Annotated in this window: 62 protein-coding genes and 2 pseudogenes (1 of these 64 running past the window's edge); 39 read left to right on the top strand and 25 right to left on the bottom strand. The window is 48.8% G+C overall.

The genetic code is table 11. The features are described 5' to 3' along the window. The 7 genes from H8K38_RS13500 to dapC all read right to left on the bottom strand — a co-directional run. Nucleotides 1-597: the beginning of an ATP-binding cassette domain-containing protein gene (locus H8K38_RS13500; protein ID WP_186885362.1), read on the bottom strand. Its footprint begins 1,392 nt before the window's first position; the window shows 597 of its 1,989 coding nt (coding positions 1-597); it begins with the start codon at nt 595-597; its stop codon lies beyond the left edge, outside the window. A 233-nt stretch (nt 598-830) separates the two neighbouring features. Further along, on the bottom strand, nt 831-1,751 hold the full coding sequence (prmB, locus tag H8K38_RS13495) for a 50S ribosomal protein L3 N(5)-glutamine methyltransferase (RefSeq protein ID WP_255422975.1): 921 nt from the start codon (nt 1,749-1,751) through the stop codon (nt 831-833). Between the two features lie 78 nt (nt 1,752-1,829). Further along, complete coding sequence (gene dapE, locus H8K38_RS13490) at nt 1,830-2,957, bottom strand: succinyl-diaminopimelate desuccinylase (protein ID WP_186885361.1); 1,128 nt, start codon at nt 2,955-2,957, stop codon at nt 1,830-1,832. A gap of 2 nt (nt 2,958-2,959) precedes the next feature. Next, entirely contained in the window at nt 2,960-3,346 is a 387-nt protein-coding gene (locus tag H8K38_RS13485; RefSeq protein ID WP_186885360.1) for an ArsC family reductase, read from the bottom strand. Nucleotides 3,347-3,360: 14 nt separating this feature from the next. Continuing rightward, the gene (locus H8K38_RS13480; RefSeq protein WP_223826872.1) at nt 3,361-4,503 is read right to left on the bottom strand and encodes a PilT/PilU family type 4a pilus ATPase; all 1,143 of its coding nucleotides are present in this window, start codon (nt 4,501-4,503) and stop codon (nt 3,361-3,363) included. Nucleotides 4,504-4,616: 113 nt separating this feature from the next. Then, complete coding sequence (dapD, locus tag H8K38_RS13475) at nt 4,617-5,444, bottom strand: 2,3,4,5-tetrahydropyridine-2,6-dicarboxylate N-succinyltransferase (RefSeq protein WP_186885359.1); 828 nt, start codon at nt 5,442-5,444, stop codon at nt 4,617-4,619. Nucleotides 5,445-5,525: 81 nt separating this feature from the next. After that, on the bottom strand, nt 5,526-6,752 hold the full coding sequence (dapC, locus tag H8K38_RS13470) for a succinyldiaminopimelate transaminase (protein ID WP_186885358.1): 1,227 nt from the start codon (nt 6,750-6,752) through the stop codon (nt 5,526-5,528). A 394-nt stretch (nt 6,753-7,146) separates the two neighbouring features. Between dapC and smc the strand changes: the two genes are divergently transcribed. The 5 genes from smc (at nt 7,147) to def (ending at nt 15,688) form a co-directional block, all read left to right on the top strand. Beyond that, on the top strand, nt 7,147-10,671 hold the full coding sequence (smc, locus tag H8K38_RS13465) for a chromosome segregation protein SMC (RefSeq protein WP_186885357.1): 3,525 nt from the start codon (nt 7,147-7,149) through the stop codon (nt 10,669-10,671). After that, complete coding sequence (locus H8K38_RS13460; RefSeq protein ID WP_186885356.1) at nt 10,668-11,762, top strand: cell division protein ZipA C-terminal FtsZ-binding domain-containing protein; 1,095 nt, start codon at nt 10,668-10,670, stop codon at nt 11,760-11,762. Before smc ends, H8K38_RS13460 begins: the two co-directional genes overlap by 4 nt. A gap of 17 nt (nt 11,763-11,779) precedes the next feature. Then, nucleotides 11,780-14,158: an NAD-dependent DNA ligase LigA gene (gene ligA / locus H8K38_RS13455; protein ID WP_186885355.1), complete on the top strand. Its 2,379-nt coding sequence runs from the start codon at nt 11,780-11,782 to the stop codon at nt 14,156-14,158. Between the two features lies 1 nt (nt 14,159). Then, nucleotides 14,160-15,035 carry a UTP--glucose-1-phosphate uridylyltransferase GalU gene (gene galU, locus H8K38_RS13450; protein WP_186885354.1) on the top strand — a complete coding sequence of 292 codons (876 nt, stop codon included), beginning with the start codon at nt 14,160-14,162 and terminating at the stop codon, nt 15,033-15,035. Between the two features lie 119 nt (nt 15,036-15,154). Then, nucleotides 15,155-15,688 (top strand): peptide deformylase, encoded by a 534-nt coding sequence (gene def / locus H8K38_RS13445; protein ID WP_186885353.1) that lies wholly within the window; start codon nt 15,155-15,157, stop codon nt 15,686-15,688. A 145-nt stretch (nt 15,689-15,833) separates the two neighbouring features. On the opposite strand, the gene H8K38_RS13440 is transcribed toward def, so the two are convergent. The 3 genes from H8K38_RS13440 to map are packed head-to-tail and all read right to left on the bottom strand — an operon-like array spanning nt 15,834 to nt 20,024. After that, nucleotides 15,834-16,580, bottom strand: coding sequence for a pseudouridine synthase (locus H8K38_RS13440; RefSeq protein ID WP_186885352.1), 747 nt, complete (start codon nt 16,578-16,580; stop codon nt 15,834-15,836). A 59-nt stretch (nt 16,581-16,639) separates the two neighbouring features. Further along, nucleotides 16,640-19,192, bottom strand: coding sequence for a [protein-PII] uridylyltransferase (locus tag H8K38_RS13435; protein ID WP_186885351.1), 2,553 nt, complete (start codon nt 19,190-19,192; stop codon nt 16,640-16,642). 22 nt (nt 19,193-19,214) lie between these two features. After that, complete coding sequence (map, locus tag H8K38_RS13430) at nt 19,215-20,024, bottom strand: type I methionyl aminopeptidase (protein ID WP_186885350.1); 810 nt, start codon at nt 20,022-20,024, stop codon at nt 19,215-19,217. Between the two features lie 320 nt (nt 20,025-20,344). On the opposite strand from map, the gene rpsB reads away from it, so the two are divergent. The 17 genes from rpsB to H8K38_RS13345 all read left to right on the top strand — a co-directional run bounded on the left by rpsB (nt 20,345) and on the right by H8K38_RS13345 (nt 38,833). After that, nucleotides 20,345-21,091, top strand: a complete 747-nt coding sequence (gene rpsB, locus H8K38_RS13425) for a 30S ribosomal protein S2 (protein ID WP_186885349.1) — start codon at nt 20,345-20,347, stop codon at nt 21,089-21,091. 134 nt (nt 21,092-21,225) lie between these two features. Beyond that, the gene (gene tsf, locus H8K38_RS13420; RefSeq protein WP_186885348.1) at nt 21,226-22,107 is read left to right on the top strand and encodes a translation elongation factor Ts; all 882 of its coding nucleotides are present in this window, start codon (nt 21,226-21,228) and stop codon (nt 22,105-22,107) included. Between the two features lie 156 nt (nt 22,108-22,263). Beyond that, nucleotides 22,264-22,980, top strand: coding sequence for a UMP kinase (gene pyrH / locus H8K38_RS13415; RefSeq protein ID WP_186885347.1), 717 nt, complete (start codon nt 22,264-22,266; stop codon nt 22,978-22,980). A gap of 84 nt (nt 22,981-23,064) precedes the next feature. Continuing rightward, complete coding sequence (gene frr, locus H8K38_RS13410) at nt 23,065-23,625, top strand: ribosome recycling factor (RefSeq protein ID WP_186885346.1); 561 nt, start codon at nt 23,065-23,067, stop codon at nt 23,623-23,625. Nucleotides 23,626-23,922: 297 nt separating this feature from the next. Further along, nucleotides 23,923-24,741, top strand: coding sequence for a phosphatidate cytidylyltransferase (locus H8K38_RS13405; protein WP_186885345.1), 819 nt, complete (start codon nt 23,923-23,925; stop codon nt 24,739-24,741). 4 nt (nt 24,742-24,745) lie between these two features. Further along, on the top strand, nt 24,746-25,927 hold the full coding sequence (ispC, locus tag H8K38_RS13400) for a 1-deoxy-D-xylulose-5-phosphate reductoisomerase (protein WP_186885344.1): 1,182 nt from the start codon (nt 24,746-24,748) through the stop codon (nt 25,925-25,927). Further along, complete coding sequence (gene rseP / locus H8K38_RS13395; protein WP_186885343.1) at nt 25,924-27,291, top strand: RIP metalloprotease RseP; 1,368 nt, start codon at nt 25,924-25,926, stop codon at nt 27,289-27,291. Before ispC ends, rseP begins: the two co-directional genes overlap by 4 nt. Nucleotides 27,292-27,361: 70 nt before the next feature. Continuing rightward, nucleotides 27,362-29,710, top strand: coding sequence for an outer membrane protein assembly factor BamA (gene bamA / locus H8K38_RS13390; protein WP_186885342.1), 2,349 nt, complete (start codon nt 27,362-27,364; stop codon nt 29,708-29,710). 78 nt (nt 29,711-29,788) lie between these two features. Continuing rightward, on the top strand, nt 29,789-30,265 hold the full coding sequence (locus H8K38_RS13385) for an OmpH family outer membrane protein (protein ID WP_186885618.1): 477 nt from the start codon (nt 29,789-29,791) through the stop codon (nt 30,263-30,265). Between the two features lie 3 nt (nt 30,266-30,268). Then, nucleotides 30,269-31,330, top strand: coding sequence for a UDP-3-O-(3-hydroxymyristoyl)glucosamine N-acyltransferase (lpxD, locus tag H8K38_RS13380; protein WP_186885341.1), 1,062 nt, complete (start codon nt 30,269-30,271; stop codon nt 31,328-31,330). Further along, nucleotides 31,327-31,788: a 3-hydroxyacyl-ACP dehydratase FabZ gene (fabZ, locus tag H8K38_RS13375; protein WP_186885340.1), complete on the top strand. Its 462-nt coding sequence runs from the start codon at nt 31,327-31,329 to the stop codon at nt 31,786-31,788. Before lpxD ends, fabZ begins: the two co-directional genes overlap by 4 nt. Continuing rightward, complete coding sequence (lpxA, locus tag H8K38_RS13370; protein ID WP_186885617.1) at nt 31,785-32,576, top strand: acyl-ACP--UDP-N-acetylglucosamine O-acyltransferase; 792 nt, start codon at nt 31,785-31,787, stop codon at nt 32,574-32,576. Before fabZ ends, lpxA begins: the two co-directional genes overlap by 4 nt. Before the next feature lie 9 nt (nt 32,577-32,585). Further along, a complete protein-coding gene (gene lpxB / locus H8K38_RS13365) occupies nt 32,586-33,749 on the top strand; it encodes a lipid-A-disaccharide synthase (RefSeq protein ID WP_370587099.1) in 1,164 nt (387 codons plus the stop codon). 58 nt (nt 33,750-33,807) lie between these two features. Beyond that, on the top strand, nt 33,808-34,587 hold the full coding sequence (locus tag H8K38_RS13360) for a TatD family hydrolase (protein ID WP_186885339.1): 780 nt from the start codon (nt 33,808-33,810) through the stop codon (nt 34,585-34,587). Nucleotides 34,588-34,595: 8 nt separating this feature from the next. After that, a complete protein-coding gene (locus H8K38_RS13355) occupies nt 34,596-35,246 on the top strand; it encodes an ankyrin repeat domain-containing protein (RefSeq protein WP_186885338.1) in 651 nt (216 codons plus the stop codon). Between the two features lie 443 nt (nt 35,247-35,689). Continuing rightward, entirely contained in the window at nt 35,690-37,423 is a 1,734-nt protein-coding gene (locus H8K38_RS13350; RefSeq protein WP_186885337.1) for an ABC transporter permease subunit, read from the top strand. A gap of 99 nt (nt 37,424-37,522) precedes the next feature. Beyond that, on the top strand, nt 37,523-38,833 hold the full coding sequence (locus tag H8K38_RS13345; protein WP_186885336.1) for a nitrate/sulfonate/bicarbonate ABC transporter ATP-binding protein: 1,311 nt from the start codon (nt 37,523-37,525) through the stop codon (nt 38,831-38,833). Nucleotides 38,834-38,925: 92 nt separating this feature from the next. On the opposite strand, the gene H8K38_RS13340 is transcribed toward H8K38_RS13345, so the two are convergent. Together H8K38_RS13340 and H8K38_RS13335 are read right to left on the bottom strand one after the other, a co-directional pair. Beyond that, the gene (locus H8K38_RS13340; protein ID WP_186885335.1) at nt 38,926-39,729 is read right to left on the bottom strand and encodes a hypothetical protein; all 804 of its coding nucleotides are present in this window, start codon (nt 39,727-39,729) and stop codon (nt 38,926-38,928) included. Nucleotides 39,730-39,859: 130 nt separating this feature from the next. After that, a complete protein-coding gene (locus H8K38_RS13335) occupies nt 39,860-40,384 on the bottom strand; it encodes a hypothetical protein (protein ID WP_186885334.1) in 525 nt (174 codons plus the stop codon). Between the two features lie 226 nt (nt 40,385-40,610). On the opposite strand from H8K38_RS13335, the gene H8K38_RS13330 reads away from it, so the two are divergent. Further along, nucleotides 40,611-40,964 carry a YkvA family protein gene (locus tag H8K38_RS13330; RefSeq protein WP_186885333.1) on the top strand — a complete coding sequence of 118 codons (354 nt, stop codon included), beginning with the start codon at nt 40,611-40,613 and terminating at the stop codon, nt 40,962-40,964. A gap of 69 nt (nt 40,965-41,033) precedes the next feature. Beyond that, a complete protein-coding gene (locus H8K38_RS13325; protein WP_186885332.1) occupies nt 41,034-41,975 on the top strand; it encodes an L-lactate dehydrogenase in 942 nt (313 codons plus the stop codon). 134 nt (nt 41,976-42,109) lie between these two features. Here H8K38_RS13325 and H8K38_RS13320 read toward each other — a convergent pair. Next, nucleotides 42,110-42,718, bottom strand: a pseudogene (locus tag H8K38_RS13320) (OB-fold nucleic acid binding domain-containing protein); the annotation flags it as partial. On the opposite strand from H8K38_RS13320, the pseudogene H8K38_RS18520 reads away from it, so the two are divergent. The 12 genes and pseudogenes from H8K38_RS18520 to H8K38_RS13265 all read left to right on the top strand — a co-directional run. Then, nucleotides 42,629-42,874 (top strand): annotated as a pseudogene (locus H8K38_RS18520) (replication initiation factor domain-containing protein); the annotation flags it as partial. The pseudogenes H8K38_RS13320 and H8K38_RS18520 sit on opposite strands and share 90 nt — an antisense overlap. A gap of 162 nt (nt 42,875-43,036) precedes the next feature. Next, on the top strand, nt 43,037-43,237 hold the full coding sequence (locus tag H8K38_RS18515) for a hypothetical protein (protein ID WP_255423005.1): 201 nt from the start codon (nt 43,037-43,039) through the stop codon (nt 43,235-43,237). Then, entirely contained in the window at nt 43,238-43,552 is a 315-nt protein-coding gene (locus tag H8K38_RS13310) for a hypothetical protein (protein WP_186885330.1), read from the top strand. A gap of 2 nt (nt 43,553-43,554) precedes the next feature. Next, nucleotides 43,555-43,752: a hypothetical protein gene (locus H8K38_RS13305; RefSeq protein ID WP_186885329.1), complete on the top strand. Its 198-nt coding sequence runs from the start codon at nt 43,555-43,557 to the stop codon at nt 43,750-43,752. 234 nt (nt 43,753-43,986) lie between these two features. Further along, nucleotides 43,987-44,202 carry a major capsid protein gene (locus tag H8K38_RS13300; RefSeq protein WP_255422974.1) on the top strand — a complete coding sequence of 72 codons (216 nt, stop codon included), beginning with the start codon at nt 43,987-43,989 and terminating at the stop codon, nt 44,200-44,202. Nucleotides 44,203-44,296: 94 nt separating this feature from the next. Further along, a complete protein-coding gene (locus tag H8K38_RS13295; RefSeq protein WP_186885328.1) occupies nt 44,297-44,497 on the top strand; it encodes a hypothetical protein in 201 nt (66 codons plus the stop codon). Nucleotides 44,498-44,958: 461 nt separating this feature from the next. Further along, nucleotides 44,959-46,098: a virulence factor TspB C-terminal domain-related protein gene (locus H8K38_RS18720; protein WP_186885327.1), complete on the top strand. Its 1,140-nt coding sequence runs from the start codon at nt 44,959-44,961 to the stop codon at nt 46,096-46,098. 1 nt (nt 46,099) lies between these two features. Further along, a complete protein-coding gene (locus tag H8K38_RS13285) occupies nt 46,100-46,411 on the top strand; it encodes a DUF2523 family protein (RefSeq protein ID WP_186885326.1) in 312 nt (103 codons plus the stop codon). Then, nucleotides 46,408-47,505 (top strand): zonular occludens toxin domain-containing protein, encoded by a 1,098-nt coding sequence (locus H8K38_RS13280; RefSeq protein ID WP_186885325.1) that lies wholly within the window; start codon nt 46,408-46,410, stop codon nt 47,503-47,505. Before H8K38_RS13285 ends, H8K38_RS13280 begins: the two co-directional genes overlap by 4 nt. A gap of 125 nt (nt 47,506-47,630) precedes the next feature. Next, nucleotides 47,631-48,629 carry an isoprenylcysteine carboxylmethyltransferase family protein gene (locus H8K38_RS13275; RefSeq protein ID WP_186885324.1) on the top strand — a complete coding sequence of 333 codons (999 nt, stop codon included), beginning with the start codon at nt 47,631-47,633 and terminating at the stop codon, nt 48,627-48,629. A 159-nt stretch (nt 48,630-48,788) separates the two neighbouring features. Further along, nucleotides 48,789-49,307, top strand: a complete 519-nt coding sequence (locus H8K38_RS13270) for a DUF4124 domain-containing protein (RefSeq protein WP_186885323.1) — start codon at nt 48,789-48,791, stop codon at nt 49,305-49,307. A gap of 616 nt (nt 49,308-49,923) precedes the next feature. Further along, complete coding sequence (locus H8K38_RS13265; RefSeq protein WP_186885322.1) at nt 49,924-50,166, top strand: hypothetical protein; 243 nt, start codon at nt 49,924-49,926, stop codon at nt 50,164-50,166. A 28-nt stretch (nt 50,167-50,194) separates the two neighbouring features. Here the strand turns inward: H8K38_RS13265 and H8K38_RS13260 are convergent, their stop codons facing one another. The 9 genes from H8K38_RS13260 to H8K38_RS13220 all read right to left on the bottom strand — a co-directional run bounded on the left by H8K38_RS13260 (nt 50,195) and on the right by H8K38_RS13220 (nt 53,787). Continuing rightward, nucleotides 50,195-50,626: a type II toxin-antitoxin system VapC family toxin gene (locus H8K38_RS13260; RefSeq protein WP_186885321.1), complete on the bottom strand. Its 432-nt coding sequence runs from the start codon at nt 50,624-50,626 to the stop codon at nt 50,195-50,197. Continuing rightward, nucleotides 50,619-50,840 (bottom strand): hypothetical protein, encoded by a 222-nt coding sequence (locus tag H8K38_RS13255; RefSeq protein WP_186885320.1) that lies wholly within the window; start codon nt 50,838-50,840, stop codon nt 50,619-50,621. The genes H8K38_RS13260 and H8K38_RS13255 overlap by 8 nt, the downstream gene beginning before the upstream one ends. 402 nt (nt 50,841-51,242) lie before the next feature. After that, on the bottom strand, nt 51,243-51,389 hold the full coding sequence (locus H8K38_RS13250) for a hypothetical protein (protein WP_186885319.1): 147 nt from the start codon (nt 51,387-51,389) through the stop codon (nt 51,243-51,245). Further along, complete coding sequence (locus H8K38_RS13245) at nt 51,390-51,620, bottom strand: hypothetical protein (protein WP_186885318.1); 231 nt, start codon at nt 51,618-51,620, stop codon at nt 51,390-51,392. It abuts the gene before it with no gap. Further along, complete coding sequence (locus H8K38_RS13240; protein WP_186885317.1) at nt 51,620-51,793, bottom strand: hypothetical protein; 174 nt, start codon at nt 51,791-51,793, stop codon at nt 51,620-51,622. The genes H8K38_RS13245 and H8K38_RS13240 overlap by 1 nt, the downstream gene beginning before the upstream one ends. After that, entirely contained in the window at nt 51,794-52,165 is a 372-nt protein-coding gene (locus tag H8K38_RS13235; RefSeq protein WP_186885316.1) for a hypothetical protein, read from the bottom strand. Beyond that, nucleotides 52,165-52,410, bottom strand: coding sequence for a hypothetical protein (locus H8K38_RS13230; RefSeq protein ID WP_186885315.1), 246 nt, complete (start codon nt 52,408-52,410; stop codon nt 52,165-52,167). The genes H8K38_RS13235 and H8K38_RS13230 overlap by 1 nt, the downstream gene beginning before the upstream one ends. Then, entirely contained in the window at nt 52,407-52,775 is a 369-nt protein-coding gene (locus H8K38_RS13225; RefSeq protein WP_186885314.1) for a glycoside hydrolase family 104 protein, read from the bottom strand. The genes H8K38_RS13230 and H8K38_RS13225 overlap by 4 nt, the downstream gene beginning before the upstream one ends. Nucleotides 52,776-52,953: 178 nt before the next feature. Next, entirely contained in the window at nt 52,954-53,787 is an 834-nt protein-coding gene (locus tag H8K38_RS13220) for a hypothetical protein (RefSeq protein WP_186885313.1), read from the bottom strand. 113 nt (nt 53,788-53,900) lie between these two features. Between H8K38_RS13220 and H8K38_RS18715 the strand changes: the two genes are divergently transcribed. Next, a complete protein-coding gene (locus H8K38_RS18715; RefSeq protein ID WP_370527158.1) occupies nt 53,901-54,251 on the top strand; it encodes a nuclear transport factor 2 family protein in 351 nt (116 codons plus the stop codon). A gap of 37 nt (nt 54,252-54,288) precedes the next feature. On the opposite strand, the gene H8K38_RS18710 is transcribed toward H8K38_RS18715, so the two are convergent. Next, the gene (locus tag H8K38_RS18710) at nt 54,289-54,801 is read right to left on the bottom strand and encodes a helix-turn-helix transcriptional regulator (RefSeq protein WP_186885312.1); all 513 of its coding nucleotides are present in this window, start codon (nt 54,799-54,801) and stop codon (nt 54,289-54,291) included. A gap of 260 nt (nt 54,802-55,061) precedes the next feature. Further along, a complete protein-coding gene (locus tag H8K38_RS13205; RefSeq protein WP_186885311.1) occupies nt 55,062-55,391 on the bottom strand; it encodes an SMR family transporter in 330 nt (109 codons plus the stop codon). 390 nt (nt 55,392-55,781) lie between these two features. Here H8K38_RS13205 and H8K38_RS18505 point away from each other — a divergent pair, with 390 nt between their 5' ends. Together H8K38_RS18505 and H8K38_RS13200 are read left to right on the top strand one after the other, a co-directional pair. Beyond that, entirely contained in the window at nt 55,782-56,129 is a 348-nt protein-coding gene (locus H8K38_RS18505) for a hypothetical protein (RefSeq protein ID WP_255422972.1), read from the top strand. After that, entirely contained in the window at nt 56,107-56,805 is a 699-nt protein-coding gene (locus tag H8K38_RS13200; RefSeq protein WP_255422971.1) for a GGDEF domain-containing protein, read from the top strand. The genes H8K38_RS18505 and H8K38_RS13200 overlap by 23 nt, the downstream gene beginning before the upstream one ends. Before the next feature lie 87 nt (nt 56,806-56,892). Here the strand turns inward: H8K38_RS13200 and H8K38_RS13195 are convergent. After that, on the bottom strand, nt 56,893-57,212 hold a 320-nt coding region (locus H8K38_RS13195), incomplete at its 5' end, for a nitrogen fixation protein NifQ (RefSeq protein ID WP_186885310.1).

Here is a 57,212-nt window from a genome sequence, read left to right as displayed (position 1 = left end):
ATAGCGTTTCAGCCAGTCTTCAAGCCAGATGATGGCATCCAGATCCAGATGGTTGGTCGGTTCATCGAGCAGCAGCAAATCAGATTTACACATCAGCGCCTGCGCCAGATTGAGCCGCATACGCCAGCCACCGGAAAAACTGGCGACGGATTCTTCGAGTTGCTCGAGTTTGAAGCCAAGGCCGATCAGTAATTGTTCGGCGCGTGAACGCACAGTGTAGGCGTCGGCATCCGCCAGCGAGCCGTACAGATTACCAATGGCGATGCCATTGTCGTGGCTTTCAGGCTGGGCTTCGAGTTCGGCTAATTCGGCTTCGAGTTTGCGCAAAGTGACATCGCCATCAATGGCGTAATCAATCGCACTGCGTTCGAGTGGCGGGGTTTCTTGCGCGACGTGGGCGAGTTGCCATTTGGCCGGGAATTCTATGCTGCCCTGATCCGGATGCAGCTCGCCGCGCAACATCGCAAACAAACTGGATTTGCCCGCGCCATTGGAACCGATCAGGCCGATTTTGTCGCCGGGATTGAGCGTGACATCGACGCTATCGAATAAAGGCTTGGTGCCACGGGCGAGAACGACTTGCTGCAAACGTATCATATAAACTTAAAATAAGGGGAGTATGTTGCTTTTTGCTGTAATTGTCAGCGTAAATAAAGGGCTTTTAAATATACTCCGGGGAGTATATTTTGGGTGAAAACTGGGCAAATGACGCTTTGCCCAGTTCTCTTAACCATTGTTATTACCGCTACTACTCGTATTGCGTGGTTGCAATTTGTTGTTTTTTTTTTGCGATTACCGCCGGAATACTGATCTGGCGGCGAGCATCTGCATCAGGCGGTGAACTTTGCCAGATCGTGCGCTTCCACCAGAAACACCATATCGTCACCGGCACTGGTGGATAACCAGGTCAGATTCAGATCGGCGAAAGCAGCTTCGGCAAACGCGCGTTCATTGCCGATTTCTACCATCAGCAAACCATTTTTCGTCAAGCGCTGCGCCGCACCAGCAACAATTTTACGTACCAGATCCATACCATCATCGCCACCTGCGAGCGCGATTTGTGGCTCATGCCGGTATTCCTGCGGCAGTTTATCCATAGAGCCGGAATTCACATACGGTGGATTCGTAATGATCAGATCGTATTTTTTATCCGGCACATTGGTGTACAGATCGGATACGATCAGCGTGACGCGATCCTGTAATTCATATTTGCTGACATTACGTTCGGCCACCGCCAGTGCATCGGCTGAAATATCAATCGCATCGACATGCGCGTTCTGGAACATGTCCGCCATCATGATAGAGAGGCAGCCGGAACCCGTACAGAGTTCGAGTATGTTGCTGATATTGTCGGGATCGCTGACCCACGGAGAAAAATGATCGGGGATTAATTCAGCAATGAAGGAACGCGGCACAATCACGCGCTCGTCGACGTAGAAATTATACGTGCCCAGCCATGCTTCATTGGTCAGATACGATGCTGGCACGCGATCAGTGGCGCGGCGTTCTATCACGCGCAGGGCTGCGTCGATTTCTGAGGTCAATAAATTGGCGTCTAAAAACGGCTCAATTTTATCCAGTGGCAGATGCAGCGTATGCAGCAACAGATAGGCGGCTTCGTCCAGCGCATTGCTGCTGCCATGACCAAAAAACAGTTGTTCTTTGGTGAAGCGGCTGACTGCGTAACGCAATAAATCGCGCAGGGTTTTAAAAGTAGAGGCGGGTGTCGTCATAGGATTCTTTCTTGCCATGGCATCGCCTGAATGGTGTCGTTGTTGTGACGGATTCAGGCGGATGCACGGTGATTTTTCTGCTGAAATTACTGAAATTTATTTCAGCAGATTTTCTAAAGTACGGCGGTAAATATTTTTTAAAGGGTCGATGTAGCGTAATTCTACGTGTTCATCGATTTTATGAATGCTGGCATTCGGCGGCCCGAACTCTACCACTTGCGGGCAAATTTTGGCAATGAAACGGCCGTCGGAGGTGCCGCCGGTCGTCGATAATTCGGTCTCTACGCCGGTTTCGGCGCGAATCGCATCCGCCAGCGCGTCACTCAGATTGCCTTTCGGCGTCAGGAAAGGATGGCCGCCAATAGTCCATTTCAGATCATAACTGAGGCCGTGTTTATCGAGAATCGCATGCACCCGTTGCTGCAGGCTTTCTGCGGTGCTGGCGGTGCAGAATCGGAAATTGAAATCGATGACAGCGTCACCCGGGATCACATTCGATGCGCCAGTGCCAGAATGCATATTCGACATTTGCCACGATGTGGGCAGGTAGTATTCATTGCCTTCATCCCAGACTTCCGCCACCAGTTCTGCCATTGCCGGTGCGAACAGATGAATAGGGTTTTTGGCTAATTGCGGATAGGCGATGTGACCCTGCACGCCTTTGATTGTCAGTTTTCCCGACATGGTGCCGCGTCTGCCATTTTTGATGGTATCACCCAGCACATCGACCGAGGTTGGTTCGCCGACGATGCAGTAATCCAGTTGTTCACCACGGGCTTTGAGCTGCTCACAGACGACGACAGTGCCGTCGGTGGCCGGGCCTTCTTCATCGCTGGTGATCAGAAAACCTATCGAACCCTGATGATCAGGATGGGCGGCGATGAATTCTTCGGTCGCCACCACAAAGGCGGCAATCGAGGTTTTCATATCGGCTGCGCCACGTCCATACAATTTCCCATCCCGATGGGTCGGCGTGAATGGTGCCGATTGCCATTGCGCCACCGGGCCGGTCGGCACAACGTCGGTATGGCCAGCGAAGACGACCAAAGGCTGAGTATTGCCGCGACGTGCCCAGAGGTTGGTGACGTCGCCGGATTGTATGGTTTCGCAATGAAAACCCAGCGGTTCTAACAGGGAAATCAGCGTGCGCTGGCAACCTTTATCTTCGGGCGTGACTGAATCCAGTGCGATCAGTTGTTCGGTAAGGGCGAGGGTTTTACTCATCATTATTTTTTAAAAATATCTTCAAACTGTGCGGTGGAAAAACCAACCGATACATGTTGTATCTGCTGCCCCTGACTGATTTGCAGTACCGGGCGTTTGATCAGCGACGGCTGGTTCAGCATCAAAGCAATGGCTGCTTCCTGATGGCTGGCAGCGGCTTTTTGTTCATCACTCAGCGCACGCCAGGTTGTACCTTTGCGGTTGATCAGCACGTCCAGACTCAGATGCTGCAACCACTGTTCGATCGTGCGTTGATCCAGACCTTGTTTTTTAAAGTCATGGAAAACAAAATCAATTGCCTGTTCCTGTAGCCAGACGCGGGATTTTTTCACGGTGTCGCAATTCGGAATGCCAAAGACAGTGACGGAGTGAGTGCGGCTTTGTGTCATATTACTTTTTAGCGTTATGCGTTCAGGGTAAATTCAGTGAAAGATGCTTCTTCTCTTTCTTCTGGCTCTGGCTCGGGTTGCGGCTGAGGCGTGCCTGAGGCTTCATTATTCAACAGCCACAACAAGTTATTGGCGGAGTCTGCATTTGCCAATCCTTCTTCTTTGCTGATCAGACCTTGTTTAATCAGTTTCATTAATGCCAGCTCAAACGTTTGCGAACCTGGCGACAAGCTCTTTTCTATCGCTTCTTTAATCTGGAAAATATCGCCTTTTTCGATCAGCTCGGAAACATAACGGGTATTCAGCATGATTTCGATTGCGGGACAGCGACCGCCATCGGTCGAACGAATCAGGCGTTGAGAAATAATCGCCCGGATAGAGGATGCCAGATCAAGCAATAAGGCTGAGCGGTTTTCCATAGGGAAGAAACTGATGATACGGTTCAGCGCCTGATAACTATTGTTTGCATGCAAGGTCGCCAATACCAGATGGCCGGACTGCGCATAGGCAATCGCCGACATCATGGTATTCAGATCGCGAATCTCACCAATCAAAATACAATCCGGTGCCTGACGTAAGGAATTTCTTAATGCCGTTTCAAGGCTGTCGGAATCGGTGCCGACTTCGCGTTGATTGACGATCGATTTTTTACTGTGAAACAGGTATTCAATCGGATCTTCGATGGTCAGGATGTGGCCTGTTTTGACTTCATTGCGGTAATCCAGCATCGAGGCAATGGTGGTCGATTTACCTGAGCCAGTCGCACCGACAACCAGGATCAGGCCGCGTTTTTCCATGATCAATTCGGGTAATACAGGCGGCAAATTCAATGTGTTCAGCGCCGGAATATTTCCCGGCACAAAACGGAATACAGCTGAAAAAGAACCACGTTGGCGAAACGCGGAAAGACGGAAACGACCGATACCTGGTGCACCGATACCGATGTTAAGCTCATTTTCACGTTCGAGTGTGGCGAGGTGTTCGGCGGAAACAACTTCTGCCAACAAAGACAGAATATTTGCCTGATCCATTTTTTGCTGATTAATCGGCAACAGGTTGCCATTAATCTTCAAATGCACAGGTGAATTGATGGCAAAAAACATGTCTGAAGCATGTTTTTCTTTCATCAGCTGAAATAAACGTTCCATTGCCGCCATGATGATTCCTTTTCTGAGAGTAAATTAGCCGGACCACCATCGTGACCCGGCTAATTTCTTCTTTCAATAAATGGTAAGACCCAAACCTGTTTATTAATCAGTCCGTCAACGAATTAAGCGCCGCGCAATAATTCATTGATGCTGGTTTTGGAGCGTGTTTGTGCATCAACGCGTTTAACGATCACCGCGCAATACAGACTGTATTTGCCATCCGCCGACGGCAGGCTGCCGGAAACAACAACAGAACCGGAAGGAATGCGGCCATAGCTGACCTCGCCAGTGGCGCGATCGTAAATCTTGGTTGACTGGCCGATATACACACCCATGGAGATCACGGAGTTTTCTTCGACGATCACGCCTTCGACGATTTCAGAGCGTGCACCGATGAAGCAGTTGTCTTCGATAATAGTAGGATTTGCCTGCATAGGCTCCAATACGCCGCCAATACCGACACCGCCGGATAAATGTACGTTCTTACCGATCTGTGCGCAGGAACCAACAGTAGCCCAGGTATCAACCATCGCACCTTCATCCACATACGCACCGATATTCACATACGAAGGCATCAGCACCACGTTTTTAGCAATGAAACTGCCACGGCGGGCAACTGCTGGCGGTACGACGCGGAAGCCGCCTTTAGCGAAATCTTCGGCTGTGTAATTCGCAAACTTGGTCGGTACTTTATCGAAGAACTGCATGTGATCGCCGGATGGCATGCAGATATTGTCTTCCAGTCGGAACGACAGTAATACCGCTTTTTTTACCCATTGATTGACATGCCATTGACCATCGATTTTTTGCGCAACGCGCAGGCTGCCGGCATCCAGTTCGCTCAGTACGTGCGCAACAGCTTCGCGGATTTCTGCAGGCGCAGATTTCGGTGAAAAGTCAGCGCGGTTTTCCCATGCCTGATCGATGATTTGCTGTAATTGTTGTGTCATGGTGATCTTCTTTTAAAGAAATGAATGAATGTAAAAGTATTTTTAAATGTGCCTGAATTTGTGTGTCTGCTGTATTCAGTATTATTCGTTACTCAGTTCTTTGCAAAACGCGACGATGCGCTGCGCTGCTTCAAGGCATTCGCCGACTTCAGCAACCAGCGCCATGCGTATGCGGTTTTGTCCCGGATTGATGCCATGCGCTTCGCGGGCGAGATAACTGCCGGGTAAGACCGTCACATTATATTGTTGGTATAAGCGTCGTGCGAATTCGGTGTCGCTGATACCTTTCAGGTGATCAACTTTGGCCCATAAATAAAAGGCGGCATCGGGTAATTGCACATCTAGAACCTCTTGCAACAGAGGTGTGATCTGGGCAAACTTTTTGACGTACTTGGCGCGGTTTTCTTCCACATGGGTTTCATCATTCCATGCTTCCACCGATGCGGCTTGTATCATCGGGCTCATTGCACTGCCGTGATAGGTGCGATACAGCAGGAATTTTTTAATAATTTCCGCATCGCCAGCAACAAAGCCGGAGCGCATACCAGGTACGTTAGAGCGTTTCGATAAACTCGACAGAGTGATCAGTCGTTGGTAATCAGGGCGTCCCAATAGCTGCGCCGCCTGCAAGCTACCTAAAGGTGCTTCGTCCTTGAAGTAAATCTCGGAATAACATTCGTCAGCCGCAATCACAAAACCATAGCGATCTGATAGCTCAAATAATTCTTTCCAGTCGTCCAGATTCAGCACGGCACCCGTAGGATTACCCGGCGAACAGATAAACAATAACTGCACACGTTTCCAGATGTCTTCCGGAATGCTTTTGTAATCCGGGGCAAAATTGCGTTGCGGATCCGCATTCGCAAAATACGGCTCCGCGCCGGATAAATAGGCTGCACCTTCATAAATCTGATAAAAAGGATTCGGACACAATACCAGTGGCAGCCCGTCCTGACATTCTTCAGTATTGATGATCGTTTGCGTCAGCGAAAACAAGGCTTCACGTGATCCGTTCACCGGCAAAATCTGCGTTGCCGGATTGAGCGCCGGAATCGCGTAGCGGCGCGCCGCCCATTCTGAAATCGACTTACGCAACGCATCAGAACCAGTCGTTGCCGGATAACTTGCCAGCCCGGCCATATTGGCAATCAGTGCCTGTTTAATGAATTCAGGCGTAGGGTGTTTCGGTTCACCTATACCAAGGCTGATGGGCGTGTAAGTGGGATTGGGTGTGACATCAGCAAACAGGCGTTTGAGTTTCTCAAAAGGATACGGTTGTAACTTGGCGAGGTGAGGATGAAAGTGCATTTTTAGATTCGTTATCAATACGGAAAAGTCTCAGGTCGCTGCCTTGGTGAAGTAATATTTTGAGGCAATATTTGCTTTCACCGGGTTTATTGCGCAATATCATGACCAGCATACGTTTGCCTGATACTGAATTGACAGAATTTCGTATTATAGCCTTTGCCAGATTCTTCAGAGGCAGGCTTTGAGGATATTTCATCACGCTAATTTGTAAAAATTCTCACAAAATAAAGTTAAAGTTAGCGATTTCTTAAACTTCAGGCATGAAAATTCCGCAGATCAAATGGTATGATGCTGGGCTGATAGTCAGGTACTGGCAAGGCTTGGTGGTGGTGCCTTGTAAGGTGTCTGAGAGCAGTGACGGGTTTGTCTGCAAACGATAATAATATTTCATTAAGTGCGATTAACTTCTATTAAATTGTCGGGATTCAAATCTTTCGTTGAACCCACTCATTTTCAGGTGCCAGGTCAGTTGGTCGGTGTTGTCGGGCCAAACGGCTGCGGCAAATCGAACATCATCGACGCGGTGCGCTGGGTGCTGGGCGAATCAAAAGCATCAGAGTTGCGCGGTGAATCCATGCAGGACGTTATTTTTAACGGTTCCACCCACAGAAAGCCTGCTGGTCGTGCCTCAGTCGAATTGGTGTTTGATAACAGTCTGGGCAAAGCAGCGGGGCAATGGAGTCAGTATGGTGAAATCGCCGTTAAGCGCACACTGACCCGGGACGGTACTTCCACTTATTACATCAATGGTCAGCCGGTTCGCCGCCGCGATATTCAGGATATTTTCCTCGGTACCGGCCTGGGGCCGCGCGCCTACGCGATCATCGGTCAGGGTATGATTTCGCGGATCATCGAAGCGCGCCCGGAAGAATTACGTATTTTCCTCGAAGAAGCCGCCGGGGTTTCACGCTACAAAGAGCGTCGCCGCGAAACCGAAAACCGCATTCACGATACGCATGAAAATCTGGTGCGCGTCGAAGACATTTTGCGTGAGCTGAACAATAATCTGGAAAAACTGGAAGCGCAGGCAGTGATTGCGAATAAGTTTCACGAGCTGCAATCGGATCAGGAAGAAAAACAGAAATTATTATGGTTGCTGCGCAAGAATGAAGCCGCCAATGAACAAAAGAAATATTTTGCTGAAATAGAAAAAACTCAGCTCGATCTGGAAGAACAAACAGCTAAGTTGCGTCACGTAGAGCTAGAACTCGAGCAAATGCGTCAGGCGCATTATGCGGTCGGCGATCACATGCATCAGGCGCAGGGGCATCTGTATCAGACGAATGCTGAAATCGGCAGCCTTGAGGCGCAGATCAAGTTCGTGATTGAATCGCGTAGTCGTCTGCAATCGCAGCTGCATTCACTGACTGCCCAGCGTGATCAGTGGCAACGTCAGAGTCATCAACTGCAAGACGAGCTTTCAGAAGCCGAAATTCAGGTCGAAGAACTGGCGATGCGCGCAGAGCAGGCATCGGAAACAGCGCAATCCCAACAAGATACTTTGCCTGCGATGGAGCAGGTGTGGCGTGAATCGCAACTGAAAACGACCGAATCCCGTGCCCGGATTATGCAGATGCAGCAGCAGATTGAACTCGAATCCGCGCATCAGCGTAATGCTTCGAATATTCTGAATACGCTGGCGTCGCGTAAAGAGCGCCTGATGCAGGAAAAACAGGGGCTGGCGATGCCAGACTCCAGTCATCTGGATAATTTGTCTTTCCAGCTGGAAGAAAAAAAACAAATGCTGGAAGAGTTGAGTATGCAACTCGAAGAAGCACAGGAACGTTTGCCTGTGCTGGAAGACGAACGCAAACAGGCGCAGCAGCAGGTGAATCAGGATGCCGCTGAATTAGCGCAACTTGAAGCACGCCTGCTGGCATTAAAGCAGTTGCAGGAAAAAGTGCAGACACAAGGGAAAGTTCAGCCCTGGCTGGAAAAACACGAACTTGGACGCTTGCCTAAGCTATGGCAAAAGCTGCATATTGAAGCCGGCTGGGAAACGGCGCTGGAATCTGTCTTGCGTGAGCGTACCGCCTCGCTGGAGATGTCCAATCTTGATTGGGCAAAAGCATTTTTTAATGATGCGCCGCCAGCAAAACTGGCAGTGTACAGTCCGCAGATCTTGGCGGATCAGCCGTTGGCGGCTCCTGGTTTAAAACCTTTCATCGGCTTGTTGCAGTTGAACGATGCCGGTATCCGCAGTCTGATGCAGGACTGGCTACATCAGGTTTACGTCGCTGAAGACGTCGCGTCTGCCTTTATTGATCGTGTGAAGTTGCCGCCGGGCGCGTCCTTTATTACTAAGCAAGGCCATGTGATTTCCCGCTCCAGCGTGCGTTTTTATGCCTCGGATTCCGAGCAGGACGGCGTGCTCGGGCGTCAGCAGGAAATCGACAATATCAGTAAGCAATGCCGCGCCAGACAATTGCTCGCAGATGAAGCGAAAGCGCGCTCGGTTCGCGCTGAATCTGTGTATAGCCAGGCGACGCAGCAGTTGCAGGAATTACGTCAGCGCGTTGGCACACTGACGCAAACGACGCATAGTCTGCAGATTGAATACATGAAACTGGCTGAAGTGCAGGAGCGCTTTAATCAGCGCAGCACACAGATCAGCACTGATCTGGCCGAAATCGCCGCGCAGGAAAGCGAGCAACAACAGGCCAGAGCCGAGTCTGAGCAGAAGTTTGAAATGCTCGATATGGAGCTGGCCGAGTTGCAGGAGTCGCATGAAGAAGGGCAGACGGCGTATCTGGAAAAAGAACAGCAGTTGAATCAGGCGCGCCAGCGTTTGCGTGATCTAGAACTGGCGGCGCAGGAAGCTGCTTTCGCTGAAAAATCGCACCGCAGTAAAATGGAAGAAATGCGTCGCAATATTGCGACAGCGCTGGAGCAATCTGCACAATTATTTGCCAGCATGCAGCAAGGTCAGCTGGAGCTGGAATCGATGGATGACCAGACTGCGCAGGCGGGTTTGCAGGATTTGCTGGATCGTCGCAGCGATCAGGAGCGTGCACTGGCGGATGCTCGGCATGAGCTGGATCAGCTGACGCAGCAATTACGCCAGTATGAAGACAATAAAGCGCAGACAGAACGCGGCTTGCAGCCACAGCGCGACCGCATCGTCGAATTGCAGTTGAAAGAGCAGGCAGCGCGCCTCGCGCAAGAACAATACGACGAACAATTGCGCAATTTTGAAGTCGATGAAGCCGCATTGTCAGAGAAACTGCATGCAGATCTGAAACCTTCTTATTTGCAAGGTGAGGTGACGCGTCTGAATAATGCGATTGCCGCATTGGGCGCAGTGAATATGGCGGCACTGGATGAGCTGGTGCAGGCGAAAGAGCGCAAAACATTCCTCGATGCACAGCACGCCGATCTGACCGAGGCAATTACCACTTTGCAAGATGCAATCCAAAAGATTGATATTGAAACGCGTGAATTGCTGCAAGATACCTTTGATAAGGTCAATCATCACTTTGCTGAGCTGTTCCCGATTTTATTCGGTGGTGGTCAGGCGAAACTGATCATGACCGGCGACGAAATTCTGGATTCCGGTGTACAGGTGATGGCGCAGCCGCCGGGTAAAAAGAATGCGACGATACATCTGCTGTCTGGCGGCGAAAAAGCGTTGACCGCGACCGCGCTGGTATTTTCTATGTTCCAGCTCAATCCGGCACCATTCTGCCTGCTGGATGAGGTGGATGCGCCTTTAGATGATTCAAACACTGAGCGTTTCTGTAATATGGTGAAACGCATGTCGTCCAATACCCAGTTTTTATTTATCTCCCACAATAAGATTGCAATGGAAATGGCACAGCAACTGATTGGTGTCACCATGCAGGAACAGGGGGTTTCCCGAATTGTGGCGGTGGATATGGAGTCCGCCGTCAATTTTGCTACTGAGGCTCAAGCAGCATGACAGATCTACAATTAAGTTTATTAGCTATCAGCGGTACTTTGGTCGTTGGTGTGGTCGCCTTTAATAAATGGCAGGAATACAAAGCCAAGAAAACCGTCGAAAATGCGTTCGATGACGGGCAGGATGACGTACTGCTCAATCCTGATCTGCCTGCAGACGTCACGCAAAGACATGAACCTGTTTTTGCTGATGAAAACATCCCTGTTACTCGCCCGGCAGAACCGGTATTGACAGACAGTGTTGAGTCGGAACTAGCTGCAGAAGTCAATGAGGATGCGAAAACAGTTTCTGTCGAAAAAGAATTGCCGGTTGATGAACTGATAGATTGCGTGATTCCGCTTGAATTTGACACGCCTGTCCGTGGCGAAAAAATTCTGGCAGAAATTGCAGACCTTAAGTATGTCGGTAAAAAGCCAGTGCATTTCATTGGTCAGACCCATAGCGGCGAGCGCGACGTAATCGCCATCGGCGGTGCGTACACTACCTTGTTCGCAGGCATACAGATGGTCAGTCGTAGCGGCGCGTTGAATGAACTGGAGTATTCAGAGTTCGTCATGAAATTACGTGCGATTGCCGATAACCTGAATGCCCACCCTGATATTCCAGACATGAATTCCGTGATTTCTCATGCGCGTGAATTACACCAGTTCGTGGCTGAACATGATGCGCAATTGAGTGTCAATGTGGCTGCCACCGGCGCTGCTTGGGCACTCAATACGCTGATCGCTGCTTTGGAAAAAATGGGATTTGATCAGCGTCCGGACGGGCGCCTGATGATGCCGGACGGTGATGGCGGCAGCTTGTTTACCTTGTCCACCAATGTCGGCGTCAGCGAAGCCTTAACATCGCGCCTGACCTTGTTGCTGGATGTGCCTTGCGTTGCGCCGTCCCGCGATGGTTTCGGTGCGATGGCAGCGTGCGCCCGTTCATTGGCGACCCGCCTTGGTGGCACGGTCGTGGATGATGGGAATCAGCCGATTTCAAAAGCAGCCCTGGATGAAATCGCTGGACAGGTCAATGAATTCTATGCAGCGATGGCAGAGGCGCAGATTCCTGCCGGTTCAGTACGCGCGCAACGTTTATTCAGTTAAGCTGGCAGTTCTGTTTCATGCAAAATGATTTATTTGGAGCGCCAACTGAACCATCCTTCGCGACGGTGGCTGAGCGATCTGCTTACTTGCGTCGTGAAATTGAGCGCCACAGTCATGCCTATTATGTGCAGGATCAGCCGACTATTCCTGATAGCGAATACGATAAATTATTCGCTGAACTACAAAAAATTGAAACGGATTTCCCTGACTTAAGAACAGCCGACTCGCCGACCTTGCGTGTCGGTGGTCATGCCTTACCGGAATTCGGCCAGGTGCAGCACGCAGTCCCTATGCTGTCGCTGAACAATGGCTTTGAAGATGAAGACGTGCTTGGGTTTGATAAGCGCGTTCGCGAAGGATTAAACGTCAGTACTGAGATTGAGTATGCGATTGATCTGAAGTTTGATGGTCTAGCCATTAATCTGCGCTATGTTGATGGCGTTTTCACGCAGGCTGCAACGCGTGGCGATGGTTTTACCGGCGAAGATGTGACGGAAAATATCCGCACCATACGCAGCATACCGCTACGGCTGAATACGCCGCACCCGCCAGCATTGCTGGACGTGCGTGGTGAAGTTCTGATGTTTAAACGCGACTTCGAAAAATTGAATCAGCGCCAGCGTGATGCAGGGGCTAAAGAATTTGCCAATCCACGTAATGCGGCCGCTGGCAGTTTGCGGCAACTTGATTCCAAAATCACTGCGCAGCGTAATTTACGTTTTTTTGCTTATGGCATTGGTGCGCTTGACGGGGTTGAGTTACCCGCGTCGCATCGCGCGCTGCTGGCGTGGTACCACGATCTTGGCATTCCTGTCTGTGATGACAATGCGTTGGTGAGCGGTGCCTCTGGTTTGCTCGATTTTTATCGTGAGATACAACAGAAGCGTCCTGCGCTGGCTTATGAAATTGACGGCGTCGTTTATAAAGTGAACGATTTTGCCCAGCAGACGGAATTGGGCTTCGTGTCACGTGCCCCGCGCTTTGCGCTGGCGCATAAGTTTCCAGCTGAAGAAGCAATGACCGTGGTGCAGGGAATTGATATTCAGGTCGGTCGTACTGGCGCCTTGACGCCAGTCGCAAGGCTGGCACCGGTATTTGTCGGCGGTGTCACAATCACCAACGCCACCTTACACAATGAAGATGAGGTCAGGCGCAAGGATGTGCGGAGCGGTGACACTGTGATCGTACGACGTGCCGGCGACGTGATTCCGGAAGTGGTTGCTGTCGTGTTGGAGCGTCGTCCTGAGCCTGCGCCGGCCGCATTTGAAATGACCAAATCTTGTCCCGTATGCGGTTCCCATGTGGTCAGGGAAGAGGGGGAAGCAATCGCGCGCTGCTCCGGCGGTTTGTTTTGTTCGGCGCAACGTAAAGAGGCTATTCGTCACTTCGCTGGTCGCAGGATGATGGATGTTGAAGGTCTGGGTGAGCGTTATATCGAGAATCTGGTTGAACTCGGCTATGTGCATGGCATTGCCGATTTGTACCAGCTGACGCTGGATAATCTGCTGGAAATGAAACAACGGGCAGATGAACGCGACGGCATCACGCCTGAAACTGTTCAGCAAGGAAAAATCGCCACTAAATGGGCGGAAAACTTACTTACCGCAATTGCGGCCAGCAAGCAGCCGTCTTTAGATCGCTTATTGTTTGCACTTGGCATCCGGCATGTCGGCGAATCGACAGCGAAAACGCTGGCTGACTGGTTGGGGCAACTTGCTTTGATACGCCACGCTCCGGCAGCGTTATTACGTGTCTTACCGGATATCGGCGCAACCGTCGCTGATGCAATCGCTGATTTTTTTGCAGAACCTAAAAATCAGCAGGCGCTGGACGCTCTTTTGCAGGCGGATGTTGTACCAAAAGACGAACATGCTCCCAGTGCAAAATTACGTGAGCGCCTCGAATTTGCAGTGTTGCTGGCAGCGTTGGATATCCCGAAACTGACGGCAACCCGATGTAAACAATTGCAAGATCGCGGCATGTCGATGAAGAATCTGGCAGCATTGGGGGATGACGGTTTTACTGATCTTGGTTTGCCGTCGGATGTGCATGCGGCGCTGATGCAATGGCTGGCACTTCCCGAGAACCGGCAGCGCTTGCAAAAACTGGAAAAAATAGCGCAGGAATTGTTGCTGCAGTTGCCGCAGGCTGCAGAAGATGAGGGCGTATTTTCCGGAAAAACATTTGTCCTCACTGGAACCTTACCGACATTAACGCGCGATCAGGCGACCGCCATGATTGAAGCGGCAGGTGGCAAGGTGGCAGGATCAGTGTCGAAAAAGACCAGTTATGTTGTGGCTGGTGAAGAGGCAGGCAGTAAGTTAGTGAAGGCAAGAGAATTAGATGTCGCTGTTTTGACAGAAGCAGATTTACTTCAATTATGTTCCAGGAGCTGAAATGAGAAAAATTAAAAAAGCCGTTTTTCCTGTTGCCGGTTTGGGCAGCCGTTTTTTACCGGCGACTAAAGCGCAACCAAAGGAAATGCTGCCTATCGTCGATAAGCCGCTGATCCAGTATGCGGTCGAAGAAGCAGTGGAAGCGGGAATTACAGAAATGGTGTTCATCACCGGCCGGAACAAGCGCGCGATTGAAGATCATTTTGATAAAGCCTACGAACTCGAGAGCGAGCTTGAGGCCGCAGGCAAAGAGGCTTTGCTTGATCTCGTACGCAATGTGATTCCGAAAAGCGTCAATTGTATTTATATCCGTCAACCTGCCGCGCTTGGACTTGGTCACGCGGTGCTGTGTGCCCGTCCTGTGATTGGTGATGATCCTTTTGCCGTTCTGCTGGCCGATGATCTGATGGATGCCGATGTGGGGCAGCCATCAGTCATGGCGCAGATGACGAAGCAATATGAGGCTGAAGGCGGCAGTATTATTGCGGTTCAGGATGTGCCGCGCGAATTCACCCGTCAGTACGGTATCGTCAGTGGTACGCCATACAAAGACAGACTAGAGCGTATGCAGGGAATTATTGAGAAACCAATGCCGGATGTCGCGCCTTCCACCCTGGCAGTGGTTGGACGCTATATTCTGTCAGGACGTATTTTCTCTTACCTCGAAAATCTGGGCAAAGGATCTGGCGGTGAGATTCAACTGACCGATGGTATTGCGGCGATGCTGAAAGATTACCCTGTCTATGCATTCCGCCCGGCAGCAACACGTTATGACTGCGGTTCTAAACTGGGTTACCTCAAAGCCAGCGTCGCACTGGGTTTGAAACATAAAGAAACCAGCGCAGAATTCAGTGAATTCTTAAAATCGATCAAGTAATCAGAGTTATGGCTGTGGCATGACCAGATCAGTACGATCTGGTCTTTTTTTTTGCGTCTTTTTTAAATTGATGTATCTTGGCTGTCGCGATAGCTATCAATCTGAAGTAAGGAAAAAATATGATCCATCCGATTTTGAAAATGGGCGATCCGCGTTTGTTGCGCGTCGCAGAGCCAGTCACTGAATTCGATACGCCGGAACTACATCAGTTGATCAGTGAAATATTTGAGACCATGGCTGCTGCCAATGGTGCAGGTTTGGCTGCGCCACAGATCGGTGTGAATCTGCAGTTGGTTATTTTTGGCTTTAAATCGAATCCGCGCTATCCCGATGCACCCGTTGTGCCGGAAACAGTCTTGCTCAATCCCGTGCTGACGCCACTCAGTGATGAAACCGATGAGGCCTGGGAAGGTTGCTTGTCGGTACCCGGAATGCGCGGGCTGGTGCCGCGTTGGTCGTCTTTGCGATATGAAGGTGTCGATCAGTTCGGCAAGCCTATCTGTCGTGACGTCGATGGTTTTCATGCGCGCGTCGTGCAGCATGAATGCGATCATCTGAACGGTATTTTGTATCCGATGCGCATCCGCGATATGACGCAATTCGGTTTTACTGAAGTATTATTTCCGGAACTGGACCCGGCAGACGACGACTAATCCTGTATCCGGCTTTGTAGGGGGGCTGAATATACTCCCCCGGAGTATTATTTACAGCCCTTATTATTCAAGGACATGAGGTGCAAAATGATAAAAACAGGGGGGAGTATATACTTCAGTCATGTCATATCGTATTTTTGAACGATCAGAATTGTTCGTCTTCACGCAGATAGCGCCATTGCCCTTCGGGTAAATTGCCCAGCCTGACTTTGCCGATACGCACCCGTTTTAAACCCAGAACGCGCAAGCCCACCATGTCGCACATACGGCGAATCTGACGTTTTTTCCCTTCACGCAAAATGAAGTGCAACTGATCTTCATTTTGCCAACTGACTTTGGCAGGCAGCAATTTTTTACCATCGAGCATCAGGCCGTGATTCAGTCGGCGCAGATCTGCATCGGGCAATCTGCCCGGTTTGGAATAAGCAACCCGCACCAGATATTCTTTTTCGACGACTGTATTTTCACCGATCAGCTGTTTGGCAATCCTGCCATCCTGCGTCAGCACCAATAAGCCAACGGAATCAATATCGAGACGCCCGGCAGGTACCAGACTGCGCAATTGGGTAGGATGAAATGCCGTATCAACCTTGCATTCTGACCAGCGGTTTTCCGGTTTGATCAGCGCAATCGCTGGTGTGTAGCCATCTTCTGCCTGACCACTGACGTAGCCCACTGGCTTATTGATCAGAACGGTCACGCGCTTGGATTGCTCAGCCGCCGCTTGGCGTTCAACCGTTACTTTTTGATGCGGCAATACTTTACTGCCGAGTTCGGAGATGACCTGGCCATCGACGCGCACCCAGCCGCGGGCGATCCATTCATCCGCTTCGCGGCGGGAGCACAATCCGAGTTCGGACATGCGTTTTGAGAGTCTTACTAATTCTGTCATGGTGAAATATCAGGCAGTGAATCCGGAAATGCAGGTCCGGATGGAAAAAGGATGCGAGTTTACACCCGTAATGCGTCCAACAGATCAGTTTCAAACTGAATCTGGGTACGAGCGCCTTGCAGCGCAGCGCCATCAACGATAAACACGTCTTCAACCCGTTCGCCCAGCGTCATGATTTTCGCGGTGTGCAGATTGATTTTGTATTTCGTCAGTACCTCGGCAATCGAATACAGCAAACCGTTTTTGTCATTCGCAGAGATCGACAATAAATAGTACTGACCTTTTTCATCCGGCCGTAAATCCACCGTCGGAACGATAGGGAAGTTGCGCGACATGCGCGATAACCGCCCGCGATTCGGCGGCGATAATGGCGTTTGCTGCGCCAGCGATTCACTCAGTTCGTGTTCGATCAGATTAATGATGTCGCGATACTGATGCGCAAAGCTAGGCTCGCTGACCATGAAGGTGTCGAGTGCGTAACCGTTTTTACAGGTATGAATTTTGGCGTCGAGAATATCGAAATTTTTGCTGTCAAAATAATTGCAAATCCGAGCGAACAAATCCGGCTGATCTTTGACATAGACGGTGACCTGAAGGCCTTCGCCTATCGTTGATAAACGGCATTTCACTACTGGCGTGCTGCTATCAATTCTGTCGTACAGTACTCTGGTTTGCCATGCAATGTCAGATGCGTCATGGCGCAGGAAATAGCCGACATCCAGTTGTTGCCAGAGTTTTTCATGTGCGTCCGGCGGAATGCCAACCAGACGCAAGGCTTTCAGTGCATCGTTCTGACGATTTTTTAATACGCTGTCTTTCGATGGAGCTTCACCGCCAAGAACGCGTAAGGTCATACGATACAGATCTTCCAGCAGCTTGGCTTTCCAGCCGTTCCATACTTTCGGGCTGGTGCCACGGATATCAGATACGGTCAGCAAATACAGGGCGGTCAGATGACGTTCGTCTTTTACTAATTTGGCGAAATTCAGCACGACATCCGGATCGGATAAGTCCTGCTTTTGCGCGACTTGCGACATGGTCAGATGATTCTGTACAAGGAAAATCACCAGTTCCGTATTCGCACGATTCAGGCCGTGGTCGTAACAAAATTTCTTAGCGTCAGCCATTCCAAGCACGGAATGGTCGCCGCCGCGACCTTTGGCGATGTCATGGAACAGCGCTGCGATATATAGCACCCAAGGCTGATCGAAATTGGCGATCAACTGGCTGCAGAATGGATATTCATGGGCATGCTCGGGCATCGTGTAGCGGCGCAGATTGCGCACGACCATCAGGATATGCTGATCGACGGTGTAGGCATGAAACAGATCATGTTGCATCTGTCCGATAATCCGCCGGAAATTGGGCAGATAACGGCCGAGTATGCTCATCTGATTCATGCGCCGCAAAGCATGCGTGATGCCCTGTGGCGCCTGCAATATTTGTAAAAAGAGTGAGCGGTTGAAGATGTTGTGCCTGAATTCGGCATCAATCAGCAAGCGTGCATGCCATAACGCGCGTGTTGTTCGCGCTGTCATACCTTTCAGTTCACTATGGCGCGCCATTACGAGAAAAATTTCCAGTAACGCTGACGGATTGCTTTGGAACGTGTCGTCAGAGGCAATATCGATGAAGCCATTGACCTCATTGAAGCGCTCATTGATGGGACGTGGCACCGAGGGCTGAGGAAACAAAACGGCTTCGATATTCTGCAGTAGTATCAGATTTAGCTGGGTGACTGCTTTGGCGGCCCAGTAATACCGCTGCATCAGATATTCGCTGGCACGTCGCGATTCCGTCGTTTTGAATCCGAATGATTCTGCAATCGGTGTCTGTATATCAAACACGAGCCGGTCTTCACGGCGCCCCGCAGCGATGTGCAGGCGTGCGCGTATGTCTTTAAAGGCACGTTCATTACGTTTGAGTTGATGCGCTTCGGTATCCGTAATCAGACCGCGCTGCGCCAGTTCACGCCAGGAATTGCCGAGATTGGCTGCCCTGGCAACCCAGAGGATGACTTGTAAGTCGCGCAGGCCACCCGGGCTTTCCTTGCAATTCGGCTCCAGACTGTATGGCGTGTCTTCGTATTTGACATGCCGCTGCCGGAGCTCCAGCAGTTTTTCCTGGAAAAATTTTTGCGGATTCATTGCCTCTGCGTAGCATTGTTGCAGTTTACGGAACAGGCTGCGACTGCCGCAGACCAGACGCGCCTCAAGCATGCTGGTCTGCACAGTAATATCTGCTGCCGACTCCTGCAGGCATTCTTCTACTGTACGTATGCTGTGCCCGATATCAAGCCCGATATCCCAGAACAACTGCACCAGACACTCAAGTTTGCTTTGCGTTTCTGGTGTCGGCGCTTTGTCCAGTAAGATCAGAACATCTACGTCAGAATAAGGAAAAAGCTCGCCGCGACCATAACCACCGACGGCGACCAGTGAACATTCCTTGGGTATGTCGAAATGTTTCCAGATCTTTTCCAGCACATGATCCACACTGCGGCATAAACCCTTCAGTAACTGTTCAGCTTTGTGATTGTCATTAAACGCCAGTATTGCTGACGCTTGTGCTGACTTGATTTCTTCTTTGAATGCAAGTGCTGGTGAAAGCATTATTCCGGGTCGCCTTGTACGTTTAAACGAGTTGAATGTAGTCAGGAATTGGTGGGTAGCCAGCCGACAACGTCAAGATTTCATAACCTGTTTCGGTGACGAGCACAGTATGTTCCCATTGTGCAGACAAGCTGCGGTCTTTGGTGCGGATAGTCCAGCCGTCACCCATGGCGCGAATCTCACGTCGACCGGCATTAATCATCGGTTCTACAGTGAAAATCATGCCCGCTTCCAGTTTTTCCATCGTGCCGGGTTTGCCGTAATGCATGACCTGAGGCGCTTCGTGGAAAACTTTACCGATGCCATGTCCACAAAACTCACGGACCACGCTGTAACCGGCTTTTTCAGCATGCTGCTGAATCACATGTCCAATATCACCCAGATAAGCGCCAGGTTTGATTTTTGAAATGCCCAGCCACATGCATTCATAAGTGATCTGGTTCAGGCGCTTGCTTAAAATAGATGGTTCACCAAGCAAAAACATACGACTGGTGTCACCGTGGTAGCCATCTTTAATGACGGTAATATCAAGGTTGACGGAATCGCCGCTTTTTAAGACTTTATCGCCAGGAATACCGTGACAGATCACGTCATTGACAGAAGTGCAGATTGCTTTCGGGTAGGGCGTGTAACCAGGAGGGCAATAGTTCAGCGGAGCCGGAATCGTGCCTTGTACATTCACCATATATTCGTGACAAAGACGATCAAGTTCACCGGTTGTTACGCCAACCTGAACGAATGGGGTAATGTAATCAAGGACTTCTGATGCCAGTTTTCCGGCGATACGCATACCGGCGATATCTTCCGCGGTTTTAATTGAAATGGATTCCATATTGTTTCGTAGTAGAGCAGCGATATTGAATTGAATGAAAAAGAATGCATCGCTGCGTGAGAAAGTGCGATAAATAAGTGCTATCAGCAGGTAATCAATAATTATAGACGTGAAAAGTGCACCTGTCGCAGTGAAGTCAACTTCATACTTGAGGAGAATCGCAATTTCATAGTAGAATAGATGGTTAGCTTGTAAATGAATGCAAATTTCTTATAGGTTAATTCATATTCTTATCAATCGAATCCGGTCGAAAAGGGTGTCTTTTCTGCTCAGGCAGAGAGATCACTGGCTGGATTCAAGACCTAACCCTGGAGTTTATTATGTCTGTAACAATGCGTGAAATGCTGGAAGCTGGCGTGCACTTTGGTCACCAAACACGTTTTTGGAATCCAAAAATGGCACCGTACATCTTCGGTCACCGCAACAAAATTCATATCGTTAACCTGGAAAAAACACTGGCTTTGTACCAGGAAGCGATGAAGCATATCCGTCAATTGTCTGCAAATCGCGGCACAATTCTGCTGGTTGGTACAAAACGCCAATCTCGCGAAATCATCGCGGCAGAAGCGCAACGTGCAGGTATGCCTTACGTTGATCAACGTTGGCTGGGCGGTATGCTGACTAACTTCAAAACAGTAAAAACATCAATCAAGCGCCTGAAAGAAATGGAAGCTGCTGTTGAAGATGGTTCCGTAGAGAAGTTGTCCAAAAAAGAAGCGCTGATGTTTGATCGTGAAATGATCAAGCTGCAAAAATCTATCGGCGGTATCAAGGATATGGGCGGCGTTCCAGATGCAATTTTCGTGGTTGACGTTGGCTACCATAAAGGTGCAATTACTGAAGCAGCTAAACTCGGCATCCCTGTTATCGGTGTGGTCGATACTAACCACTCTCCTGAAGGTGTTGCTTACATCATTCCTGGTAATGATGACTCATCCAAGGCAATTGCTCTGTATGCCCGCGGTGTTGCTGATGCAATCCTGGAAGGCCGTGCAAACGCAGTGAATGAAGTTCTGGAAGCAGTAAAGCCAGGTTCTGACGAGTTTGTGGAAGTAGAACAAGCGTAATTTTTGTTCAGATAGAGAGTTTCGGGCGATTTATACCCGGAACGCGAAAAATGGGGCAACAGTCGTTCGCCCCTTTTTTTAAAACAAAATTTGATGATCAGTGCTGAATAGCACTACCGATTTAGGAGAATGACATGGCAGCGATTACAGCAGCGATGGTTGGTGCTTTGCGCGCAAAGACAGATGCGCCAATGATGGAATGCAAAAAAGCTTTGACAGAAGCTGATGGTGATATGGACCGTGCAGAAGAGATTCTGCGTGTAAAACTGGGTAGCAAAGCATCTAAAGCCTCTTCCCGCGTTACTGCGGAAGGTGTAGTTGCTTCTTATATTTCCGGTAATGTCGGTGCTTTGATCGAAGTTAACTGCGAAACAGACTTCGTTACAAAAAATGATGACTTCATTGCATTGGCTAACACTTGCGCTAAATTGATTGCTGAGCACAATCCAGCTGACGTAGCTGCTTTGGGCGCACTGCCACTCGATGGCAAGACAGTAGAAGAAGTTCGTGCGGCACTGGTTGGTAAGATCGGTGAAAACATGTCCTTCCGTCGTTTTGCGCGTTTTGAGACACCAGCTAAACTGACTTCTTATCTGCACGGCACACGTATCGGTGTTGTTGTTGAATTTGAAGGTGCTGATGAACAAGTTGGTAAAGACGTAGCAATGCATATCGCTGCGATGAAACCAGTTGCTTTGTCGACAGAACAAGTGCCTGCGGAATTGATCGAAAAAGAACGTTCAGTTGCTTCTCAGAAAGCAGCGGAATCTGGCAAGCCAGCGGATATCGTTGAAAAAATGGTAGAAGGTTCTGTACAGAAATTCCTGAAAGAAGTTTCTTTGTTTAATCAACCTTTTGTTAAAAATGACAAACAAACTGTGGAGCAAATGCTGAAATCAGTTGGTGCGAATGTGAAAGCATTTACGATGTTTGTTGTTGGTGAAGGCATCGAGAAAAAAGTCGATGATTTCGCGGCAGAAGTGGCAGCTCAAGTAGCTGCGGCAAAACAAGCGTAATCAGGCGTAATAAAAAAACGGGCCGAAAGGCCCGTTTTTTTAAGCTCAGAAAAGTAGTTTCAGAATTATTTGGTTTGGATGTCACTTCAAATGTGAGCAAACCAAATGATTGCTTGTATTAATTTAATTTCTTAACTTTCCAGAAGGAGTCCTATCATGACAAAACCTGCTTACAAGCGCGTGCTCTTGAAGCTCTCTGGCGAAGCCCTCATGGGCGATGATTCATTTGGCATTAACCGTGCCACGATTGAACGTATGGTGGCGGATGTTGCAGAAATATCCCGCTTAGGTGTCGAGCTTGCTATCGTAATCGGTGGCGGCAACATATTCCGTGGCGTTGCTCCAGGTGCACAGGGCATGGATCGTGCCACCGCCGATTATATGGGGATGCTCGCGACAGTGATGAATGCCTTGGCGTTAGCGGATGCGATGCGCCAGGCGGGGGTGACTGCGCGCGTCATGTCTGCGATCGCAATTGATCAGGTGGTTGAACCTTATGTTCGCCCGAAAGCATTGCAATATCTGGAAGAGGGTAAGGTAATTGTGTTTGCGGCAGGTACTGGCAATCCATTCTTTACTACCGATACCGCTGCTGCCTTACGCGGGTCTGAAATCGGCGCTGAAATCGTTTTGAAGGCGACGAAGGTGGATGGTGTTTATACTGCAGATCCGAAAAAAGATCCGACTGCGACACGTTTTTCCACTATTTCATTTGACGAGGCCATCTCACGCCATTTGCAGGTGATGGATGCAACCGCATTTGCACTTTGCCGCGATCAGAAATTGCCAATTAAAGTATTCTCTATTGTTAAGCCTGGTGCGTTAAAGAATGTCATTATGGGTGAAGACGAAGGCACACTTGTCCACGTATAATGCAGCGTTTTTGATTGACTGGTTTAATTTTGATAAGGGTCTTTTGCTTTTTAAAGACTGAGAATTGATGTACAGGAGGGCAGTATGAGTGTAGCAGACGTTAAAAAAAATAGTGACCAGAGAATGCAGAAGTCGATTGAGACTCTGAAAGCGGACTTGTCGAAAGTTCGTACAGGCCGTGCACATACAGGCATTCTGGATCACGTGATGGTTGATTACTATGGTTCCCCGACAAATATCACTCAGGTTGCTAACGTAACGCTGATTGATGCGCGCACGATCGGTGTTCAGCCGTGGGAAAAGAAAATGCTGAGCACGATAGAAAAGGCGATTCGCGATTCTGATCTTGGTCTGAATCCATCGAGTCAGGGCGATATGATCCGTGTGCCAACGCCACCATTGACAGAAGAACGTCGTAAAGAAATGGTCAAGCTGGTGAAGACTGAAGGCGAAGGCGCAAAAATTGCTATTCGCAATATCCGTCGCGATGCCAATGAATCGTTGAAAAAAATGCTCAAGGAAAAAGAATGTTCTGAAGATGATGAGCGTCGCGCACAAGATGATATTCAAAAGCTGACAGACAAATTTGTCGCTGAAGTCGATAAATTATTGGCAGAAAAAGAAAAAGAAGTGTTGACGGTTTAAGCTATTCACTAAGTCACATTTACTGGTTTTTTTGGCTCAGATTTTGAATAAGCTGTAAGTAAAACTACTTCTGACTCCTTTCTTTGTTGTGATCGGAGTTGGCGGTAGTTTTTTTTATGCTCACCTGAGGGTGTTATTTCTCAATTATTCGGTCTTTATGAGTCAGGTATTGCGGCGAGGGCAATTGTGAGTATGCCGGATAAAACCGTTTATACTCTGCCCGCAGAGGCAGTCAGCGATTGATCGCCCATTTTTTGAGTTCAGTGCAGCACAACATAATCAGACAGAGAGTCATTGATGTTAAAAAACCGCGTTATTACCGCGTTGATTTTGCTGGCCATTTTGTTGCCGGTTTTGTATTCAGGGAATTTCCTCGCTTTTTCGGTGATTGTGGTCGCCTTCTTTGGTGCGGCGATCTGGGAGTGTCAGCGTTTATTTAAAAAACCACTGCCTTTGCTGATGGCTGCAGGATGGGCTGCCTTCTTTGCTTATCTCTTATTTCATCTCGATAGCTTTTCTACGCCATTATTATTTGCCTTGTGTGTTGCCTTCTGGTTGTTACGACTGGTGCCGTTGCTGGCCAAGGGCTTGCCGCCTGAATTCGGGTTTTCAAATGGAATCCTGAGTACGTTGTACGGCATCGTTATTTTTGGATGTTTTATCGCGATTGCCGTGTTATTCAAAGTGTCGCCACTTTATCTGCTCTCCGTCATGGCGATAGTCTGGGTCGCGGATATTGGAGCGTATTTTTCAGGAAAAGCATTTGGGAAACATAAGCTGGCACCCTCTATTTCTCCCGGAAAATCCTGGGAGGGCGCTATTGGCGGTGGCGTGGCGGTGCTGTTACTGGCTGCTGGCTCTGTCTATATTCCGGCACTACAAGACACATTCGCGGTACAGATTTTTCTGCGTAAAGGCTGGTTGGTTTTTTTGGGTGTGATGAGTTTACTTTGCGCTGCAAGTGTCATCGGCGATTTATTTGAATCCATGTTGAAACGACGGGTTGGCATGAAAGACAGCAGCAATCTCTTACCTGGCCATGGTGGCGTGCTCGATAGAATTGATGCATTGATTCCCGTGTTGCCGCTGGCTGTTCTTCTGGATTTATGGCGTTAATAGTATGAGTTTACAGCGTGTTTGTATTTTAGGATCCACGGGATCTATCGGCGTTTCCACTCTGGATGTGATTGCCAGACACCCGGATTGCTATCAGGTATTTGCATTGACTGCGCACACGCAGATAGAAAAACTCGCAGCCCAGTGTGTGCAATTTCAGCCGCAAGTTGTTGTTGTCGGTTCTGCCAGTGCAGCAGATGCGTTACGGCATTTGCTCGCAGAAAAAAAATTAGGTCAGATACAAATTCAATACGGGCCTGAAGCTTTGTGTGAGGTGGCCTCGTCTCCGGAGTGCGACAGTGTGATGGCGGCGATTGTCGGTGCGGCTGGTTTACCGGCTTCGCTGGCTGCGGCACGTGCAGGTAAAAAAGTCATGCTCGCAAATAAAGAGGCGCTGGTAATGTCCGGCAACCTGTTTATGGATGCGATCAAGAAAAGCGGAGCGGCTCTGTTGCCGATTGATAGCGAACACAATGCGATATTTCAGTGCTTACCGCGGCATTATGATGGTCAGGCTGAACAGCACGGCGTCAGTAAAATTCTGTTAACAGCGTCAGGCGGGCCATTTTTGCACCGCGATATTGCCACGCTGACGGATGTCACGCCAGAGCAGGCAATTGCGCATCCGAACTGGGTGATGGGGCGAAAAATCTCTATCGATTCAGCTACCATGATGAACAAAGGGCTGGAAGTCATTGAAGCGCACTGGCTGTTTTCGGCGCCTGCCGATATGATCGAAGTCGTGATTCATCCACAAAGCGTTATTCACTCCATGGTCTCTTACAACGACGGCTCTGTGCTGGCGCAACTGGGAAACCCGGATATGCGTACTCCTATTGCCTACGGACTTGCATATCCTGAACGCATTGCCTCTGGCGTATCGCCGTTAGATCTTGTAAAAGTCTCCAAGCTCAATTTTGAAGCGCCGGATTTCGCTCGTTTCCCCTGTTTGTCGCTCGCGTATCAGGCACTGAAAACAGGTGGCTCTGCACCAACGATATTGAACGCAAGTAACGAGATTGCTGTCCAAGCATTTTTAGACGGAAAAATCGGTTTCCGCGCGATAGATCAATTGATTGCACTATGCATGGATAAAATCGCTGTCACTCCAGTGACTGATCTTGATGGCATTCTGGCGGTCGATGCAGAAGCGCGTGCGGTTGCCCATACGATAGTGATGCAATGAAATTGATTCAGACTATTCTCGCATTTATCGTCACACTCGGCACACTGGTGACGATACATGAGCTGGGACACTACATTGCTGCGCGTTTGTGCGGGGTAAAAGTATTGCGTTTCTCTGTTGGTATGGGACGTGTAATTTTCGCCCGTAAACTTGGTAAAGATCAGACTGAGTGGGCGATATCGCTGCTCCCGTTGGGCGGATACGTAAAGATGCTGGATGCTCGCGAGCAGGACGTAGCAGAAATTCCTCCTGCAGACTTGCCACGGGAATTTTGCCGTCAATCCGTCTGGAAGCGTATCGCCATTGTTGCGGCTGGTCCAGTGGCGAATTTTATTCTGGCGATCCTTTTGTATTCGGCATTGTTTGTTTACGGAATACCTGAGCCAGTCGCAAAAATCCGCGTTCCTTCTGCCACTTCAGTTGCTTATCAATCTGGTTTGCGTCACGGCGACGTGATCTCAGACATCAACGGAAAAACGATACAGAGTTGGAGTGAAGTGCATTGGGAATTAATGCAGCGCGCACTGGAAAAAAATAATGCTGAAATTTCTGTTGTTCGTGTCTCCGGTGATCAGCCGGATCAGCAAATCAGGCGTGTCGTTGAATTGCCGCTGAAGCAGCCGAACAGTCAGGATCTTGAGGGCGACTTTATGTCGCAACTCGGATTCTCGCTGGCCCGCCCGCCTGCAATACTCGGTGACATCCTGCCAGACGGTCCGGCCAGTCTCGCCGGACTGAAAAAAGGCGACCTGATATTGAGCATTAACGGTGAGCCTGTGCTTGATGGCCTGGCGTTCACGGAAAAGGTCAATGCTTCTGCCGGGCAGCGCCTGACTCTGCACATTAAGCGTAACAGTGATGAGATTGACGTGGTAGCGACGCCGGTTACAGAAGAGGTAAATGGAACAAAAATCGGACGCTTGAAAATTCAGATGATGCTGGCACCAGAAATGACGGTCGTGCAGACAGGCCTGATCGCATCGATAGGAAAGAGTGTACAAAAAACCTGGGATACCAGCATCGTCAGCATTAAAATGCTGTGGAAAATGATCGTCGGTGAGGTTTCTTTGAAAAACATTACCGGTCCGCTGACTATTGCTGATTATGCGGGCCAGACATCAAGAGTCGGCCTGATCAGTTATCTCAGCTTTATGGCGCTCATCAGCATCAGCCTCGGAGTCATGAATTTGCTGCCTATTCCTGTGCTAGACGGCGGCCATTTGTTGTATTATTCGCTGGAAGTTTTGACGGGCAAGCCAGTGTCTGAACGCTTTACTGAAATTGCACAACGTGCCGGAGTAGCATTGCTGATGGCAATCATGGCAGTTGCATTTTTTAATGATATAGCCCGACTAATGTCATAATAGTCAGCTTGATGATAAAAAACTCAATTCTGAACGCCATATTGAGAGTATTGAAAGAACTTTATACCCAATGAAATTACATATCGAGCATTTCACTTTGCCAAAATTTCGTCTTCATTCTATGGCTCTGGCCGCGCTCGCTGTATGTTCCGGCAGCGCATTCGCGATACAACCTTTCACAGTAAAAGATATTCGCGTTGAGGGTTTGCAAAGAACAGAGGCAGGTACGGTATTCAGCTATCTGCCAGTCAAAGTCGGTGAAGTGTTTGATGACGCTAAAAGCACGACTGCGATCAAATCTTTATATGCGACTGGTTTTTTTAAAGATATTCAAATCGAAGAGCAAGACGGCGTGTTGGTAGTTTTGCTTGATGAGCGCCCAACTATTGCAGGCGTTGAATTCACAGGCACAAAAGAATTTGAAAAAGATGCTCTGGTAAAAGCATTGAAAGATATCGGCATCGGAGAAACGCGGATTTTTGATAAAGCAACCGTTGACCGTGCAGAGCAAGAATTGAAGCGTCAGTATTTGTCGAAAGGCTTATACGGTATGCAAATTACGACTACGATTACGCCAATCGAACGAAATCGTGTCAAAGTAACTTTCGCGGTAGATGAAGGCGAGATTGCCAAGATTGCGCAAATTAAAATCATAGGCAATAAAGCGTTTTCAGATGGCGAATTAAGAGACCTGATGGCATTAAATACGCCGACATGGTTCTCGTGGTACACCAAAGCCGATCAGTACTCCAAACAAAAATTATCCGGCGATATTGAAACCTTACGTTCGTTCTATCAGAATCGCGGCTATCTGGAAATGCAGATCCTCTCGACGCAGATTTCGATTACTCCCGATAAAAAAGATATTTACATCACGATCAATCTGACCGAAGGTGATAAATATACTGTTTCCAATATCAAGCTCGAAGGCGATATGTTCGGTCGTGAAGACGAACTCGCTTCGCTGATGTTACTCAAAAAGGGTGATATTTATAATGCGGCTCGCCTGACAGAAAGCACCAAACGGATTTCTGAACGTATGGGTAACTTCGGTTATGCGTTTGCGAATGTGAATGCAAACCCGATTCTGGACAAGGAAAAGAAAGAAGTTGCCTTCACCGTTTTTGTTGATGGCGGCAAACGTGTCTATGTTCGTCGCATTAACCTTGCCGGTAATACGCGGACACGTGACGAAGTTATTCGCCGTGAATTCCGTCAGTTTGAAAGTTCCTGGTACGACGGCGAGAAAATTAAAGCCTCACGTGACCGCGTTGAACGCCTGGGTTATTTTGGCGACGTGAAATTGGAAACGCCGGAAGTGGCAACCAGTGCCGATCAGGTCGATGTGAATTTGTCTGTGACAGAAAAACCAACCGGCAATCTGACATTCGGTGCAGGTTATTCCAGCGCAGAAAAACTGACATTGTCCGGGGCAATTCAACAGGCTAACGTTTTTGGTAGCGGCGACACGATAGGTTTGGAAATTAATACCAGCCGACAATACCGTACCGTAGCTGTTTCGCATCTGGATCCATACTTTACCGACGATGGTATCAGTCGTAGTGTGGATGCGTATATGAGAACAACGAATCCGTTGATCGGCAGTACTTATTACTACAAAATTCAGACTACTGGCGGCAATTTACGCTTTGGTGTTCCATTCTCTGAAGTCGATACCGTATTTTTTGGCATGGGATTTGAGCGAACGAAGGTTGAAACAGACTCAACCAGTCCGAATACCTATAAAAAATATGTTGCTAATTACGGAAATGGCACCAAAGATCAGACTGCCCTTGACTATGGCGTTGGAACCGCGACGACGAATTCTTTCCCGTTGACGATTGCGTGGCAGAGGGATAGTCGCGACAGCGTACTGACACCGACCATCGGACGTTATCAGCGCGCCAACCTGGAAGTTGCTGCGATCGGTAATTTTAAATATTATCGTGCTATTTATAACGCTCAGTATTTCAAACCAATTTATCGCTCTGTGACACTGGCACTGAATGGTGAATTTGACTACGGTCACGGCTTGGGTGGAAATCCTTATCCGGTATTTAAAAACTTCTATGCTGGCGGTATTGGTTCGGTTCGCGGTTATGAACCTTCGTCCTTGGGGACCAGAGATGCAGGTAACAACTCCACTGGTGGTGCCAGCCGCTTGCTGGGTAATGTAGAATTACAGATTCCATTCCCTGGTGCGGATAAGTCACTGCGTTGGTTCACATTCATCGACGGTGGTCAGGTATTTGATGAAGGTCAAAAAATGCGCACGAGTGATTTGCGCTTCGGTGCGGGTATCGGTATAAGCTGGATATCTCCGGTGGGTCCTTTGAAACTGAGTTTCGGTCGTGCTTTAAATGCGAAACCTGATGATAAGAAACAAGCCTTCCAGTTCCAGATGGGTACAGGTTTCTAATTTAGATTTACATAAGTTTGTGTTACGGAGATTATTTTGAGTCAACATATTACCCCGTCCAAATTGTTCCAACGCTTGATGATTTGTGCGGCTTGCTTCGTCGGCGTTGCTCAAGTTCATGCGCAGGATTCCAGGGTCGCCATTTTTGATTCGCAGCGGGTGATACGTGAATCTGCACCGGCTAAGGCGGCAGAAGCCAAGATAGAGCAAGAGTTTTCCAAGCGCGGTAAAGATCTGCAAGATCTGGCGACGAAAATTAAGGCAATGGCGGACAGGCTGGATAAAGACTCTGCAGTGTTATCAGAGTCCGAAAGAATCAAACGTCAACGTGAGCTGACCGATCTGGATCAGGACTTCAAACGCAAACAACGTATTTTTAACGAAGACCTGAATCAGCGTAAGAACGAGGAAATCGCCTCTTTAGTTGATCGTGCCTACAAAGTCGTCAAGCAAATCGCTGAAACTGAAAAATACGACATCGTTTTACAAGACGCTGTTTTTTATAATCCCCGCGTTGATATAACCGATAAGGTTCTCAAAGCGCTCGCCAAATAAGTTATGACCACTACGAGCACTCGGCTGGGGGAATTGGTCGATCGCTTCGGTGGTCAATTAATTGGTTCTCCAGATATTGTTGTCGTTGGTATCGCTCCATTGAGTGATGCCAAACATACCCATATCACGTTTCTCTCTAATTCCAAATTAAGACAGCAAGCTGCAGCCACGCAGGCGGCAGCATTGATTGTGACTGAAGCAGATCATGCGCAGATCGCAGCAGAATATAAGGGTGCGTGCATTATTACCGCTAACCCTTATGTCTATTTTGCACGTGCAGCGCAGTATTTTGCTTCGTTGGCAGCGATTCCACCAATGTTGGGGATACATCCTAGCGCCTGGGTCAGCCCACATGCTGTTATTTCGCCCACCGCCAGTATCGGCCCGCATGTCAGCATCGACGCTGAGGCAATTATCGGTGACGCAGTTGTGATTGAAGCCGGTACCAGTGTAGGCCGTGGCGTCACGATCGGTGATGGCTCCTTAATTCATGCCAATGTCAGTATTTATGATTATTGCGTGATAGGTCAACGTGCGATTATCCATTCCGGTGCGGTGATAGGTGCCGATGGTTTTGGTTTTGCGAATGAGCGTGGTGCCTGGATCAAAATTCCACAAACCGGTCGGGTATTGATTGGTGATGACGTCGAAATCGGTGCCAACACCAGTATTGATCGTGGCGCGCTGGCTGACACCATCATAGAAAATGGCGTCAAGCTGGATAATCAGATTCAGATCGGTCACAACTGCCACATCGGCGAACATACTGCGATGGCGGGTTGTGTCGGCGTCGCGGGCAGCGCAAAAATTGGTAAGCATTGTACCTTTGGTGGTGCAGCGATGGTGCTGGGACATTTAACGATTGTCGATAACGTCCATATTTCTTCCGGCAGCATGGTATCCCGCTCAATTTTGGAGCCAGGTCAATATACTGGTTTCTATCCATTGGCAAAGAATGCAGACTGGGAAAAAACGGCGGCGATTGTCCGCAATCTTTCCGGTATGCGTGAAAAAATTCGCCAACTTGAAAAAACAATTAAAACATTGACTGAGAAATCATCATGAACACACTGAACATTAACGAAATCAAAGAATATCTGCCGCATCGCTATCCAATGTTATTGGTCGATCGCGTATTGGATTGGGAGTTGGGCAAGAGCATTACTGCGATCAAAAATGTGACGGCGAATGAGGAATTTTTCAACGGTCACTTCCCGAACAAGCCAGTCATGCCTGGCGTGCTGATGATAGAAGCCCTCGCACAAACGGCAGCGATACTGTCATTTCTGACGATGGGTCAGAAGCCCGACGAAAAAACCATTGTGTATTTCCTCGGTATTGACGGTGCCCGTTTTAAACGTCCGGTTGAACCAGGTGATCAACTGAAAATGGAAGTGGAAATTCTGAAAGTGGCACGCGGTATATGGAAATATAAAGCCAAAGGTACGGTTGATGGTCAGCTGGCACTCGAAGGCGAACTGATGTGCACCATGCGTACGACTGACGACGCAACGGAGAAATAATGGCTATCCATCCAACGGCGCTGGTTGATCCCAAGGCAAACCTTGACAGCACGGTTGAGGTTGGCGCATACGCGATTATCGGCCCACATGTCAGTATTGATGCCGGGACAAAAATCGCTGCACATGTCGTGATCGATGGACATACAACGATCGGCAAAGATAATCACTTTCACTCGTTTTCATCTATCGGCGGTCCGCCTCAAGACAAGAAATATGCAGGCGAAGTGACTTATCTTGAGATTGGTGACCGCAATCTCATTCGTGAATTCTGCACATTCAATTGCGGAACGGTGCAGGATAGAGGTATTACCAAAGTTGGCAGTGATAACTGGTTTCTTGCCTATGTGCATATTGCGCATGATTGCACTGTCGGTAATCACACCATTTTCTCGAATAACGCGGCACTGGCAGGTCACGTTGAAATCGGTGACTGGGTCATCATGAGCGGCTTTTCTGCAGTTCATCAGTTCTGCAAGATCGGGCCGCACGCGTTCGTCGGTATGAATACCAGCCTGACGCAAGATGTGCCACCGTTTGTTTTGTTGTCCGGCAATCCGGCACAAGCTCATGGCGTTAATCTCGAAGGGCTGAAGCGGCGGGGTTTCAGTCGCGATCAGTTGAATGCGATCCGGCAATCATACAAGCTGATTTACAAATCCGGGCTGACGCTGGAAGAATCTAAAGCGGCACTGGATGAGCAAATGTTGAGCCTTAGTGCAGACGCGGCGGCGCAGGTAAAACTGATGCGTGATTTCCTCGACGCGTCAACGCGCGGCATCGTGCGCTAAGGAACACTCGTGTCACTCTCAGCATCATCACGTCCTATCATCTCTATGGTCGCCGGGGAAACCTCCGGTGACATGCTGGCTGCCCGCTTATTATCTGGTTTGCGCCCGCGTTTACCTGATTCGCTGATGCATGGAATCGGTGGGCTGCGTATGGCGGAGCAGGGCTTTGTCAATGACTGGCCTATGGATAAGCTGTCGGTACGCGGTTTGTTTGAAGTGCTGATGCACTACCGTGAAATCAGCGGCATACGTAAAAATCTGAAGCAGCAGTTACTGGCGGAAAAACCGGATGTGTTCATCGGTGTGGATGCGCCCGACTTTAATCTGGATCTCGAAATACAGTTAAAGCAGGCAGGCATTCCTACGATTCATTACATCGGTCCATCGATCTGGGCATGGCGCGGCGGCCGCATTAAGAAAATTGCCGAAGCGGTATCTCACATGCTGGTGATTTTTCCATTTGAAGAACAGATTTATCGCGATGCAGGCATTCCTGTGACTTACGTGGGACATCCGCTGGCACAGGTCATTCCTATGGAAATCGACACTGCCGCTGCGCGAGAAGAACTCGGTCTGGATCCTCGATTTAAGGTCGTCGCCATTCTGCCAGGTAGCCGTATTTCCGAAATCAAATACAACACCGAAGCATTTATCGGTGCTGCAAAAATACTGATACAGCGCGATCCAAATTTACAGATCGTGGTGCCGATGGCGGGTAATAAACAGCGTAGTTACTACATCAAACTGGTGGTCGCCGCGCGTCTGGAAGGCGTGCCGATTTTACTGATTGATGGCCGCTCGCATACGGCAATTGCAGCTGCGGATGCGGTACTGGTTGCCTCGGGCACAGCGTCTTTGGAAGTTGCGCTGTTCAAGAAGCCGATGGTGATCGCCTACAAAATGATGGAAGCATCGTGGCAGATACTCAAACACATGGGCTACCAGCCCTGGGTCGGTTTGCCGAATATACTGGAAAAAGAATTTGTGGTTCCTGAGTTTCTGCAATCTGCCGCCACGCCTGAAGCGATGGCAGATGCGATCTGGCTCCAACTCAATGACGACAATATGCAAGAGAATCTGAAAGACAGATTCACAGCGATGCATCACAGCTTATTGCGCGATACCGCCAATATCTCGGCGCAAGCAGTGTTAGATGTGATTGCTCGCCGCTAAAAGCTGCATATCTGTTGCCGATATCGCCTGATCAGGCATTTACCTTAGACTGTTAATTATGTACGTCGATTCTCATTGCCATATCAATTTTCCTGAACTCGCTGCGCGGATGCCGGAAATCATGCAAAAAATGGCGGATAACGGCGTCACCCATGCACTCTGCGTGTCTGTTGATTTGCCCGATTTTCCGCAAGTGCTGGCCTTAGCGGAGCAATATCCGCATATTTACGCATCGGTTGGCGTGCATCCTGATTATGAAGATACGCCGGAGCCGAGTGCACAACAATTGGTCGAACTGGCGCAACACCCGCGCATCATCGCCATCGGAGAAACCGGGCTGGATTATTTCCGTCTGAAAGGTGACCTCGAATGGCAGCGCGAACGTTTTCGTCAGCACATCCGCGCCTCGCGACTGAGTCGCAAGCCTTTGATTATTCATACCAGAGCCGCCGCAGAAGACACGATACGTATTCTGCGCGAAGAGGGCGCGGGGACGGCAGACGGTGGCGTCGCCGGCGTGATGCACTGCTTTACCGAATCACTGGAAGTTGCATTGGCAGCGATAGAAATGGGATTTTATATTTCTTTCTCCGGCATTCTGACCTTCAAAAGTGCCAAAGATTTACAAGCGGTGGCCAAAGCCTTACCGCTGGATCGCATACTGATAGAAACCGATTCACCTTATCTGGCGCCGATGCCACATCGTGGCAAAATGAATGAACCAGGTTTTGTGCGTCACGTCGGTGAATTTCTGGCTGATCTCAAAGGCGTTTCTGTGACCGAAGTACAGGAAACCACCACGAAAAATTTCTTCAAGCTGTTTCAGTTCGCTCATTGAGGTTCGCCATGCGCTTAACGCCTGCTGCTTTACTGCTTGCTCTTGCTTGTCTGATGCCGGTTGCAGCAAAAGCCGATGCTTATGCGGATTTTGTTTTCGCAGTCAAATTCAATGACGCGCCTGCAGTGCAGGAATTTTTACAACGCGGCATGGATGTCAACTCGGTAGAAGAATATCGCGGCGAATCGATGCTCATGACGGCGCTCAGAAATAAGTCCATGCGCGTTGTTGATTTATTGCTGCAAGTGCCGGATCTGAACATCAATGCCCGCGCAAAGAATGGTGATACAGCGTTGATGGTCGCCAGCTTTCTCGGAAATGCCGATGCAGTCAGAAAAATCATTGCCCATGGTGCCGAGGTCAATCAGCCGGGCTGGACTGCTCTGCATTATGCTGCCGCGAATGGCAGTGTCGAAGCGATCGCCTTATTACTCGAACATCACGCCTACATCGATACCGAATCACCGAATAAAACAACGCCACTGATGATGGCAACCCGTTTCGGCAAACTTGATGCCGCCAGACTCTTGATAGGTGAGGGTGCTGATCTCACGCTGAAAAATGATCTCGGTATGACTGCGCTTGATTTTGCGAAAGAAAGCCAGCATGGCGATTTGACGGAACTTTTACAGCAATCGCTCGCGGCGCAGAAAAAGTAAATCCACATCGCTGATTTTTGTTTCTTATTGTTCGGATTGCAGTGCAGCATATTGTTTATTCACGAAGCTCTGTGTTAAAGTTCGGACTTCTTAATTTTGGAGTTAATTCTGTGGACAGTTATAGTTGTCGATCCCCGATCGAGCTTAACCTGGCAATGTAAGCACAGATACTCTGCTGCTACCTTGCCATCTGGCGGGTAGTAGTTTTTTCAGCGGTTTTTTCCGTATTTCGCTGCACTCCTACTTACCCAATTTGTTTTTTTCTGTCTTCCGTTGTGGTCGAGTGGTTTCGCTTACCACCGCTGCGGAGTAGAATGCATCTGTCTATGCTGCTGGCACGATTGTCAGCAACAGGGGAGGTAGTTTGTTGCGCATCACCTTATTTTGTCAGGCTTATCTGACATCTTCTTTTCTTGCGTATGTCCTGATATCCGGGGGTACGCATGTTTGAATTATTCAGACTCCGTTCACGCGAAGACGCATTGGATAGTAGCGGCCCGAATCGCTGGGATTGGGCTTTATTACCGCTGATTCTTGCCCTGTTAAGCATATTTGCGTTTGCAGCAATGCAGATGAGCCGGCCGTTCTCGGTTGGTGAAGCCTTGCAGGTCTCGCTTGATCCGTTTTATTTGCCCTATTATCTGCTGCGCACGATCTTGCGCATGTTCACCGCACTCGCTTTCTCGCTGTTATTCAGCCTGATTTTTGCCGCGATTGCGGTCAAATACATCACCGCCGAAAAGGTCATGATTCCTGCGCTCGATATTCTGCAATCGGTGCCGATTCTGGGTTTTCAGGCGATCGCCATTGCGCCGTTTATTGCGCTGTTTCCCGGCAATTTACTCGGTGTTGAATGCGCGGCGATTTTTGCGATCTTTACTTCGCAGGCATGGAATATGGCGTTCAGCCTGTATCAGTCCATGCGCAATGTGCCGGCAGAATTACAAGAAGCCGCGCACATTTTCCGGTTGTCGAGCTGGCAGCGTTTCTGGCGACTGGAGTTGCCGTTTGCGATGCCAGGCTTGCTGTGGAATATGATGATGTCGATGTCAGGCGGCTGGTTTTTTTTGGTGGCAGCCGAAGCGATTTCTGTCGCCGGGCAGGACATTAAATTACCCGGCATCGGCTCTTACATCGCGGTCGCGATAGAAGCCAAAGACGGCCATGCCATTGCCTGGGCCATCGCTGCCATGCTGAGCGGCATACTGCTGTACGACCAATTGTTTTTCCGCCCTTTGCTGGCGTGGGCAGACAAGTTTCGTTTTGAAGAATCGCAAGGCGATACCGCGCAACAATCCTGGTTGCTGGACTGGATGCGCAACAGCCGCTGGGTGCGTACCTGGACCGAGCAATTCTGGTCTTTGATGAGTCATGCGCTGTCGTGGTTCAGCGTCAGCTACGATGGCACATCAACCCGCGCCGCCAAGAAAACGATCAGCCCGCTGTGGTCACGTGTTTTTGATGGTGTGCTGATTGTCGTCACCATGCTGGCGATCTACCGGCTGGTGACGTTCATACACAGTGATGTCGGCTGGAGCGAAGTGGCGCACGTCGCTGGTCTGGGTGTGATCACGCTGATCCGCGTCATGCTACTGATCGCGCTGGCTTCGCTGGTGTGGGTACCGATTGCGGTGTGGATAGGCTTGCGCCCGCAGTATTCGCAAAAAGTGCAGGCGGTGGCACAGTTTCTGGCGGCGTTCCCGGTCAATCTGATGTTTCCGCTGGTGGTGCTGGCGATGGTGTCACTCAATCTGACGCCGAATATCTGGCTTAGCCCCTTAATGGTTTTCGGTACCCAGTGGTACATTTTGTTTAACGTTGTTGCTGGTGCGGCGACGATACCGAATGAATTACGTCTGGCAGCAGATAATCTGGGACTCAAAGGCTGGCTGAAATGGAAGCGGGTTTATCTGCCCGCGATTTTCCCAAGTTACATCACCGGCGCGATCACCGCCAGCGGCGGCTCGTGGAATGCCAGTATCGTTGCGGAATATGTCACCTGGGGTAAAACCACGTTGATCGCCGACGGGCTGGGCAGTTACATCAAACAGATGACAGAAGCAGGGGATTTTCACCGCATCGCCCTCGGTATCGGTGTGATGTGTATTTTTGTGATGCTGCTGAACCGGTTTTTCTGGCGCAAATTGTATTTGCTGGCCGAAGACCATATACGCTGATTTGCATAGCACGCCTCACAAACTGCTCATCCTGCACATACGCATAACGACCATGAAACGCAGCGGCAATAAACAAACGCCGCTGTCAGGAGAATACACATGACACAAGCTTTACTGATAGACCTGAATCAAGTCGCCAAATCCTTCAAAGCCACCGATGGCAAATCGCGCCTGATTCTGGACAAGGTTGATTTTCAACTCAAAGACGGTGAAATCGTCGCCTTGCTCGGTAAATCCGGCTCAGGCAAATCAACATTGCTGCGCATCATGGCGGGTCTGATTCCCGCCGACAAAGGCAAAGTCGCCTATCGTGACAAAGACATTTACGGCCCGGTTGCCGGTATCGCGATGGTGTTTCAGTCGTTCGCCTTATTTCCGTGGCTGACCGTGCAGCAAAACGTTGAACTCGGCTTAGAAGCGCAGGGTGTGCCTGCGGCCGAGCGCGAACGCCGTGCCGATGCGGTGTTAGAGCTGATCGGCCTGGCCGGTTTCGGCGGTGCGCTGCCACGCGAACTCTCCGGCGGCATGAAACAACGCGTCGGTATCGCCCGCGCACTGGTGACGAACCCAGACATCCTGCTGATGGACGAAGCCTTTTCTGCGCTCGATGTGCTGACCGGCGAAACCCTGCGTAATGACATGCTGAAACTCTGGCAGGATAAAAAAATCTCGACTAAAGGCATACTCATCGTCTCGCATAACATCGAAGAAGCTGTGATGATGGCCGACCGCATTATTGTCCTCTCCAGCGACCCCGGCACTATCCGCTGCGAAGTCAAGATCGATCTGCCGCGTCCGCGTGATGTCGATGCCGTCGAAGTGCGCGCCCTGATTGATGAAGTCTATGGCCTGATGACGATGCGCCACGCCCACGAAGCCACCGCCGAAACCTCCAACGCCCGCCATCTGGGCTATCGCTTGCCCGATACCAATGTCAGCCGCATCGAAGGCGTGCTCGACATGCTGGCCGATGTGCCATTCAACGGCCGCGCCGATTTGCCGCAACTGGCCGAAGAATCCGAATTATCGGATGAAGAATTGTTCCCGACTTACGAAGCACTGAGCTTGCTGGGCTTTGCCGTGCTCGACAAAGGCGACATCATCCTGACCCCGATGGGACAAAAATATTACGAGGCCGAAAAGAATCACAAACAGGAACTCTTCGGCCAGCAACTGCTGACCCACGTGCCGCTGGCCGCCCACATCCGCCGCAATCTGGAGGCCGAAGTCAGCGCCAGTCTGCCCGAGCAGCCACTGCTGGAATTGCTGGAAGAATTCCTCAAAGCCGACGAAGCCAAACGCGTGCTGGAAGTGGCGATCGAGTGGGGGCGTTACGGCGAAGTCTATGAATACGACTACCACACGGGGCGTTTGACATTGCCGGAAGATACGGAGCAAAAAGCGGGGTAGGGTTGCAATCAATGAGCAGCGTAGGATGCTGTCGCAGAAGTGGTGCGCATGGCGTACCTTGCGATGTTGTGCATGCTACGCTTGCTCCCTTTTTAATTGAAAAATATTTCCCATGAATTCTCAAAGGCCTCAAGCTGCTTTGGGCTTACTCCCGGCATTTTCGGGTCATTGAGTCCAGGGTGAAACATTTCAGGAGTTTCGTGAAATACTTTTCCAGGCACAATGTAATATTGTGGTGGCGTTCCTGGTGAATTTAATATTACAAAAATATAAACATGGTTAATATTTATTTTGTTTGGTGATATTAAGAACCAATTTTTCTTTCTTAGTGACTTCACTTGAACATTAAATGTTTTATCTGTCGAAGAGTTGTAGGCAAAAATATCGATCGCTTTCGCATTTCCAAAAGTTAGTGATGTTTGAAGGTTTCTTTTTAGCAGTTCTGCTGCAACAAAAAATTCTCCTGACAAACCTGTTATCTGTCCATCTACCCTAGGTTTTTTTTCGGCTGCATTCATACTAATTTCTGTTATGGATTTTTCATCTCGGACAAGAAGTAAGTGATTTATTATATCCATCACAAGTTCTCTGTCTTTGTTGATGTCGGTGTTCTGGTATTGTTCATAGTCACGATTTACCCATGAATCAGTAACAGAAAATCCTATTTTTTTTGGCAATATTTGCAATTTATATATAAGAAACCCAGTCCAGCTGCGATGAAAATTAAGCCAGCCATTGGCGAAATATATAAACCACTTATCTTCCATCTCTTCGGGAATATAGCCTTCCTTTATTTTCAAAAAATCTTCAGCAGTGAAGTTTGCTTCTAAATCTAGAGGAATGCCTGACTGGGGCGCTGGTAGAATTTTCCAAGATGATTGAGTTGCAATTGTCATAAATGTCTAACGCGATAAAGTGATGGATAGCGATACAGAGGCATTAAATCTTTGTAATTAAGCTGTGAAACAATATCTAACCCGGCTTCATTTTTTAAATAAAATGCTTTTAATTTCAATTAAATTTGAATCAATTGAAAGTTACCATGTCAATTGCTTTTGTTAGTTGCGTGAGAGGATAAAAATGCACATCGACATATGTGCCATCAAAATACTGTCCTTTTACAACGGTTCCAATTTCGCCCCAGCGGGTAATCGTTGAATCTGTAATTTTTGTTTCATCTAAAATCCCAACCCGAAACTTATCTGAACTTTCTATGCCGGAAAGCATGTGCCTTCCTTTAAAATAAAATCGAACTTCTGTTTTTAATATAGCTATGTCTTCAATGGACGGGTGCCCCACCAGTTCACGAGCAATATCAATTAATTTCGGAGTTATGAGGTCGCCATTGCTATTGCAAGCAACGTCTGTTATGAAATAACCATCAATTTTTTTAATTATTTTTGGCTTTGTAGATTTATCTTGTTTGGAAAGCTCAATTTTTGCGGCATCAAGCAGTTCTATTCGCCCCTTGGCTGTGGCGTTGATGATTATATTTTCCAGCTCCTGCTTTGAATATTTTCCAGACTGAATTTTTTCTAAAAGATTACTCATGATCTACTCTGCTTAATTGCTAAAAGTACCTTTGAATGGGATGCTACTGTACTGTAATTACTGCTGAAAAACGATCATTTTTATAAAAACAGGGGAGTATGTGCCATTTTCGCCTTATTCTCAGCGTATTCATTGGGAGATTAAATATACTCCCCCCCAGTATTTTTTTCGGTTCTGTGGCGTAAAATCAGGGCTTGTGGGATGTTTTTTTGAGAAAGGATGCGCGATGACGACGCCGGAAAATACCGCTTATTCGGACAGCAGTTTCTGGGAAAAGCTCAAAGGCTTTGCGCTGAAAGCAGGGCGTGAGGTGATAGAAAAGGCGCTGTATCTGTACTATGCGGCGCAGCGTCCGGAAACACCGGCGTGGGCGAAGACGGTGATTTATGGCGCGCTGGCCTATTTCATTTCACCGCTGGATGCGATTCCCGATGCGATTCCTCTGGCGGGTTACAGTGATGATCTGGGTGCGCTGGCGGCGGCAGTGGCGATGGTGTCGCTGTATATCACGGCAGACGTGAAGGCGCAGGCGAAACAAAAATTGCAGAGCTGGTTCGGTAACGAGGCTGCTTCAAGCTGAAGCAAGTCGACCGTCTTCAGCTCATCCTCATACACTCATGGCTCAACGCATTTCTTCCCGAAAGTATTTATGAAAATTGGCATTGTCGGTACCGGCAACGTTGGCAGCACGGCTGCCTATTCACTGGTGTTGCAGGGCATAGGCAGCGAACTGGTGCTGGTTGATCATTTCCCTGCGCTGGCAGAGGCGCATGTGATGGATATTTTGCATGCGACGCCGTTTTCGTATCCGGTGAATGTGCATGGCGGCACGTTTGCCGATCTGGCTGGCTGCGCGCTGGTGATTGTGGCGGCGGGGGTGAATCAGCAACCCGGCGAAACGCGGCTTGCGCTGTTGCAGCGAAACGCAGAAATTTTCGCCGGCATTATTCCGCCCATAGTGCGGGCGGCGCGGGACGCGATTATTCTGATTGCGACCAATCCGCTCGATATCATGACGCAGATCGCCACCAAACTTGCGGTGCGCGAAGGGATGCCCGCATCCCGCGTGCTTGGCACCGGCACCATGCTTGATACCGGGCGTTTCCGCACTTTGCTGGGCCAGCGCTATAACGTGGCGCCGAGTTCTGTGCATGCGTATGTGCTGGGCGAACATGGTGATTCTGAGGTGCTGAACTGGTCGGGCGCGAGTGTGGCGGGCGTGCCACTCGAGCAATTTGCGCTCGCCAGCGGCCAGCCGCTGAGCGCAGAGATCATGCAGCAGGTGGATCAGGATGTGCGGCGTGCGGCTTATAAAATCATCGCTGGCAAAGGCTCTACCTATTACGGCATCGGTGCGGCGATTGCAGCACTCAGCCGCTGTATCTTGTTTGACGAGCGCAGTGTGTTTACGGCTAGTTCTGTGATGGCTGAGGTTGAAGGCGTAACGGATGTGGCCTTGTCGCTGCCACACATCATCGGGCGTAAAGGCATAGAAATGACGATATTCCCAACCCTTAGCGTGGAAGAACATGCGGCATTGAAACAAAGCGCGACCGTCATCAAAACGCATTTGCAATCGATACAGTATTAAGCCTGTATTGAGCTGAATACAGGCTGAGATTGAAGCTACCCTGAGCGTGACTGAATCAGCATGCGGGTTGCCGGGCAAAAAAGACTGCGAAAGCGCATGTTCATTGGGAGATAGCCGCGTCTGATATGCACATCTCAACAAAAATCACGGCTGCTGACGCTTAGCTCGCCCAGCAGATGCGACATATCCACCAGCCGCTTGGCGACCAGATGGCAGACTTCATTCTGGCGTTGCCATATTCCATAGACACCCAATAAGCGCGCGCCCAGCACCTCACGTCTTTGCTGCTCCAGCAGCGAGGGCCAGATGATCACATTCACCGGGCCGGTTTCATCTTCTATCGTCAAAAACAAAACGCCATTGGCGGTTCCCGGGCGTTGCCTGACGGTGACGATGCCACAGGCGCGGGCAAACTGATCTTGCTGAAAGGTGTTGAGTGTCTCTGCCGGCATAAATCGCTTCGCCAGCAATTGCGTACGCAGCAAGGCCAGCGGATGGCGTTGCAAAGTCAGCCCCATGCTGTGGTAATCGCTGAAAATTTCTTGTGCTTCTGAAGGCGCGCGCAGTTGTGGCGCGGTTTCCTGCAGCGTGGTCGGGCGCAGTAAATTTTTATCCGGCAAGGAACCAACTGCCTGCCACAAAGCCTGACGCCGATGACCGGCAAGCGAGGTGAGGGCGTTGCCTGCCGCCAGCACCTGCAAATCGTGGCGGCTCAGCTCTGCACGCCGCGCCAGATCGGTGACATCGGTAAGTTCTGCCGCTTCTACGAAAAAGGTCGCCAACTCGGTGACAAAAATTCCCCTTGGTGCCGTGCCGAAGTCGAATTCAAGTCTTCAGATCGAATCATTCCCTTAGATGTTCTCTTAGAACCATCTGCATATTTTGCGGGTGCGTATCCGTGTTTCTCTGAATTCTTCGATCAGGAACATGCCGCACGTCTTCAATTAAAAGAGAAAACAGCCAGGACAACGCTCGCAACTGCTGTCCGTGTTTTCAAACACCAATTCGGTAAATATCAATCGTTCTTTCGCGCATTGCATGGTGATGCTGCGTGGTTAGAAATGTCCTGCTCTGACGACAGAGACGCAGTACCAAAACGCCTTGAAGCTGTGATGTCTGGTTTCGGTAAAGCGGTTTCTTATATTCACGAAGGTTTCAATCAATCGGTCGTCAATCCTGACACTGATTACATTCTTGCTCTCGACGGTACGCGCCACGTTGAGAAAAAGCACATTCAAGCGGCGCATTACTGGGTGATTTAAATGGCTAAATTATTGGTCTTAGGTATGAAGGGCTCTAAAGGCGTCATGGACAACGGCAAGGCTTACGACAGTTGCACCGTGTTTGTTCAGACGCGCCTTGACGAATCAAAAGGAACAGCAAAAGGCTTCGCCGTAGGTGAATACAAATTCGGTGAAGCAAGTACGTTCGACAAGTACAAACATTTGCCGTTTCCATTTTATGCCGAGGTTGAGATTGACGTTGTTACGTCCGGCAAAGTCATGGCGCAAGTCATCGTCTCTTTGACGCCGTTGAAACCAGAACAGGCAAAACCAGAACAGCACAAAGCGGCTTAATCATGAGTGACGTTCGTGTCGGTTATGTCGTGCAGGATCTCGAAAGCTACATGTTTTTATGTGAGCAAGACGGGGACGTGGGCTATACACCATGCCTTCACGCCGCTGGCACGTTCCCCACTTGGGAAGAAGCTTTTGAGACCGGACGCATGGTCTTAAATGACGGCTACAAAATCACTCCTGTCATGGTGAAAAAGTGAGCCAGTGCGTAGACATTACTCAAAATCCAGACGGTTCGTTACGTTTGGAACCGAGTAGTTCAACAGATTTGCAAGCATGTCCGTACGTGCTTCAAAGCGGGGCAGAGGTAGGCAATTCGCCACTCTACCTATCCCCGGCTCAAGGAATAGAAATTAGCGCTGAGATTATCAGTGTTTGGGCTATTGCTTGGGCATTTAGACAAGTGGCGAAAGTTCTTTCTTCTGGAGATTCAAATGAAACAAATGAATAAATTGCGCCGCTTTGGTGCTGTTATTGCTGTTGGCCTGATGGCTGCTGGTTCCGCTTCTGCTGCTGGTACTGGTATCGATACTTCTGCTGTGACTTCTGCTCTCACTGATGCTGGTGCGGCTGTCGCGGTAGTTGGTGCTGCTACTTTGGTTGTCGTTGTCGGTACTAAGGTTTTCAAATGGGTTGCTCGCGCCCTGTAATTTTCGAAGTGATTTGAAAAAGAAAAGGGCGTATTGATCGCCCTTTTTTTATATCAGATTCAAAACGTCAAATGTGACGAATTAGCGGGGCGATATGGCAGGCAGAAAACGTATTTATGCGACACGTGCAGAACAGCAAGCGGCATACCGTCAGCGAAATAATTTAGTCAATTTGTGTGTGCAAATTGATGCTGGGCTTAAAAACGAATTTGAGCAATGGCTCAAGTTTAAAGACAGAGAAAAATCCGAAGTGATCGAGAAACTTTTGCGCACGCAACTCCTGCGCAAACGCTGATAAATATTGAAATTGGATTGGATATGAAAAATGGGAATTTTTGTTATTTTGGCGCTCTGTGGCGGTGCTTGGTTATTGTTCTCTGCTTGAGTTCACCGTCTGCGTTTGCGAATGAGGGAAAGCGTTGGCTTAACACTGCTCACCCGGGCTTAGTCAGTACAGACCCTAGCGGCGCCTGTCCATCTGGTGATTTGCGCAATCCTCGTTATTCTCTTGGCGGTGTCATCAATTATTACAACTGTTGGGGTGATGGTTCTGTCGAGTCTTTTTGCGCAGATGGTTTTCACTGGGATTCTGATCAACAAATTCAATGCTTTAAGGATTGTGTTTTTCCTCAGATTAACCACCCTGTTTATCCAGATCGTTGTGTCGATAAAGCTAACTGTAGTGTTACTGAGAATTATATTGCTGCAATAAATCAGTGTCGCCCGAAAGAATGTCCAACTGGTACGTATTTGGACGTGTTCGGGCAATGTGTTGTTAAGTCTGATGACGGTGATGGTCACGCCAACGGTAATCCTCCTGCTAATCCGCCAGACAATCCTAACGGCAATTCCGACCCTAAGCCAGACCCTAAGCCGAATGGTCAGCCTAATGGCAATCCTAATCCGAATCCTGACCCTAAGCCTGACCCGAACCCGAACGGCAGTGCTAATCCTGACGGTAGCACCAACCCTAACGGTAATTCTAATCCTGACGGCAGCACCAACCCTAACGGTAGCTCTAATCCTAACGGTAGCTCCAATCCCAACGGCAGCGCTAATCCGAACGGTAGCTCCAATCCTAACGGTAGCTCTAATCCTAACGGTAGCTCCAATCCCAACGGCAGCGCTAATCCAAACGGCAGTGCTAATCCAAACGGCAGCGCGAATCCTAACGGTAGTGCTAATCCAAACGGCAGTGCTAATCCCAACGGTAGTGCTAATCCCAACGGTAGCGCGAATCCAAACGGCAGTGCTAATCCGAACGGCAGCGTTAATCCGAACGGCAGTGCTAATCCGAATGGTCAACCGAATGGCCAACCGAACGGTCAGCCCAATGGACAACCGAACGGTCAACCGAATGGTCAGCCCAATGGAGATACTAAACCCAACGGGAATCCTAACGGCTCGCCTAATGGTGACCCATCCGGTGACGGAGACCCAGAGGCAAAGGATTTTTGTGAAAAACACCCGACACTGAACGTCTGCAAAAATTCAACGGTTAGCGGCAAGTGCGAAGAAACCACTTGCGATGGCGACGCTATTCAATGCGCTATGTTGCGTACTCAGCAAAAATGGGATTGTGAGTTACACGATAAAGAGAGTCCTGAGTATAAAAACGGGCTTTCTCTCACTGACGGCAACGACCCTATGAAAGACACTTTGCCCTCAAAGGACAAGGCGCAAGAAGTCGATTTGCGGAAAGATATTGATACGTCAGGCTGGGGCGGTGGTGGTTCTTGTTTTAGCGATAAGAGCTTTGAATTGATGGGTAAGACTATCGTTATTCCGCTGTCTGATCTTTGTCAGTATCTGATTTATTTACGCTACGCAATCATGTTAATCGCGGGCATTGTTTCTTACAAAATGGTTTCCGGTTCAATTCTAAGGAGTCTCTAAAATGGCTGTTATCTGGCAAATTGCTGGCATGATTTTATTGAGTATTTTTGCGTCAAGCATTCCCGCCCTTGTCGGGCGCATCCTCCTCGCGCTTGGCATTGGTTACGTTACGTACACGGGCGCGACGTATGCGACAGATCAGCTTGTCATGGTCATGAAAAACAGCTTCGGTTCTATCGGTGGTGAGATTGGCGGACTGCTCGGTTTTCTGTATATCGACAAAGCGTTATCGATGATCGTTTCTGCTTTTGCTGCTGGTCTTGCTGTTAATTCTGCCGCAAATGCTGTCACAAAAATGGTGATCAAAAAATGATTACGCTACTAACCGGATTGCCAGGTAACGGTAAGACGTTACGTGCGCTGTCCATGATTAAAGAGCTATCCGAGAAAGAAAACAGACCTGTTTTCTATGCTGGCATCAAGGATTTAATGCTGCCGTGGACTGAGATTGATGCGACTAAATGGTTTGAATGTCCCACGGGTGCAATCATCGTCATTGATGAATGTCAGACAGTTTTCCGTCCTCGCTCGATCGGCAAGGAACCGCCTGATTATGTCGCCAAGCTGGAGACGCACCGTCACCAAGGCATAGACATTTTTTTGATTACCCAGCACCCGCTTTTAGCTGATTCAGCGATCAGGCGTTTGGTTGGTCGGCATCTGCATCTAATCCGTATTTTTGGCACTCAGGCGGCAACGATTCACGAATGGGCAAGCTGTCGCGATAACTGCGATAAACCAGCTGGGCGCACGGATTCAATCAAGACGAAGTGGATATACGACAAGAAGGCTTTTGAGTATTACAAAAGCGCTGAATTGCACACGGTGAAAAGGAACATTCCGAAGCGCATGTATTTTTTCGTACTCGCTCCGGTTTTGCTGATTGCTGCGGTTTTGTATATGAAACACTTCACGCAAAAGCAAACGGAAAAGGGCGCTGCAACTGAGCAATCGACAGGCATTAAACCTGCACCGATTGCCGCGAATTCTGGCGCGTTAAAAAAAGCCGCCTATCGAGACGCATTAGAAGACGCGAAACAATACGTCTATGAAGACACACCACGTGTCGAAGGTCTTCCGCATACAGCACCCAAATATGACGAATTGACCAAGCCAGTAGAGGTTCCTGTTCCGGCTGGTTGCGTTGTCTCTCAGTCGCAAGGCTGCAAGTGTTTTACCCAGCAAGCCACGCCTATAAAGATGCCAGAAGCTATTTGCATGGACATTGTGAAGCATGGTTTCTTCGAAGACTTCGAACGCTCAAAGCGTCAGAAAAACGATAAAGCAGAGCAGCAGCAAATTGCGCAAGCGGCTCCGGCCGAGGAAGACGCAGAACAAAAAAGTCAGTGGTTGACGATAAAAAATAAACCCGTTGAACGTATGAAAACGAAGGCAGATAAATCATGAACACCATCGCATTAGAAAACAAATTTGACCTGACAAAAGTAGGGCGCTTCGCTCTCAATTATTTTTCAACGATGTTTATCATCGTTGTCGGCTTTGTGTTCTATACGATGCTGAGTAGCTATCACATGCGCAGTTTTGCGAATTTGTGGGAACCACAGATTGTTGGTCATTATCTTGGTTTGCAAATTTCTACCAAGGCGTTCTGGCGGTCTTTTGTTTACATTTATGCTGTTGCTCTGATTCCGTATTTCTTGGTCAATCATGATCGTTACGGCAAAGGCTTTCTGACGCTGGTGGGACTGGTGAAGTGCTTCACTAATCGATTCGGCATCGTCACGCATGAACAAAAACAGGCGATGTTATCAACGGGCGTTAAGTTCTTTTTTGTGCCGTTCATCCTGAATGCGTTTCTTGCGCATTGCCGGACGCTGAACTATAAAATTGTTGATCTGTGCCGCTGGCTAAAAATGGATGATTTTGACAAAGCGCACTTTATTGCTGACGTCTACGCGCTGTATTTTCAAATTGCGCTTGCTGTTCTTTACTTTGTCGAGATCGTGCCTTTTGTCGTCGGTTATCTGGTTGAGTCCAGGATGCTCAACAACAAAACTAAGTCAGTCGAGGATACTTGGTCAGGTTGGTTTTTTTGTCTTGCTTGTTATGCGCCCTTTAATTCTGCTGTCGCATCGTTTTTTACCACTAACTATTCAGAATATATACCTGCATTTCAAGGTCTCGGTCAGTTTGGGGTTGTGTTGCAAATAACGCTGAATGTTGCTGCGTTGCTCTCTGTTGCTGCATATGTCTCTGCGTCTGTCTCACTTGGTTGGAAAGCGTCTAATTTGACCAGTCGCGGAGTTGTTAAGTCTGGCTTATATAAGTATGTCCGTCATCCGTCTTATCTGTTTAAAAATGTCGCGTGGTGGTTGTTTTCAATAGGCTTCGCGATTCACTCCGTGATTGCTGAAAAACCTTTTGTCTGGCATTTGATCGCTTTGGCGGTTTGGAACTGGATTTATTACAGACGTGCATTAACCGAAGAATTGCACCTTGCAAGAACTGACCCTGAATACTTGACATATATGCAAAATGTTCCGTATCGTTTTATTCCTCGCATTTTATAGATGAAATTATTTTTAATTACGTGGTTTCATAGTTAAATACTATTGATAAATCATGGCACGAATATTGCCTAGGATGAATTAACATAAATCTAATAAAGTCAAATAGTAATTATCTATTGTCGTATTTTTTATCATTTCCTATTTTCTAATTTTTAATATATGCGACAGCTTGCGATTATTCTCTGGTTCATTTCCTCTTCATCATTTGCAGCGGTGCATGTGTGTACTGATGCTGACGGTCGCAAGGTTTTTACTGATGGCGATTGTCCTGCAAGTTCTGAAGTCAAAAAGCAAAACAATATAACTGTTGTTCCAACTTCGCCAGGTCATGATGTTGTCTCATCTGTTGTTAAACCTAAGGCAAAACCGACAGCGGTAGTTACCCTTGGTTATCCGTGTCCCGAGGGCTACGACTGCATTTATGAGAAGCGTACGCCTATGTCATTGGACTTACCAAAGTCTGTATACAAGGAACCACCTGTGGAAAAAGTAAAGCCTATTCCTGTGTGGTCTTCGGTCGTCAATCTCGGTCCTGTTACTGGCTTTTTTGTGTTCATCGGCTTTGCGTCTATTTGCTTCCTTCTGTTTTATATCGTCCTTGTTTTCCGTGATCGTATAACGCACAAGCGGCAACGCGAAGCGGGGCAAAATATCCAGCATGATTTACGGCAACACTGAACCCGTCCCGTTTCGAAGACGTGGAACGTGGAAGGCGCTAACCGCCAGTGCATCTGGATTTTTAGCGGGTATGCCGTGCCATCGTTAAAAGTTTGCTCTCAATCAACGAAAACCCCCACCTTATAGACCAACTCGGCGGCTGTTTATTTGTACAATAGTCAATTTTTAAACGATGCATCAGCTTGAGCTTTTCCCGTTCGTGCCATTATCTGTGCACGAAAAACAACAGATTTATAAAAAAATTAGTGACTATTATTGGTTCATTCGGAACACCCGAAAGACTTCAATTCATGATGCAAGGAGACGTAAATTTTACAGGTTGGTCGAGGTCGAAAAAAAACGCCTGAGATTTTCAGGCGTTTCAAAAGAAGAGATTTTAGAGTTTTTAAGTTGTTGTCGTTTGAAGTGCGGAAGAGTTAAACAGTGTCAATTTTGTAAAGGCGAGTTTCGTCCGATTTACGGTAGATTGCAGCACCTTTTGCCACCTGCGAATGCGACGAATGATTTCGCATAATTTATATTATGTAAAATGGGATGCTAGGATAAAAAGCAGGTCAATACAGACCTTTAAAAACGAAATATCATACCCCTCCCGCAATTTCCTGCAAGCCTTCAAATGTATCAACCTGCAACTGACCTCTTCGGTGAAGTAATAATTCTTGAATCTGATATTTTTGACTGGGTTTCTGCTGTCGCCCCGCGCTGGCTCACGCCTGAGCGATCTTTCCGCAACTACGTTCGCGGCTACAATGTCGTTGAGAAAATCCGTGTCGCAAAGCTGACCGGACGCTATGACGACATCATCAGCCAGCGGTATGAGCCGTGGCATGCGCGAATCGCGCTTTCTGCCATCCTATGAAAAAAGCCCGCTGATTTGCGGGCTTTGTTTATTTTGCGGGCTTCCAGAGTGGAATTTTAAATTTCTCCGCCTTCTTCACCAGATCAATATCAATGGCAGCAATTGGCACATCTAAGGTGACGGCCAAGTCAAAATAAGTGGCATCGTAAGCCTTGAGTTCCCACTTCATCGCCTTATCAATATTTTCCTCAATACTCATATTGGACGGTACAACATCTGATGTAACTAAGTCTATAAATCTTGCGGCCTGTGCCATCGTTTCTTTTGAAATATTTCCTTTGCTGACTGCCTTCATCAGAACATAAGGCACCTCAACAAAGAAGATGTCCGGCACGATAAACCTGATTTCGTTTTTCTTATATGCTTCCAGCAATGCTGATGCGTAATCTGCTCGTTCCCCAACTGGGTCAATAAACCAAGCTAAAGCTACTCCCGCATCTAATACGACAGTTTCAGCCACGCTCGTTCCTTGCTTCTTCCAGCATTACCCTTGAATTTGCACCCGTAGTTCTGTTTTTTGAAGCACTGAGGATTTCACCTGCTAATTTTCTTGCTTCTTCAGAGTTACCTTTTCTGTGAATGACCAAAATATCACCCCTGCCGATATTGATGTTTCTTGTGTGCCGTTCACCTGTCACTGTACTGCTAATTTTTCGTTCCGCAACGATTGACATGATTACCTCCTTTATCTTCTTTGATTATATACCATCGACATGTAACTAAATAAGCCCGCGATCTGCGGGCTTATTTATTCTTTGTCTGGTTTGCTAAGTATCGGCTTGCAGCATAGAGGATGACGCCACCTATCAGCAATTTTTTAATCATCACTGACCCGCTTATCTTCTAATTTCACCGTTACTTTGCGCAATCGATATACGGCCACCGAAAAAATAACATGCCGACGATTGTCAATACAGAATCGACTATCACTAATTCATGATTGGTCACTTTTACCCCCCGTTTCGACAGCATAAAATCCAGCTTTGTTTCCAGCTTAGTAAGCCTGTTTTCAGTCCGCATGAAGTATCCGATCAGGGCTATTAAATTAGCCCCCGATAAAACTAATTCGACTGTCATCAGCTATTCAATACGCCCGCAATTGCTGCTGATGCCGCAGAAATACACTGTGCAACCACCACAAATTCTGGCGGTAAAAAACTGACGGCCACCGATGCCAATACGCCAAAGCCCGCCCATGTTGAACCCTGTTTGAAACGTCCCATTTATTGCCCCTTATAAACCAAAGTACCCTGAAAATAATAGTCACCGTTCGGCGCTATCGCTGTGCCGTTGTCGAAATATCGCCAACCGTTTTGTTCGCCATTCGTGACAATTTCACCCACGTATTGCGAATTTGCTGCGCTGTTTTTGGCTCCCGCAGGTAATAGTTTTCTGGCGAGAATCACGCCAGCACCCACCACCAAACCCAGCAAAATAATGTCTTTTGAGTCCATCAGTAAATCACCGTCCCTTTGTCGTCTTTTACTGTCAATGTGTTGCCTTCAACCAGCGCCTTCACCGCTGGCACTCTGCTGATGACATACGCCGCCAGCAACGTGCCCGCCAACACAATAATTCCTTCCTTCACCACCTCATGCAGCGAAGGGATATAGCTTGAAATTTTCATTTAGTCGTACCACTCTGATTTACTCATACCGGACGAAATGCTGTGCCCATCTGCATCCGTCCACGTTTTATATTTATCAAAGCCGGGAGTGCCCGGCACATTTATAAACGGCGCTTGCGGGTTACTGATTGGTTCCTGTTTGTGAAAAAAATCATAAATATCAGTCCCCAATGTTCCATCGCTCCCCGTTGCCGATTGATAGACGTTTGTGAACCCTTTATTTATTACGTTGTCGTTGTTTGTCGGGTTAATTGCGTCAAACATCTGCCCCGCTGCATCGCCCACCGCATCCGCTGTTTTCTTCAACACGTACACCAGCACACCCGCCAGCACCGCCCCTGCCCCAATGATAAAAAGCGTTTTCTTTTCCATCAGAAACCAGACGGCAAAGGCGGGATGCGGTGATCAAATACGTCGCCAATCATCGTTTTTACATTGTCGTATTCTTGCGCTATCGGGTTGACAATCTGCGCCGTTTTTACTGGCGTAGCTGCTGACGTGTCGATCTTTCCGCCGTTTTTCATCAGGTCAATTTGCTTTTGCTGATGCTGCACGACGAACGCTAAACCGATGATTGCCAGACCGACTGCGATTTCGTAAAACTCTGCTTTTGTCATGCTAAAACGCCTTCCATTTGCTCCCCGTTCGCTGCAAGAATTGATTGCGCCCGCGAGTAAGTTAATGTTGGTTGTCCGTAAGGTGAACCTGGCAACGACGCCCACTCTTTATTGCATTTATCAATCGCTGATCTGAAACGACCCGCCAGCACGTCTGCCAATGCGCCACGGCCTTTAATCAGACCCAGCGCGGCAATATCCTGCGATTCCGGCGAAAAGTCGTGTAAATCGTATCGCTTAGAAATACCGTCCCACGTTGACGCCAGAAATTGATACGCGCCCGCCGCTGTGCTGGTGATTCCCGACCACGTGATTTTCTGTCGCGGATGATCTGCGTAACTGGTGAACAGGCCACCGCCAAACATGGTTCGATATAAATGCCTGTCGCCGTGTTGTAGTTCGCTGAATAGTTTGCGAGTTCCGCCGTGTTATCCACTGTCAAATAGTTGACCGCAACATCATTACCTCCCGCACTACCCGCCTAGTTATTGACGTTGAGAATCAGCGATTGCCCCGCTGACGTTGACGCCTTGATTAATGTCGTCATTTCAGCACCTGCATGTTTATTTTTTGCCCTGCTGCGTCTGCGATTGCGTACCACGTTGCAGCCGCGCCCATCGTGTCAATAAACGTGTCTCCAGCGCCCAGCACAATTGCCGCATTTGCCGCTGTGACTGTTGAGCCACCGAGATAAATATTGCCAGTCCCTACGCTGCGGAAAATCACCCGCTTTGCTGCCACATCTGCGATCACTGACGCCGCTACTGTTCCGACTGTGGCCTGTGCCAGCGTGGTGTTTGTTTGCAGTGCCTTAGGGCTTGTCACCACTTCAGACCCCGCCGCTAGCGCAACTGCTGGCAGTGTTCCGATATTGACCGACTGAGCCGCCGCAAAACTGACCGCTGGCAGTGTGCCAATGTTGACCGACTGAGCAGCCGCAAAACTAACCGCTGGCAGTGTTCCCACGTTGACCGAAGGCGTCACCGGAAAATATGTCGGCACAGGTTGACCAGCGACATTTTTTACCGTCATTTCACCCACGACAGGCGCAACCGTTCCGGCAAATAGCACGTTCACAGGGTCGCCCGTTGTGTTATTGATTCGCATGTCACTGGTTCCGATCTGCACGTCTTCATACGACAGAAAGAACCCGACTGTTACCGCGACATCAGCCGACATAATTACTGCGTCATAGTCTGCAATGACTTTGAACGCTGGTTTTCGTTTTGCTATCGAATGAATGACCGACCCATTTTTCAACAGTTTTACATTGACTGTTGACCCTGCGCCCTCAATCGTATCGATCAGAAACACGCGCCCTTGAATCGGGTAAGTGATGTCCTGACCTGCTGGTATCAGTTCCTTGATGTATTTCATTTGAACACCTTTACTGCAACGATAACAACGGCATCCATTCGCTGCTTTAACAGCGTTCCTGATGGACAATCGCCATCCGTGAAGAGCTTGCGACCGTCAGCATCCGTACACATGTGCACCGCTGCAAAGGATGTAGAGGAAATGAACCAGAGAATAATCGCAAGCTGTCGCATACCGCCGCCAGCGCGCGCATCGACACCATCTTCAGCGTCGATGCCAACGGCAAGCTGACCGGCGGGTCGATTCAGGAGCTGTTCGACGCTATCGATAAACCGCCTTTCCACCCGTCCCCCGAAGCTCAGAGCGTGATCGTCAGAGTCGACATTGTGGGTACTGCGGCGAGTGCGCGCATCGACTCCAACGACGTCTCTGGATTCTCGTTTAGCGACTTCTTCCAGTTGCTGAAGGTCGATGGAAAATGGACGATTGTCAGCAAAATCTTCTATACGCACGCGGCGCCCTGATTGTTGTTAGGCTGCACACGGATGCAGCTGGGCTCAGTTATATGACGAGCCCAGCTGCAAGCGCATCGAGTGCCACGTCTACAATTGTTCGGTTCGTGTGTGTGAGCAGTTCGCATGCGAGATGGATCCTCTTCCGAAGAAGCCACGCGCGCGGGCTAGTACCGAGTTCTTCCTGAAACAGTGCGTGAAGCCGGCTGATGCTCAAGCTTGCGAAATGGGCCATCGCTTCCGTGGACCATGGCAAAGCGGGCTTGGCCTCGACTTGGGCCAACAATGCGCTTAAGCGCGACGTTTCTTGTGGGAACCTCGTTGAGAGCGTATCAAAGAGTAATGGCATCCAACCGCGAATCAGGTCTGGTTGAGCCGTTCCTGCTTCGATGCACAGATGCATAAATTCAACCAGCTTACGCGCAGCTGGATTGATTATTGTAAAAGGCTTGTCGAGCAAGACTGCCCAGCTATCGCTCGTCAAAGTACGCTGTTCCACATCTAGAATGAGCGAGCGATTGGCAACGATGCTGCACTGGGAATGCCACGCACCAGCCTCCACGATAGCTCCGTGGAGTGGATCGAGTTTGCCCTGCTGTCCTTCGATGTCGAGCTGTACTAGCCCTGTGAGCGGCAGGACCAGCTGCGCGAAATCATGTCGGTCCGGTATCTGCCGTTCGTTGTAACTTCGTGCTTCTATGCCGATGAATGAAGGTTAGCAGGGCAGGCCGACGTAGACGTCAATTGGCCGCCATCTGCCCTCGCCCCAAAGCGAACCTCGCCCGAGTGCTCACAAAACGTTCAGTAAGCACAGGATGATCGTCAGTGAGCGGATTGTGAGAAAACGTTCATGACGGCAACCCCAGAGATGATCAGGGTTATACCAATCAACGCTGGAGCGTCTAATTTTTGTCCGAAAAGCAGCCAACCAGCCAGTGAGATAAGTACGATTCCAACACCAGACCAGATGGCATACGCAATGCCTACGGGAATCGATTTCAGCGTTTGAGAAAGGAAGTAGAACGCAACACCATACCCGATTAGTACGATGATGGAGGGGGCGAGCTTCGTAAAACCCTCACTTGCTTTCATTGCTGACGTCGCAACAGTCTCGGCCACAATTGCTATACCCAAGGCTATCCATTTGTTCATTTCATCCTCCAATTGACACTGGAGTATGTATACATATTGATATCTCGTCTAGTCTATGCGAATCGTAAAATCTGTGCGCAAATCGGACCACTCTGAGGGGCAACACTCGGCAGAACTACGCGGTTTGCGACGGTCTGCTTTTGGCCGGTTGTCGACCGAGTATCCGTTACGCTTCTCTATGCGTGAGTAGCGCATCGTCTTGGCTTGTGCCAGACAATATTTCACATCTGCAACAACGCTTCGATAAAATCAGCGTAAAGTAGTAACTCGGTTGGTGTGCACAACGATCGGATTTGGGACGATCCAATCAGCACTTCAAAGTGGCAATCATTGGACGCCTCGCGCGCATGTGCCACAGTATTTCTAAAGTAAGTTTTTACGGAGAATGTAGTGGATATTATCGTCACCCAATTGGTGGAATCTTTACACAGCGCACGCTCCACTGAACAATTGGTCAGGCCTTTACTTGAGATGCTCAACAACATTACGGGAATGGAGTCAACCTACCTTACGACAATTGAACTAGATAAGGGAAAACAGACCGTTAAATACGCACGCAATATAGGCACTCTGGCGATCCCTGAGGGTTTCGACGTCAGTTGGGCCGACTCGCTATGTAAACGTTCAATAGAGTCTTGTGTGACCACAACAAGTGATGTGGAAAATTTGTGGGGTGACTCCAAAGCTGCAAAAAAAATTAGGTATCTGTTCGTACATGAGCACGCCTATTGTTTTTAGCGATGGACGGCTTATGGGCACGCTATGTGCAGCAAGTTCGGTAAAAATACAACAGCCACAAAAGGCCAACACTATTCTTGAACTTTTCGGAAGCATCGTCTCTAATTTTTTAGAGCGTGAAATTCTCATTTCAGAATTAAGTGAGTCGAATAAAACTTTGCAACGTATTGCTCTCACAGATCCGCTGACCGACCTTCCTAATCGGCGAGCATTAATTGAGCAATTAGAACGTATGTTGGCGCACGCCATTCGCTCCGGGACATCAACATTCATTGGCGTAATTGATCTTGATAACTTCAAAAGTATTAATGACCAATACGGTCATCATATCGGCGACCTGTTTCTTAAGGAAATTACAACCCGCTTGTCTGATTGTCTGAGGGCGACAGACGTTTTAGGTAGACTTGGAGGTGATGAATTTCTTTACATTGGATTCGGGTCAAATTGGAATGATATCGAAAACGGACAGTCAGCTGCCGCACACATGCAGACACGCCTAACAAAAGCAACTCAGGGAGTTTTTCAGTTGGAGGAAATTTCACTGACTTACACCGGTGCGAGCGCAGCTGTCATTGTCCAGGGCCCAGAAACGACGACGTGTGAAAAAGCAATTCAGGCAGCGGATGACGCGATGTATCAAATCAAGTTACAGCGGAAAGCTGAATCTAGCCAGTGAAAGAATTCGCCGACATTACTGCTTTTCAAAAGTAAAAATGCTTTACGCAAAAGACATTAACATCAAGCAGGACGTCAATGTAAAAAGTCAGTCAGTCGGAGAGTCATTTGTTACTGATAATGGAAAGCACAAGTTGAACTGGTCACATTGCCTGCATTTCGGTGGTTGTAAATCAGGTTTACCCAGCCGCATGCCTAATTGAGTGTAAATGAAACGCTTCCATTTCAGATTCTGAATATTAAGAATGTAAAGTGGTTCGAAATATTCTTGTAGTAATGCCGATACTTCGTCACGATTAGATAAGCCTAAATCCTGCCAAAGATGGCGACTTCCCTGACAACCGGCGGCAACAGCACTTGCCAGCCAGTCAACGTGTTTTGCATTCTTTTTTGTTGAACGCAAATCTA

It is taken from the genome of Undibacterium sp. FT79W, from assembly GCF_014284215.1.
GTDB lineage: Bacteria > Pseudomonadota > Gammaproteobacteria > Burkholderiales > Burkholderiaceae_D > Undibacterium > Undibacterium aquatile.
The sequence above is the reverse complement of the archived record's forward strand: the minus strand, read 5'-3'. Positions and strand labels throughout refer to the sequence as shown.

Coding starts and splice junctions, on each gene's coding strand:
- prmB (WP_255422975.1), bottom strand. CDS start 1,751: ATGGCAAGAAAGAATCCTATGACGACACCCGCCTCTACTTTTAAAACC.
- dapE (WP_186885361.1), bottom strand. CDS start 2,957: ATGAGTAAAACCCTCGCCCTTACCGAACAACTGATCGCACTGGATTCA.
- H8K38_RS13485 (WP_186885360.1), bottom strand. CDS start 3,346: ATGACACAAAGCCGCACTCACTCCGTCACTGTCTTTGGCATTCCGAAT.
- H8K38_RS13480 (WP_223826872.1), bottom strand. CDS start 4,503: ATGGCGGCAATGGAACGTTTATTTCAGCTGATGAAAGAAAAACATGCT.
- dapD (WP_186885359.1), bottom strand. CDS start 5,444: ATGACACAACAATTACAGCAAATCATCGATCAGGCATGGGAAAACCGC.
- dapC (WP_186885358.1), bottom strand. CDS start 6,752: ATGCACTTTCATCCTCACCTCGCCAAGTTACAACCGTATCCTTTTGAG.
- H8K38_RS13460 (WP_186885356.1), top strand. CDS start 10,668: ATGACAGATCTACAATTAAGTTTATTAGCTATCAGCGGTACTTTGGTC.
- ligA (WP_186885355.1), top strand. CDS start 11,780: ATGCAAAATGATTTATTTGGAGCGCCAACTGAACCATCCTTCGCGACG.
- galU (WP_186885354.1), top strand. CDS start 14,160: ATGAGAAAAATTAAAAAAGCCGTTTTTCCTGTTGCCGGTTTGGGCAGC.
- def (WP_186885353.1), top strand. CDS start 15,155: ATGATCCATCCGATTTTGAAAATGGGCGATCCGCGTTTGTTGCGCGTC.
- H8K38_RS13440 (WP_186885352.1), bottom strand. CDS start 16,580: ATGACAGAATTAGTAAGACTCTCAAAACGCATGTCCGAACTCGGATTG.
- H8K38_RS13435 (WP_186885351.1), bottom strand. CDS start 19,192: ATGCTTTCACCAGCACTTGCATTCAAAGAAGAAATCAAGTCAGCACAA.
- map (WP_186885350.1), bottom strand. CDS start 20,024: ATGGAATCCATTTCAATTAAAACCGCGGAAGATATCGCCGGTATGCGT.
- rpsB (WP_186885349.1), top strand. CDS start 20,345: ATGTCTGTAACAATGCGTGAAATGCTGGAAGCTGGCGTGCACTTTGGT.
- tsf (WP_186885348.1), top strand. CDS start 21,226: ATGGCAGCGATTACAGCAGCGATGGTTGGTGCTTTGCGCGCAAAGACA.
- pyrH (WP_186885347.1), top strand. CDS start 22,264: ATGACAAAACCTGCTTACAAGCGCGTGCTCTTGAAGCTCTCTGGCGAA.
- frr (WP_186885346.1), top strand. CDS start 23,065: ATGAGTGTAGCAGACGTTAAAAAAAATAGTGACCAGAGAATGCAGAAG.
- H8K38_RS13405 (WP_186885345.1), top strand. CDS start 23,923: ATGTTAAAAAACCGCGTTATTACCGCGTTGATTTTGCTGGCCATTTTG.
- ispC (WP_186885344.1), top strand. CDS start 24,746: ATGAGTTTACAGCGTGTTTGTATTTTAGGATCCACGGGATCTATCGGC.
- rseP (WP_186885343.1), top strand. CDS start 25,924: ATGAAATTGATTCAGACTATTCTCGCATTTATCGTCACACTCGGCACA.
- bamA (WP_186885342.1), top strand. CDS start 27,362: ATGAAATTACATATCGAGCATTTCACTTTGCCAAAATTTCGTCTTCAT.
- H8K38_RS13385 (WP_186885618.1), top strand. CDS start 29,789: ATGATTTGTGCGGCTTGCTTCGTCGGCGTTGCTCAAGTTCATGCGCAG.
- lpxD (WP_186885341.1), top strand. CDS start 30,269: ATGACCACTACGAGCACTCGGCTGGGGGAATTGGTCGATCGCTTCGGT.
- fabZ (WP_186885340.1), top strand. CDS start 31,327: ATGAACACACTGAACATTAACGAAATCAAAGAATATCTGCCGCATCGC.
- H8K38_RS13360 (WP_186885339.1), top strand. CDS start 33,808: ATGTACGTCGATTCTCATTGCCATATCAATTTTCCTGAACTCGCTGCG.
- H8K38_RS13355 (WP_186885338.1), top strand. CDS start 34,596: ATGCGCTTAACGCCTGCTGCTTTACTGCTTGCTCTTGCTTGTCTGATG.
- H8K38_RS13350 (WP_186885337.1), top strand. CDS start 35,690: ATGTTTGAATTATTCAGACTCCGTTCACGCGAAGACGCATTGGATAGT.
- H8K38_RS13345 (WP_186885336.1), top strand. CDS start 37,523: ATGACACAAGCTTTACTGATAGACCTGAATCAAGTCGCCAAATCCTTC.
- H8K38_RS13340 (WP_186885335.1), bottom strand. CDS start 39,729: ATGACAATTGCAACTCAATCATCTTGGAAAATTCTACCAGCGCCCCAG.
- H8K38_RS13335 (WP_186885334.1), bottom strand. CDS start 40,384: ATGAGTAATCTTTTAGAAAAAATTCAGTCTGGAAAATATTCAAAGCAG.
- H8K38_RS13330 (WP_186885333.1), top strand. CDS start 40,611: ATGACGACGCCGGAAAATACCGCTTATTCGGACAGCAGTTTCTGGGAA.
- H8K38_RS13325 (WP_186885332.1), top strand. CDS start 41,034: ATGAAAATTGGCATTGTCGGTACCGGCAACGTTGGCAGCACGGCTGCC.
- H8K38_RS18515 (WP_255423005.1), top strand. CDS start 43,037: ATGTCCTGCTCTGACGACAGAGACGCAGTACCAAAACGCCTTGAAGCT.
- H8K38_RS13310 (WP_186885330.1), top strand. CDS start 43,238: ATGGCTAAATTATTGGTCTTAGGTATGAAGGGCTCTAAAGGCGTCATG.
- H8K38_RS13305 (WP_186885329.1), top strand. CDS start 43,555: ATGAGTGACGTTCGTGTCGGTTATGTCGTGCAGGATCTCGAAAGCTAC.
- H8K38_RS13300 (WP_255422974.1), top strand. CDS start 43,987: ATGAAACAAATGAATAAATTGCGCCGCTTTGGTGCTGTTATTGCTGTT.
- H8K38_RS13295 (WP_186885328.1), top strand. CDS start 44,297: ATGGCAGGCAGAAAACGTATTTATGCGACACGTGCAGAACAGCAAGCG.
- H8K38_RS13285 (WP_186885326.1), top strand. CDS start 46,100: ATGGCTGTTATCTGGCAAATTGCTGGCATGATTTTATTGAGTATTTTT.
- H8K38_RS13280 (WP_186885325.1), top strand. CDS start 46,408: ATGATTACGCTACTAACCGGATTGCCAGGTAACGGTAAGACGTTACGT.
- H8K38_RS13275 (WP_186885324.1), top strand. CDS start 47,631: ATGCGCAGTTTTGCGAATTTGTGGGAACCACAGATTGTTGGTCATTAT.
- H8K38_RS13270 (WP_186885323.1), top strand. CDS start 48,789: ATGCGACAGCTTGCGATTATTCTCTGGTTCATTTCCTCTTCATCATTT.
- H8K38_RS13265 (WP_186885322.1), top strand. CDS start 49,924: ATGTATCAACCTGCAACTGACCTCTTCGGTGAAGTAATAATTCTTGAA.
- H8K38_RS13255 (WP_186885320.1), bottom strand. CDS start 50,840: ATGTCAATCGTTGCGGAACGAAAAATTAGCAGTACAGTGACAGGTGAA.
- H8K38_RS13250 (WP_186885319.1), bottom strand. CDS start 51,389: ATGGGACGTTTCAAACAGGGTTCAACATGGGCGGGCTTTGGCGTATTG.
- H8K38_RS13245 (WP_186885318.1), bottom strand. CDS start 51,620: ATGGACTCAAAAGACATTATTTTGCTGGGTTTGGTGGTGGGTGCTGGC.
- H8K38_RS13240 (WP_186885317.1), bottom strand. CDS start 51,793: ATGAAAATTTCAAGCTATATCCCTTCGCTGCATGAGGTGGTGAAGGAA.
- H8K38_RS13235 (WP_186885316.1), bottom strand. CDS start 52,165: ATGGAAAAGAAAACGCTTTTTATCATTGGGGCAGGGGCGGTGCTGGCG.
- H8K38_RS13230 (WP_186885315.1), bottom strand. CDS start 52,410: ATGACAAAAGCAGAGTTTTACGAAATCGCAGTCGGTCTGGCAATCATC.
- H8K38_RS13225 (WP_186885314.1), bottom strand. CDS start 52,775: ATGTTTGGCGGTGGCCTGTTCACCAGTTACGCAGATCATCCGCGACAG.
- H8K38_RS13220 (WP_186885313.1), bottom strand. CDS start 53,787: ATGAAATACATCAAGGAACTGATACCAGCAGGTCAGGACATCACTTAC.
- H8K38_RS13205 (WP_186885311.1), bottom strand. CDS start 55,391: ATGAACAAATGGATAGCCTTGGGTATAGCAATTGTGGCCGAGACTGTT.
- H8K38_RS13200 (WP_255422971.1), top strand. CDS start 56,107: ATGAGCACGCCTATTGTTTTTAGCGATGGACGGCTTATGGGCACGCTA.